Source organism: Streptomyces sp. NPDC055962, assembly GCF_042270185.1.
GTDB lineage: Bacteria > Actinomycetota > Actinomycetes > Streptomycetales > Streptomycetaceae > Streptomyces.
Window position 1 is genome coordinate 744,300 of the sequence record NZ_JBHJYN010000002.1, and the last position, 54,072, is coordinate 798,371.

The 54,072-nt window shown below is 70.1% G+C and carries 61 protein-coding genes and 1 tRNA gene (1 of these 62 cut by a window edge); 24 read left to right on the forward strand and 38 right to left on the reverse strand.

The annotated features are described in order from the left end of the window. The first annotated feature begins 187 nt into the window (after positions 1–187). Positions 188–616 (forward strand): peptidase inhibitor family I36 protein, encoded by a 429-nt coding sequence (locus tag ACFC51_RS08555; RefSeq protein WP_376527645.1) that lies wholly within the window; start codon positions 188–190, stop codon positions 614–616. Between the two features lie 161 nt (positions 617–777). Here the strand turns inward: ACFC51_RS08555 and aceE are convergent, their stop codons facing one another. Further along, entirely contained in the window at positions 778–3,510 is a 2,733-nt protein-coding gene (aceE, locus tag ACFC51_RS08560; protein ID WP_376527648.1) for a pyruvate dehydrogenase (acetyl-transferring), homodimeric type, read from the reverse strand. A 480-nt stretch (positions 3,511–3,990) separates the two neighbouring features. Here aceE and ACFC51_RS08565 point away from each other — a divergent pair, with 480 nt between their 5' ends. From ACFC51_RS08565 to ACFC51_RS08590, 6 genes are all read left to right on the forward strand, one after another. Beyond that, a complete protein-coding gene (locus ACFC51_RS08565; RefSeq protein ID WP_376368174.1) occupies positions 3,991–4,428 on the forward strand; it encodes a DUF3052 domain-containing protein in 438 nt (145 codons plus the stop codon). 188 nt (positions 4,429–4,616) lie between these two features. After that, positions 4,617–5,075 carry a peroxiredoxin gene (locus ACFC51_RS08570; protein WP_376368173.1) on the forward strand — a complete coding sequence of 153 codons (459 nt, stop codon included), beginning with the start codon at positions 4,617–4,619 and terminating at the stop codon, positions 5,073–5,075. Positions 5,076–5,293: 218 nt separating this feature from the next. Further along, positions 5,294–5,869, forward strand: a complete 576-nt coding sequence (locus tag ACFC51_RS08575) for a TerD family protein (protein WP_329228405.1) — start codon at positions 5,294–5,296, stop codon at positions 5,867–5,869. 152 nt (positions 5,870–6,021) lie between these two features. Continuing rightward, positions 6,022–6,597, forward strand: a complete 576-nt coding sequence (locus ACFC51_RS08580) for a TerD family protein (RefSeq protein WP_329228403.1) — start codon at positions 6,022–6,024, stop codon at positions 6,595–6,597. 70 nt (positions 6,598–6,667) lie between these two features. Beyond that, positions 6,668–7,816 carry a DUF475 domain-containing protein gene (locus ACFC51_RS08585; protein WP_376527650.1) on the forward strand — a complete coding sequence of 383 codons (1,149 nt, stop codon included), beginning with the start codon at positions 6,668–6,670 and terminating at the stop codon, positions 7,814–7,816. 159 nt (positions 7,817–7,975) lie between these two features. Beyond that, positions 7,976–8,710, forward strand: coding sequence for a Tellurium resistance (locus ACFC51_RS08590; protein ID WP_376368170.1), 735 nt, complete (start codon positions 7,976–7,978; stop codon positions 8,708–8,710). A 33-nt stretch (positions 8,711–8,743) separates the two neighbouring features. Here the strand turns inward: ACFC51_RS08590 and ACFC51_RS08595 are convergent, their stop codons facing one another. Further along, positions 8,744–9,616, reverse strand: a complete 873-nt coding sequence (locus tag ACFC51_RS08595; RefSeq protein ID WP_376527653.1) for a TerD family protein — start codon at positions 9,614–9,616, stop codon at positions 8,744–8,746. Positions 9,617–9,828: 212 nt separating this feature from the next. Here ACFC51_RS08595 and ACFC51_RS08600 point away from each other — a divergent pair, with 212 nt between their 5' ends. The 4 genes from ACFC51_RS08600 to ACFC51_RS08615 all read left to right on the forward strand — a co-directional run bounded on the left by ACFC51_RS08600 (position 9,829) and on the right by ACFC51_RS08615 (position 15,247). Beyond that, complete coding sequence (locus ACFC51_RS08600; protein ID WP_376368168.1) at positions 9,829–10,989, forward strand: HpcH/HpaI aldolase/citrate lyase family protein; 1,161 nt, start codon at positions 9,829–9,831, stop codon at positions 10,987–10,989. 8 nt (positions 10,990–10,997) lie between these two features. Then, entirely contained in the window at positions 10,998–13,622 is a 2,625-nt protein-coding gene (locus ACFC51_RS08605; protein WP_376527656.1) for a phosphoribosyltransferase, read from the forward strand. After that, a complete protein-coding gene (locus ACFC51_RS08610) occupies positions 13,619–14,509 on the forward strand; it encodes an HAD family hydrolase (RefSeq protein WP_376368166.1) in 891 nt (296 codons plus the stop codon). Before ACFC51_RS08605 ends, ACFC51_RS08610 begins: the two co-directional genes overlap by 4 nt. 75 nt (positions 14,510–14,584) lie before the next feature. Next, positions 14,585–15,247, forward strand: coding sequence for an O-methyltransferase (locus ACFC51_RS08615; protein ID WP_376368165.1), 663 nt, complete (start codon positions 14,585–14,587; stop codon positions 15,245–15,247). Positions 15,248–15,302: 55 nt separating this feature from the next. On the opposite strand, the gene ACFC51_RS08620 is transcribed toward ACFC51_RS08615, so the two are convergent. From ACFC51_RS08620 to ACFC51_RS08635, 4 genes are all read right to left on the reverse strand, one after another. Beyond that, a complete protein-coding gene (locus ACFC51_RS08620) occupies positions 15,303–15,533 on the reverse strand; it encodes a zinc ribbon domain-containing protein (RefSeq protein WP_376368164.1) in 231 nt (76 codons plus the stop codon). A gap of 9 nt (positions 15,534–15,542) precedes the next feature. Next, on the reverse strand, positions 15,543–16,130 hold the full coding sequence (locus tag ACFC51_RS08625) for a DUF4383 domain-containing protein (RefSeq protein WP_376368162.1): 588 nt from the start codon (positions 16,128–16,130) through the stop codon (positions 15,543–15,545). Positions 16,131–16,469: 339 nt separating this feature from the next. After that, the gene (locus tag ACFC51_RS08630; protein ID WP_376527658.1) at positions 16,470–17,837 is read right to left on the reverse strand and encodes a hypothetical protein; all 1,368 of its coding nucleotides are present in this window, start codon (positions 17,835–17,837) and stop codon (positions 16,470–16,472) included. 70 nt (positions 17,838–17,907) lie between these two features. Then, positions 17,908–18,681 (reverse strand): DUF4097 family beta strand repeat-containing protein, encoded by a 774-nt coding sequence (locus ACFC51_RS08635; protein ID WP_376368158.1) that lies wholly within the window; start codon positions 18,679–18,681, stop codon positions 17,908–17,910. Positions 18,682–18,876: 195 nt separating this feature from the next. Here ACFC51_RS08635 and ACFC51_RS08640 point away from each other — a divergent pair. Further along, a tRNA-Val gene (locus tag ACFC51_RS08640) sits at positions 18,877–18,951 on the forward strand. A 100-nt stretch (positions 18,952–19,051) separates the two neighbouring features. On the opposite strand, the gene ACFC51_RS08645 is transcribed toward ACFC51_RS08640, so the two are convergent. The 12 genes from ACFC51_RS08645 to ACFC51_RS08700 form a co-directional block, all read right to left on the reverse strand. Next, the gene (locus ACFC51_RS08645) at positions 19,052–20,188 is read right to left on the reverse strand and encodes a tyrosine-type recombinase/integrase (RefSeq protein WP_376527660.1); all 1,137 of its coding nucleotides are present in this window, start codon (positions 20,186–20,188) and stop codon (positions 19,052–19,054) included. Continuing rightward, positions 20,188–20,400 carry an excisionase family DNA-binding protein gene (locus ACFC51_RS08650; protein WP_307515600.1) on the reverse strand — a complete coding sequence of 71 codons (213 nt, stop codon included), beginning with the start codon at positions 20,398–20,400 and terminating at the stop codon, positions 20,188–20,190. Before ACFC51_RS08650 ends, ACFC51_RS08645 begins: the two co-directional genes overlap by 1 nt. After that, positions 20,397–21,779: a replication initiator protein RepSA gene (gene repSA / locus ACFC51_RS08655; protein ID WP_376527663.1), complete on the reverse strand. Its 1,383-nt coding sequence runs from the start codon at positions 21,777–21,779 to the stop codon at positions 20,397–20,399. The genes ACFC51_RS08650 and repSA overlap by 4 nt, the downstream gene beginning before the upstream one ends. Then, positions 21,776–21,973, reverse strand: coding sequence for a hypothetical protein (locus tag ACFC51_RS08660; protein WP_376527665.1), 198 nt, complete (start codon positions 21,971–21,973; stop codon positions 21,776–21,778). Before ACFC51_RS08660 ends, repSA begins: the two co-directional genes overlap by 4 nt. Before the next feature lie 95 nt (positions 21,974–22,068). Further along, on the reverse strand, positions 22,069–22,620 hold the full coding sequence (locus tag ACFC51_RS08665) for a GGDEF domain-containing protein (protein WP_376527668.1): 552 nt from the start codon (positions 22,618–22,620) through the stop codon (positions 22,069–22,071). A gap of 89 nt (positions 22,621–22,709) precedes the next feature. Beyond that, positions 22,710–23,030, reverse strand: a complete 321-nt coding sequence (locus ACFC51_RS08670; RefSeq protein ID WP_376527670.1) for a SpdD-like protein — start codon at positions 23,028–23,030, stop codon at positions 22,710–22,712. A gap of 23 nt (positions 23,031–23,053) precedes the next feature. Beyond that, on the reverse strand, positions 23,054–23,209 hold the full coding sequence (locus ACFC51_RS08675; protein ID WP_106972736.1) for a hypothetical protein: 156 nt from the start codon (positions 23,207–23,209) through the stop codon (positions 23,054–23,056). Positions 23,210–23,220: 11 nt separating this feature from the next. Next, entirely contained in the window at positions 23,221–23,412 is a 192-nt protein-coding gene (locus ACFC51_RS08680) for a mobile element transfer protein (RefSeq protein ID WP_088574294.1), read from the reverse strand. Positions 23,413–23,433: 21 nt separating this feature from the next. Next, positions 23,434–24,117, reverse strand: a complete 684-nt coding sequence (locus ACFC51_RS08685; protein WP_376527675.1) for a DUF2637 domain-containing protein — start codon at positions 24,115–24,117, stop codon at positions 23,434–23,436. Further along, positions 24,117–24,302: a hypothetical protein gene (locus ACFC51_RS08690; protein ID WP_376527677.1), complete on the reverse strand. Its 186-nt coding sequence runs from the start codon at positions 24,300–24,302 to the stop codon at positions 24,117–24,119. The genes ACFC51_RS08685 and ACFC51_RS08690 overlap by 1 nt, the downstream gene beginning before the upstream one ends. A gap of 85 nt (positions 24,303–24,387) precedes the next feature. Next, positions 24,388–25,743 (reverse strand): FtsK/SpoIIIE domain-containing protein, encoded by a 1,356-nt coding sequence (locus ACFC51_RS08695; RefSeq protein ID WP_376527679.1) that lies wholly within the window; start codon positions 25,741–25,743, stop codon positions 24,388–24,390. 2 nt (positions 25,744–25,745) lie between these two features. Continuing rightward, positions 25,746–26,099, reverse strand: a complete 354-nt coding sequence (locus ACFC51_RS08700; protein ID WP_033299734.1) for a hypothetical protein — start codon at positions 26,097–26,099, stop codon at positions 25,746–25,748. A 156-nt stretch (positions 26,100–26,255) separates the two neighbouring features. Between ACFC51_RS08700 and ACFC51_RS08705 the strand changes: the two genes are divergently transcribed. After that, positions 26,256–26,987, forward strand: a complete 732-nt coding sequence (locus ACFC51_RS08705) for an XRE family transcriptional regulator (RefSeq protein WP_352229886.1) — start codon at positions 26,256–26,258, stop codon at positions 26,985–26,987. A 363-nt stretch (positions 26,988–27,350) separates the two neighbouring features. Further along, positions 27,351–27,821 carry an NUDIX hydrolase gene (locus ACFC51_RS08710; RefSeq protein ID WP_376527683.1) on the forward strand — a complete coding sequence of 157 codons (471 nt, stop codon included), beginning with the start codon at positions 27,351–27,353 and terminating at the stop codon, positions 27,819–27,821. Here the strand turns inward: ACFC51_RS08710 and ACFC51_RS08715 are convergent. From ACFC51_RS08715 to ACFC51_RS08750, 8 genes are all read right to left on the reverse strand, one after another. Then, entirely contained in the window at positions 27,809–28,369 is a 561-nt protein-coding gene (locus ACFC51_RS08715; protein WP_376527685.1) for an HDIG domain-containing metalloprotein, read from the reverse strand. The two genes, ACFC51_RS08710 and ACFC51_RS08715, sit on opposite strands and share 13 nt — an antisense overlap. A gap of 525 nt (positions 28,370–28,894) precedes the next feature. After that, on the reverse strand, positions 28,895–29,677 hold the full coding sequence (locus ACFC51_RS08720; protein ID WP_376527688.1) for a hypothetical protein: 783 nt from the start codon (positions 29,675–29,677) through the stop codon (positions 28,895–28,897). A 562-nt stretch (positions 29,678–30,239) separates the two neighbouring features. Then, positions 30,240–30,614, reverse strand: coding sequence for a hypothetical protein (locus tag ACFC51_RS08725; RefSeq protein WP_376527691.1), 375 nt, complete (start codon positions 30,612–30,614; stop codon positions 30,240–30,242). After that, the gene (locus tag ACFC51_RS08730) at positions 30,586–31,086 is read right to left on the reverse strand and encodes a hypothetical protein (RefSeq protein WP_376527694.1); all 501 of its coding nucleotides are present in this window, start codon (positions 31,084–31,086) and stop codon (positions 30,586–30,588) included. The genes ACFC51_RS08725 and ACFC51_RS08730 overlap by 29 nt, the downstream gene beginning before the upstream one ends. Further along, entirely contained in the window at positions 31,083–31,400 is a 318-nt protein-coding gene (locus ACFC51_RS08735) for a hypothetical protein (protein ID WP_376527696.1), read from the reverse strand. The genes ACFC51_RS08730 and ACFC51_RS08735 overlap by 4 nt, the downstream gene beginning before the upstream one ends. Before the next feature lie 792 nt (positions 31,401–32,192). Continuing rightward, on the reverse strand, positions 32,193–32,648 hold the full coding sequence (locus ACFC51_RS08740; protein WP_376527699.1) for an arsenate reductase ArsC: 456 nt from the start codon (positions 32,646–32,648) through the stop codon (positions 32,193–32,195). Then, positions 32,641–33,738: an ACR3 family arsenite efflux transporter gene (gene arsB, locus ACFC51_RS08745; RefSeq protein ID WP_376527702.1), complete on the reverse strand. Its 1,098-nt coding sequence runs from the start codon at positions 33,736–33,738 to the stop codon at positions 32,641–32,643. The genes ACFC51_RS08740 and arsB overlap by 8 nt, the downstream gene beginning before the upstream one ends. Continuing rightward, positions 33,735–34,142: an ArsR/SmtB family transcription factor gene (locus ACFC51_RS08750; protein ID WP_376368152.1), complete on the reverse strand. Its 408-nt coding sequence runs from the start codon at positions 34,140–34,142 to the stop codon at positions 33,735–33,737. Before ACFC51_RS08750 ends, arsB begins: the two co-directional genes overlap by 4 nt. Before the next feature lie 78 nt (positions 34,143–34,220). On the opposite strand from ACFC51_RS08750, the gene ACFC51_RS08755 reads away from it, so the two are divergent. Beyond that, positions 34,221–34,697, forward strand: coding sequence for an ArsI/CadI family heavy metal resistance metalloenzyme (locus ACFC51_RS08755; RefSeq protein WP_376368150.1), 477 nt, complete (start codon positions 34,221–34,223; stop codon positions 34,695–34,697). A gap of 303 nt (positions 34,698–35,000) precedes the next feature. Here ACFC51_RS08755 and ACFC51_RS08760 read toward each other — a convergent pair whose 3' ends face one another. The 3 genes from ACFC51_RS08760 to ACFC51_RS08770 all read right to left on the reverse strand — a co-directional run bounded on the left by ACFC51_RS08760 (position 35,001) and on the right by ACFC51_RS08770 (position 36,770). Further along, positions 35,001–35,546 carry an MOSC domain-containing protein gene (locus tag ACFC51_RS08760; protein WP_376368148.1) on the reverse strand — a complete coding sequence of 182 codons (546 nt, stop codon included), beginning with the start codon at positions 35,544–35,546 and terminating at the stop codon, positions 35,001–35,003. 57 nt (positions 35,547–35,603) lie between these two features. Then, positions 35,604–36,176, reverse strand: coding sequence for a flavoprotein (locus ACFC51_RS08765; RefSeq protein ID WP_376368146.1), 573 nt, complete (start codon positions 36,174–36,176; stop codon positions 35,604–35,606). A gap of 81 nt (positions 36,177–36,257) precedes the next feature. Further along, on the reverse strand, positions 36,258–36,770 hold the full coding sequence (locus ACFC51_RS08770) for a hypothetical protein (RefSeq protein WP_376368144.1): 513 nt from the start codon (positions 36,768–36,770) through the stop codon (positions 36,258–36,260). A 76-nt stretch (positions 36,771–36,846) separates the two neighbouring features. Here ACFC51_RS08770 and ACFC51_RS08775 point away from each other — a divergent pair, with 76 nt between their 5' ends. From ACFC51_RS08775 to ACFC51_RS08800, 6 genes are all read left to right on the forward strand, one after another. Further along, complete coding sequence (locus ACFC51_RS08775; protein WP_376368142.1) at positions 36,847–37,263, forward strand: hypothetical protein; 417 nt, start codon at positions 36,847–36,849, stop codon at positions 37,261–37,263. Positions 37,264–37,469: 206 nt separating this feature from the next. Continuing rightward, complete coding sequence (locus tag ACFC51_RS08780) at positions 37,470–37,685, forward strand: hypothetical protein (RefSeq protein WP_376368140.1); 216 nt, start codon at positions 37,470–37,472, stop codon at positions 37,683–37,685. A 5-nt stretch (positions 37,686–37,690) separates the two neighbouring features. After that, positions 37,691–38,035, forward strand: a complete 345-nt coding sequence (locus ACFC51_RS08785; protein WP_376527705.1) for a hypothetical protein — start codon at positions 37,691–37,693, stop codon at positions 38,033–38,035. 115 nt (positions 38,036–38,150) lie between these two features. Further along, positions 38,151–38,579, forward strand: coding sequence for a hypothetical protein (locus ACFC51_RS08790; protein ID WP_376368137.1), 429 nt, complete (start codon positions 38,151–38,153; stop codon positions 38,577–38,579). Between the two features lie 22 nt (positions 38,580–38,601). Then, positions 38,602–39,942 carry a DUF1254 domain-containing protein gene (locus ACFC51_RS08795; RefSeq protein WP_376527707.1) on the forward strand — a complete coding sequence of 447 codons (1,341 nt, stop codon included), beginning with the start codon at positions 38,602–38,604 and terminating at the stop codon, positions 39,940–39,942. A gap of 228 nt (positions 39,943–40,170) precedes the next feature. Then, positions 40,171–40,392, forward strand: a complete 222-nt coding sequence (locus ACFC51_RS08800; protein ID WP_376368133.1) for a DUF2277 domain-containing protein — start codon at positions 40,171–40,173, stop codon at positions 40,390–40,392. An 18-nt stretch (positions 40,393–40,410) separates the two neighbouring features. Here the strand turns inward: ACFC51_RS08800 and ACFC51_RS08805 are convergent, their stop codons facing one another. The 4 genes from ACFC51_RS08805 to ACFC51_RS08820 all read right to left on the reverse strand — a co-directional run bounded on the left by ACFC51_RS08805 (position 40,411) and on the right by ACFC51_RS08820 (position 44,306). Further along, positions 40,411–41,070 carry a DedA family protein gene (locus tag ACFC51_RS08805; protein ID WP_376368131.1) on the reverse strand — a complete coding sequence of 220 codons (660 nt, stop codon included), beginning with the start codon at positions 41,068–41,070 and terminating at the stop codon, positions 40,411–40,413. A 251-nt stretch (positions 41,071–41,321) separates the two neighbouring features. Then, the gene (locus ACFC51_RS08810; RefSeq protein ID WP_376368129.1) at positions 41,322–41,780 is read right to left on the reverse strand and encodes a DoxX family protein; all 459 of its coding nucleotides are present in this window, start codon (positions 41,778–41,780) and stop codon (positions 41,322–41,324) included. Positions 41,781–41,892: 112 nt separating this feature from the next. After that, positions 41,893–43,569 (reverse strand): alkaline phosphatase D family protein, encoded by a 1,677-nt coding sequence (locus ACFC51_RS08815; protein WP_376368127.1) that lies wholly within the window; start codon positions 43,567–43,569, stop codon positions 41,893–41,895. Between the two features lie 92 nt (positions 43,570–43,661). Continuing rightward, positions 43,662–44,306, reverse strand: coding sequence for an HNH endonuclease family protein (locus tag ACFC51_RS08820; protein WP_376368125.1), 645 nt, complete (start codon positions 44,304–44,306; stop codon positions 43,662–43,664). A gap of 232 nt (positions 44,307–44,538) precedes the next feature. Here ACFC51_RS08820 and ACFC51_RS08825 point away from each other — a divergent pair, with 232 nt between their 5' ends. Continuing rightward, positions 44,539–45,273 (forward strand): ABC transporter permease, encoded by a 735-nt coding sequence (locus ACFC51_RS08825; protein ID WP_376368123.1) that lies wholly within the window; start codon positions 44,539–44,541, stop codon positions 45,271–45,273. A 295-nt stretch (positions 45,274–45,568) separates the two neighbouring features. Here the strand turns inward: ACFC51_RS08825 and ACFC51_RS08830 are convergent, their stop codons facing one another. Together ACFC51_RS08830 and ACFC51_RS08835 are read right to left on the reverse strand one after the other, a co-directional pair. Further along, positions 45,569–46,231, reverse strand: coding sequence for an HAD-IA family hydrolase (locus ACFC51_RS08830; protein ID WP_376527710.1), 663 nt, complete (start codon positions 46,229–46,231; stop codon positions 45,569–45,571). A gap of 186 nt (positions 46,232–46,417) precedes the next feature. Beyond that, positions 46,418–47,485 (reverse strand): peptidoglycan-binding protein, encoded by a 1,068-nt coding sequence (locus ACFC51_RS08835; RefSeq protein ID WP_376527712.1) that lies wholly within the window; start codon positions 47,483–47,485, stop codon positions 46,418–46,420. A 138-nt stretch (positions 47,486–47,623) separates the two neighbouring features. On the opposite strand from ACFC51_RS08835, the gene ACFC51_RS08840 reads away from it, so the two are divergent. Further along, positions 47,624–49,669 carry a DHA2 family efflux MFS transporter permease subunit gene (locus ACFC51_RS08840; RefSeq protein ID WP_376368117.1) on the forward strand — a complete coding sequence of 682 codons (2,046 nt, stop codon included), beginning with the start codon at positions 47,624–47,626 and terminating at the stop codon, positions 49,667–49,669. Between the two features lie 18 nt (positions 49,670–49,687). Here ACFC51_RS08840 and ACFC51_RS08845 read toward each other — a convergent pair whose 3' ends face one another. Further along, positions 49,688–50,164, reverse strand: coding sequence for a GNAT family N-acetyltransferase (locus ACFC51_RS08845; RefSeq protein WP_376368116.1), 477 nt, complete (start codon positions 50,162–50,164; stop codon positions 49,688–49,690). Positions 50,165–50,927: 763 nt separating this feature from the next. On the opposite strand from ACFC51_RS08845, the gene ACFC51_RS08850 reads away from it, so the two are divergent. Next, positions 50,928–52,970, forward strand: coding sequence for a bifunctional glycosyltransferase 87/phosphatase PAP2 family protein (locus tag ACFC51_RS08850; RefSeq protein WP_376368114.1), 2,043 nt, complete (start codon positions 50,928–50,930; stop codon positions 52,968–52,970). 175 nt (positions 52,971–53,145) lie between these two features. On the opposite strand, the gene ACFC51_RS08855 is transcribed toward ACFC51_RS08850, so the two are convergent. Next, positions 53,146–53,982 carry an ECF transporter S component gene (locus tag ACFC51_RS08855; protein WP_376368112.1) on the reverse strand — a complete coding sequence of 279 codons (837 nt, stop codon included), beginning with the start codon at positions 53,980–53,982 and terminating at the stop codon, positions 53,146–53,148. After that, positions 53,979–54,072: the 3' end of an ABC transporter ATP-binding protein gene (locus ACFC51_RS08860; protein WP_376368110.1), read on the reverse strand. The gene runs 1,622 nt beyond the window's last position; only the last 94 of its 1,716 coding nucleotides appear in the window; the start codon falls outside the window, past its right edge — the gene reads right to left on this strand; it ends in the stop codon at positions 53,979–53,981. The genes ACFC51_RS08855 and ACFC51_RS08860 overlap by 4 nt, the downstream gene beginning before the upstream one ends.

Consider the following 54,072-nt stretch of genomic DNA (forward strand, 5'->3'; position numbering starts at 1 on the left):
CCCCGGCGGACACCAGGGGCCCGGGCGTCAACCCAGCGCACCCGACAGCCCCGCCGGACGGTCCCGGCGGGGCTGTCGCCTATCAGGGTGGTCCGCCGCCGGCCCCCTTCCCGGCCCACGCTCCCGCAGGTCAGAGTGCGGACATGGCGAGCCGTCCGGTTCGCCCGACCACGGGGGTTGATCCACCATGCGCACAACCGTTCTCGCCGCCACCCTGGCGGCCACCGCGCTCGTCCCGGCCACGGCCATGTCCTCCGGCGCCGCACCCGCCGCCCACCACGGCCCCGCCGGACAGGAGAGCGCACGCAGTGCCGCGCAGCCCAAGCCGGCTGGACTCGCGCCCTGCGGGGCGGGACAGCTCTGCCTCTGGGCGAAGCCCGACTTCAGGGGCGCCGTACAGGTCCACGAGCTGTCCACCGTCGGCATCGAGAGCTGCGTCCCGCTCCCGGCCGGCAGCTCCGCACAGGCCCTGGTGAACCGCACCGGGCGGCCCGTCACCACCTACCAGTCGGCCGAGTGCGCCGAGACCGGTGAGTTCGAGACCTACCCGGGCGGCGGCACCTGGGTACCCCGGTCGCCGTACACGGTCCGGGCCTTCAAGATCTGGGAGAGCTGACCGCGGCGCCCCCGGAGGGCCGGCGACCGGCCGGTCCTCCGGGATCCACCGGGGGCCTCCGGGGCGCTTCGGGATTATTCAGGGTCCTCCGGGATCCGTTGGGAACGCCGAAGGGCGGCGGACCAGGGGCCCGCCGCCCTTCCTCAGGAACCGCCTGTTCCCTACGCGTCACCGCCGGCCGGGCCGGGGCCCGCGGCCGCAACGTCCAGCAGTTCGTAGCGGTCGAGCGCCGTCTTCAGCGCCGAACGGTCGATCTTGCCCTCCTTGGCCAGCTCGGTCAGCACCGCGAGCACGATCGACTGCGCGTCGATGTGGAAGAAGCGGCGCGCCGCACCCCGGGTGTCGGCGAAGCCGAAGCCGTCCGCGCCCAGCGACTGGTACGCGCCGGGGACCCAGCGCGCGATCTGGTCGGGCACGGAACGCATCCAGTCCGAGACCGCCACGAACGGACCCTCGGAGCCGGAGAGCTTCCGCGTGACGTACGGGACCTGCTGCTCCTCCTCCGGGTGGAGCAGGTTGTGGCGCTCCACCTCCACGGCCTCACGGCGCAGCTCGTTCCAGGAGGTCGCCGACCAGACGTCCGCCTTCACGTCCCACTCGTCGGCGAGGATCTGCTGGGCCTCGACCGCCCACGGGACCGCCACACCCGACGCCAGGATCTGGGCCGGGATCTGGCCCTTCTCACCGGCGCGGTAGCGGTGGACGCCCTTGAGGATGCCCTCGACGTCCACGTCGGCGGGCTCCGCCGGGTGCTGGATCGGCTCGTTGTAGACGGTGAGGTAGTAGAAGACGTCCTCGCTCTCCTCGCCGTACATCCTGCGCAGGCCGTCCTTGACGATGTACGCGATCTCGTACCCGAACGCCGGGTCGTAGGAGACGCAGGCCGGGTTCGTCGAGGCGAGGAGCTGCGAGTGGCCGTCCGCGTGCTGCAGACCCTCACCGGTCAGCGTCGTACGTCCGGCGGTCGCTCCCAGCACGAATCCGCGCGAGAGCTGGTCGGCCATCTGCCAGAACTGGTCACCGGTGCGCTGGAAACCGAACATCGAGTAGAAGACGTAGACCGGGATCAGCGGCTCGCCGTGCGTGGCGTACGCCGAGCCGGCCGCGATCAGCGAGGCGGTGCAGCCGGCCTCGGAGATACCGTCGTGCAGCATCTGGCCGGTCGGCGACTCCTTGTACGCGAGGAGGAGCTCACGGTCCACGGACTCGTACTGCTGACCGAGCGGGTTGTAGATCTTCGCGCTCGGGAAGAACGCGTCCATGCCGAAGGTGCGGTACTCGTCGGGAGCGATCAGCACGAAACGCTTGCCGATCTCCTTGTCCCGCATGAGGTCCTTCAGCACGCGGACGAACGCCATGGTCGTGGCGATCGACTGCTGGCCCGAACCCTTCTTCGCGGTCGCGTACGCCTTCTCGTCGGGAAGGGGCAGCGGCTTCGCGCGCACCACACGCGTCGGGACGTAGCCGCCCAGACCCTGGCGGCGGTCGTGCATGTACTGGATCTCTTCCGAGTCGCGGCCCGGGTGGTAGTACGGCGGGTTGCCGTCCTCCAGCTGCTTGTCCGCGATCGGGATGTGGAGCCGGTCACGGAAGCGCTTGAGGTCGTCCGCGGTGAGCTTCTTCATCTGGTGGGTCGCGTTGCGGCCCTCGAAGTTCGGTCCGAGGGTCCAGCCCTTGACCGTCTGCGCGAGGATCACCGTCGGCTGGCCCTTGTGGGCCTTGGCCGCCGCGTACGCCGCGTAGACCTTGCGGTGGTCGTGACCGCCGCGGCCCAGGTGCAGGATCTGGTCGTCGGTCATGTCCTTGACCATGTCCCGCAGCCGCGGGTCGTCACCGAAGAAGTGATCACGGATGTACGCCCCGGTCTCGGTGGCGTACGTCTGGAACTGGCCGTCGGGCGTCGTGTTCAGCCTGTTGACCAGGATGCCCGTGCGGTCCTGTGCGAGCAGCGGGTCCCAGGTGCGGTCCCAGACCAGCTTGATGACGTTCCAGCCGGCGCCGCGGAACTGCGACTCCAGCTCCTGGATGATCTTGCCGTTGCCGCGGACCGGGCCGTCCAGGCGCTGCAGGTTGCAGTTCACCACGAAGGTGAGGTTGTCCAGCCCCTCGCGGGCGGCGATGGAGAGCTGGCCGAGCGACTCGGGCTCGTCCATCTCGCCGTCGCCGAGATACGCCCAGACGTGGGACTTGGAGGTGTCGGCGATGCCGCGTGCCTCCATGTAGCGGTTCATCCGCGCCTGGTAGATCGCACCGAGCGGGCCCAGGCCCATCGAGACGGTGGGGAACTCCCAGAAGTCCGGCATCGACCGCGGGTGAGGATAGCTGGACAGCGCGTGTCCGGCCTTCGACTTCTCCTGGCGGAAGCCGTCGAGCTGCGCCTCGCTCAGCCGGTCGAGCAGGAAGGCGCGGGCGTAGATGCCCGGGGACGCGTGTCCCTGGAAGAAGATCTGGTCACCGCCCAGACCGTCGTCCTTGCCCCGGAAGAAGTGGTTGAAGCCCACGTCGTACAGCGAGGCGGAGGAGGCGAAGGTGGCGATGTGGCCGCCGACGCCGATCCCGGGACGCTGGGCGCGGGAGACCATCACCGCGGCGTTCCACCGGGTCGCGTTGAGGACCTTGCGCTCGATCTCCTCGTCGCCGGGGAAGAACGGCTCGTCCTTCGTGGCGATCGTGTTGACGTAGTCGGTGCTGCGCATCTCGGGCACGGCCACGCGCTTCTCACGCGCGCGCTCGATGAGCCGGAGCATCAGGTAGCGGGCCCGCTCACGGCCGCGCTCGTCGACGGCGGCGTCGAGGGAGTCGAGCCATTCCTGGGTCTCTTCAGGATCGAAGTCCGGGACCTGGCTCGGAAGGCCGCCAATGATGATCGGGTTGCGATCGGATCCGGAAGCCACACTGTTCCTTCGCTGTTCGGTGGTGCTCTTCGGGGCCTGGTTGCGGGGAAACGTACCCCCGTGGTGGCCGTGTACGCCGCCACCATCGTGTACCGCCAGGGCCTGCACGTCACCTCTACTGTGGGGTAACACGAGGTTCCCGGACGCCGTGTCCGGGCACCAGTACCAGCAGCGCGAGGGCGGCCCTGCCCAAACCGCAACCATACGCCCAACCCGGCCAAGCGTTCCCAAAGCCCGTTCGAATCCGAATGGCGGAGCGAAACGGCATAAGCTGAGGAAGGACGTAAAGGGACCGGACACCATTTCCGGCCCCGCAGGAGACGGCCGGAAGTTGCGGCGACGTGGCAGGGAACGTCACCGTTTAGGCGGTCTCGGACGCCGGGTACTTGCGCGATTCGCCGAGCCCGTGTGGACTACGGCCAATGCCCCGCGCACGCGCGTGGCTGAAGCATTTTCCGAAACATGATCAGGAGGCAACCCGTGAGCGCGACCGCGGACCACGCGGAGGAACGGACCAACACGGCCGTAAGGCTTGGGTTCGAACCCGGACAGGTGGTCCAGGAGATCGGCTACGACGACGACGTCGAGCAGGAGCTCCGTGAGGGCATTGAGGCCACAATCGGCCAGGAACTCGTCGACGAGGACTACGACGACGTCGCTGACGTCGTCCTGCTCTGGTTCCGCGACGAGGACGGCGACCTTACGGACGCGCTGGTGGATGCCATTGGTCTGATCGAGGACGGCGGGGCGGTCTGGCTGATGACGCCCAAGACCGGCCGCGACGGATACGTCGAGCCGAGCGACATCAACGAGGCTGCCCAGACAGCTGGTCTTGCCCAGACCAAGAGCATCAACGCGGGCAAGGACTGGACGGGCAGCCGTCTGGTCACTCCCAAGGGGGCCAAGGCCAAGCGCTGAGAGCTCTTTCCTCACCCGAGGCCCCCGACGGCACCACGCCGCCGGGGGCCTTCGTACGTGCCGCCGGCGGCCTTCCTGCGTGCCTCCGCGGGCCTGCCCCGGATCCGCCGGGGACGCTGCGTAGGGTGGGTGTCACCCGGACGGACCAGGCCGGGGTAGTACGACGTCTGCGAAGGGATGCGTTTCACATGGCGATCGAGGTCGGCACGAAGGCCCCGGATTTCGAGCTGAAGGACAACCACGGGCGGACCGTGAAGCTCAGCGACTTCCGCGGTGAGAAGAACGTGGTGCTGCTCTTCTACCCCTTCGCCTTCACCGGTGTCTGCACGGGCGAGCTGTGCGCGCTCCGGGACGAGCTCCCGAAGTTCGAGAACGACGACACCCAGCTGCTCGCCGTCTCCAACGACTCGATCCACACCCTGCGCGTCTTCGCCGAGCAGGAGGGCCTGGAGTACCCGCTGGTCTCGGACTTCTGGCCGCACGGCGCCGTCTCGCGGGCGTACGGCGTCTTCGACGAGGACAAGGGCTGCGCGGTGCGCGGCACGTTCATCATCGACAAGGAGGGCGTCGTCCGCTGGACCGTCGTCAACGGCCTGCCGGACGCACGCGACCTGAACGACTACGTCAAGGCGCTCGACTCGATCTGAGCCGGGGCGCCCGGGGGCCGGTCCGCACCGGCTCCGGGGTCCGCGATGCGCGGGATCCGGCGTTTGTGACGTGCAGGATCCGGGGATCTCCTGGCGGCGAGCGGCCAAAAGCCTGTTTTGGCCGGGAACCGGTCACTAGGATCCAATCGTTGATCCGATGCCAACGCACGACGGGGGCGCTGGTGTCTGCCGGCCCTCTCACAACATTTGGAGGACTCGTGGGAGTCAGCCTCAGCAAGGGCGGCAACGTCTCGCTGACCAAGGCCGCGCCGAACCTGACCGCGGTCATCGTCGGTCTGGGCTGGGATGCCCGTACGACCACCGGTGGTGACTTCGACCTCGACGCCAGCGCACTGCTGACGAACGCCGAGGGCAAGGTCGGCAGCGACGGGAATTTCGTCTTCTTCAACAACCTCAAGAGCCCCGACGGCTCCGTCGAGCACACCGGTGACAACCTCACCGGTGAGGGCGAGGGCGACGACGAGGTCATCAAGGTCAACCTCGCCGGCGTCCCCGGCGACGTCGACAAGATCGTCTTCCCGGTCTCGATCTACGAGGCCGAGAGCCGTCAGCAGAGCTTCGGTCAGGTGCGCAACGCGTACATCCGCGTGGTGAACCAGGCGGACAACAGCGAGCTCGCGCGCTACGACCTCAGCGAGGACGCCTCGACCGAGACCGCCATGGTCTTCGGCGAGCTCTACCGCAACGGCGCCGAGTGGAAGTTCCGTGCCATCGGCCAGGGGTATGCCTCGGGTCTGCGCGGTATCGCGCAGGACTTCGGCGTCAACGTCTGAGCCGGTCCGGAGAGCCTCCGGACACCTCACAGCTCCACCGCGTCCGGCGCCGCACATGTGCGGCGCCGGACGCGCTCGGCAGAGCGCCCCGCGTCCGTCAGGCGCCCGTGCCGGGCCGGAAAGACCGTCCATCGACTCGGGGAGGACACACCATGGGCGTCACGCTCGCCAAGGGAGGCAATGTCTCCCTCTCCAAGGCCGCACCCAATCTCACGCAGGTGCTGGTCGGGCTCGGCTGGGACGCACGATCCACGACGGGAGCCGACTTCGACCTCGACGCCAGCGCACTGCTGTGCCAGTCGGGCCGGGTCCTCGGCGACGAGTGGTTCGTGTTCTACAACAACCTCACCAGCCCCGACGGCTCCGTCGAGCACACCGGGGACAACCTCACAGGGGAGGGTGACGGCGACGACGAGTCCGTCATCGTGAACCTCACGCAGGTCCCCGCGCACTGCGACAAGATTCTTTTCCCGGTGTCGATCCATGATGCCGACAATCGTGGGCAGACATTCGGTCAGGTCAGCAATGCCTTCATCCGCGTGGTGAACCAGGCGGACGGTCAGGAGCTGGCGCGGTACGACCTCACCGAGGATGCGTCGACGGAGACGGCGATGATCTTCGGCGAGCTGTACCGGTACGGCGGGGAGTGGAAATTCCGTGCGGTCGGACAGGGGTACGCGTCAGGGCTTCGGGGCATCGCTCTAGACTTCGGGGTCAACGTTTCGTAAAGCCGCGCACGGCGCGGGGGAGCCCCGTACTCACCGGGGGAGACCCGTTACTTACACGATGGGGTAGCCAGTGCTTCTGAAAACCTTCGGCTGGTCGTTCGCGGTTACCGCGCTCGGCCTGGTCGCAGCGGTGTTCTACGGGGGGTGGCAGGCATTCGGCATCGTCGCGATCCTGTCGATCCTGGAGATCTCGCTGTCCTTCGACAACGCGGTGATCAACGCCGGAATCCTGAAGAAGATGAGTGCCTTCTGGCAGAAGATCTTCCTCACCGTCGGTGTGCTCATCGCGGTCTTCGGTATGCGGCTGGTGTTCCCCGTCGTGATCGTGGCCATCAGCGCCCAGCTGGGGCCGATCGAGGCCATCGACCTCTCGTTCAACGATCCCGACCGGTACAAGGAACTGGTGACGGACGCCCATCCGTCGATTGCCGCATTCGGTGGCATGTTCCTGCTCATGATCTTCCTCGACTTCATTTTCGAGGACCGTGACATCCAGTGGCTGCGCTGGATCGAGCGCCCGCTCGCCAAGCTCGGCAAGGTCGACATGCTGTCGGTCTGCGTCGCGCTGATCGTCCTCCTGGTGGCCGCCATGACCGTGGCGACCCAGGCGCACCAGCACGGTGGCGGGCACGCGGACAAGGCGTCGACCGTCATGCTCTCGGGCATCGCCGGCCTGATCACCTACCTCGTGGTCGGCGGTCTCTCCGGATTCTTCGAGAACAAGCTCGAGGAGGAGGAGGAGCGCGAGCAGGAGGCCGAGGAAGAGGCCAGGAAGACCGGCAAGCCGGTCACCGGCGTCGTCCTCGCGGGCAAGGCCGCGTTCTTCATGTTCCTCTACCTCGAGGTCCTCGACGCGTCCTTCTCGTTCGACGGTGTCATCGGCGCCTTCGCCATCACCAACGAGATCGTGCTGATGGCCCTCGGCCTCGGCATCGGCGCCATGTACGTCCGTTCGCTCACGGTCTACCTGGTCCGTCAGGGCACCCTGGACGACTACGTCTACCTGGAGCACGGCGCGCACTACGCGATCGGCGCCCTGTCGGTGATCCTGCTCGTCACCATCCAGTACGAGATCAACGAGATCATCACCGGCCTGGTCGGTGTCGTGCTGATCGGCTGGTCCTTCTGGTCGTCGGTGCGGCGCAACAAGGCGATCGAGGCGGCCGGCGGCGACGGCGGCGGCCCGGATTCCAAGGCGGAAGTCTCCTCCGGGGTGTGACCCGGTAGGGATTGAGGAACGCTCTCTCTGCGGGGCGGCCCATGTCGGCGTTCTCGGGTGACACCCGGACCCGGCCGGTGGCCGCCCCGCAGTGGCGTGCGGGGAGTGGGGCCGTGGGCGGCGGGTCGGCGGTACGTACCGATACATGTGGGGGTTGGGATGGCCTTCTGGGACGGCCTGTTTCCGCGGCGGGCGTCGCAGTTCGAGTCGGGTAACTCCGCGACGAGCTCGATCGTGCTCTCCAGGCGCAACGCCACGGTCTCGCTGAACAAGCAGGGCGCGCTGTCGGGCAACCTGCGCGTCAACCTGTCGTGGCGCATGCGTACGTCGGACATCGGCGGGAGGTCGCGTCAGAGCGGCCGGCTGCTGCGTCCGCTGAAGCTCTTCCAGCCCGAGGTCGTCCAGGCGCACACCCAGGGCATGGTCAACGTCGACCTGGACCTGGGCTGCATGTACGAACTGGCGGACGGGACCAAGGGCGTGGTGCAGCCGCTGGGCAACCTCATCGGCGACCTGAACGCGGCGCCCTACGTCCGGCTCAGCGGGGACGACCGGTTCGGCGCGCCTTCGGGTGAGACCGTCTACGTGAACCTCGACAAGCGCGACGAGATCAAGCGTCTGCTCTTCTTCGTATACATCTACGACCAGACCCCGGCCTTCGACCGGACGCACGCCAAGGTGACGCTCTACCCGGGGAACGGCCCGCGCATCGAGATCGAGCTGGACGAGCGGGCCCCGCAGGCCCGCTCGTGCGCGGTGTTCACGGTGGAGAACGTCAAGGGCGAGCTGATCGTGCGGCGCGAGGTGAAGTTCGTGTACGGCTTCCAGTCGGAGCTGGACCGGATGTACGGCTTCGGCATGCAGTGGGGACGCGGCTACAAGACGCGGGCCTGAGTGCGTGCCGTGACGGGTGACCGCGCCGCCGGTTCACGGGCGGATGAACTGCGGACCCTGCGGGGGGAGCACGAAGTTCGGGTCGGCGGCGGGTGCCGCCGCCGCGGCGGGCTGCGGGTAACCGTACGCGGGCTGGGGCGCCGCGGCGGGCTGGGGGTAGCCGTACGCGGGCTGGGGCGCCGAGGTGGGCTGGGGGTAGCCGTACGCGGGCTGGGGCGCCGCAGACGGCTGCGGGTAGCCGTAGGCGGGCTGCTGGTGCTGCACCGTGGCCTGGGAGTCCGGAGCGGGCTGCTGGTGCTGGACCGTGGCCTGGGGGTCGGGCACGGCCGCAGGGCCGGGCTCGGACGCCGCCTCGGCCTCGTCCACCGAGATCCCGAAGGCGGTGGCCAGTCCGACGAGGCCCGTCGGGTAGCCCTGCGCCACGGCCCGGAACTTCCAGCCGTCGCCACGCCGGTACAGCTCGCCGCAGATGACGGCGGTCTCCTCGCCGGTCTCCGCGCGCACGTCGAAGACGGCGAGCGGCTCTCCCTCCGAGGACGCCGCGTCGTACAGCGATATCCGCAGGTCCGTCACCCGCTCGAACGCCGCCTCGTCGCAGGAGGCGGCGATGACGACCTGCTCCACGGACGGGTCGAGCGCGGAGAGGTCCGCCTCGATCGTGTCCGTGAGCCCCTCGGGGGCACTGCGCTTGGGCAGGCGCCGGACGAGGCCGGAAGGGTGCCGCGGCTGGTTGTAGAAGACGAAGTCCTCGTCGGAACGCACCTGTCCGTCGGGACCGACCAGCAGGGCCGAGGCGTCCACGTCGGGGACGCCTGCCCCCGGGGTCCAGCGCAGCACGGCCCGTACGGCCGTGGCGTCGAGAGGGACGTTCGAGCCCTTCAGCATCGCGTGCGTCATGGCGGTCATCCTGCCTGCTGGGTGGGCGTCCGGACAACGCGGGGGTACGAACCAGTAGGCCAGGCGCTGTTCCCGAGGGGCACGCAGGCGCGCCGCACGGGGTGGGGGATACACCAGGGACACCCGAAGTTCATATGGCCGGGGAACCGGCGACACCCGTCCGAACGTACTATTACCGGCCATACGTTTGTCCGGTCTCTATGGCAGTACGGGGGAATCACATGCGTCATTTCGGGCACATCTCGCCCGCTGTCCGGGAGAGTCTGTTCTTCAGGGAGCCGTGCGAATTCGACACGGGTTCCTCCTCCCGCATGCTGTCCGCGGCTCTGGGCGCCACGCTCTACAGCCCCGCGACCCGGCCCCGGCTGGCCGACGACGTGATCAAGCAGGCGGGCCAGGGAGTCGTCTCCATGGTGCTCTGCCTGGAGGATTCCATCGACGACGCCGAAGTGGTCGGAGCCGAGGCCAACCTGGTCCAGCAGTTCGCCGACCTCGAGGAGCGGGCCGCCGACGTTCCGCTGCTCTTCATCAGGGTGCGCGAACCGGAGCAGATCTCCGACCTCGTGCGGCGGCTCGGAACCTCCGTCCGATTGTTGTCCGGATTCGTACTACCGAAATTCACGGAGGAGCGGGGCGAGCTCTTCCTGGAGGCCCTCACCGCGGCCGAGGCCGACAGCGGGCACCGCCTGTTCGCGATGCCCGTCCTGGAATCACCCGAGCTGCTGCACCTGGAGAGCCGGAGCGACACCCTCCGGGGAATCGCCCGCACCGTCGACAAGTACCGGGAGCGGATCCTGGCGCTGCGGCTCGGCGTCACGGACTTCTGCTCCGCCTACGGCCTGCGCAGGGCCCCCGACATGACGGCGTACGACGTCCAGATCGTCGGCGCCGTCATCGGTGACGTCGTCAACGTGCTCGGCCGCGCCGACGGCACCGGCTTCACCATCACCGGCCCCGTGTGGGAGTACTTCCGTCTGCAGGAGCGGATGTTCAAGCCCCAGCTGCGCCGCAGCCCCTTCATGGGGCAGGCCGAGGAGCTGCGCACCGCCCTGATCGAGCACGACCTGGACGGGCTGCTGCGCGAGATCGAACTCGACCGGGCCAACGGGCTGCTCGGCAAGACCTGCATCCACCCGTCGCACGTCCTGCCCGTGCACGCGCTGTCGGTCGTCAGCCACGAGGAGTACAGCGACGCGCAGGACATCCTGCGCCCCGAGCGGGGCGGCGGCGGGGTGCTGCGCTCCGCTTACACGAACAAGATGAACGAAGTGAAGCCGCACCGCGCCTGGGCGGAGCGGACCCTGCAACGGGCGGAGGTCTTCGGCGTGGCTCGCGAGGACATCGGCTTCGTGGAGCTCCTGGCCGCCGGCGTGGCGGGCTGAGCGCGGGCATGGGCGGGCACGGGCGGGAACACCGGCACATACGGGAAGAAGAGGCAGTGGACGTGGAGTGGTCGGGTGACTGGGTCGCGGAGCGGCTCGGGGTCGAGCTCGTGGGCGACGGGGAACTCCGGGAGCTGCTGGGCCTCGCCCTGCGCCGCAACCCGAAGCGCGCCCATCTGCTCGTGTCGAACGTCCTGGGCAAGCACGTGCCGCAGCGGCCGTCCGTCGTCCACGGTGTGGGCTACGAACTCGGCGAACGGGTGCGCGACCTGCTGGGCGAGGCGGAGGCCCGCCGCGCCGTCGTCCTCGGGTACGCGGAGACGGCGACGGGCCTCGGCCACGCCGTCGCGGACGGGCTCGGAGTGGCCCCGTACCTCCACTCGACCCGTCGTCCGGTGGACGGCGTCGCCCAGGCGGGCGGCTTCGAGGAGGCACACTCGCACGCCACCTCCCACCTGCTGCTCCCCGAGGACCCGGACCTGCTGGCCGCAGGCACGGAGGGATCACCGCTGGTCCTGGTCGACGACGAGTTCTCCACCGGCAACACCGTCCTCAACACCGTCCGCGCCCTCCACGCGCGCTACCCCCGTGACCGCTACGTCATCGTCGCGCTGGTGGACATGCGGTCCGAGGCCGACCAGGGGCGGCTCGCGGAATTCGCCGAGGAGATCGGCGCGCGCGTCGACCTGGTCGCCCGCGCGCGCGGCACCGTGCGCCTGCCGGAGGGGGTCCTGGAGAAGGGCCGGAGCCTGGTGGAGGCCCACGACGCGGCCCCCGGTGCCGAGGTGGTGGGCGGTGCCGAGGTGGCCGATGGTGCCGAGGTGGTAGCCGGGGCCGAGGTGGTGGACGGGGGCGACGCGAGGACCGGGTCCGGCGTGCCCCGGCCCGTCCCCGTCCGGGTGGCCCTCGACTGGCCGGCCGGAGTCCCCGACGGCGGCCGTCACGGCTTCACCCCCGTCCACCGCGCCGCTCTCGAAGCCGCCCTCCCGGCGATGGCCGGCCGTGTCGCCGACGCCTTGGGCGACGCCCGCCGGGTGCTCGTCCTGGGCTTCGAGGAGCTGATGTACGCGCCTCTGCGGCTCGCCACCGCCCTGGAGGACGCCACCACGGCCGACGTGCGCTACTCCACCACCACCCGCTCGCCCGTGCTCGCCGTCGACGACCCCGGCTACGCGATACGCAGCCGACTCGTCTTCCCCGCACACGACGACCCCGCCGACGGACCGGGCGACCGGTACGCCTACAACGTCGCGGGCGCGGGTTTCGACGCCGTCGTCGCCGTCGTCGACTCCGCCGCGGACACCCCGGCGCTGCACGCCCCCGACGGACTGCTGGACCGCCTCGCCGGACACGCGGGTCGGGTGCTGCTCGCGGTCGTCCCGTCGTACGTGCCCTCGTACGTCCCCTCGTACGTCCCGCCGTACGCCCCGTCGACGGAGACGACCACCGGCCTGGCCTCCGCCGAGGCCTCCGACAGGCAGGAAGCCGCCATGCTGCCCGAACCCCTCCGGGGCCCCGCCTTCTCCTCCTACGCGGCGGACGACGTCGGCTGGCTGCTCCAGGACCTCTCGGAGACCGCCCTGGAGGCTCCCACCGAGGAGCGCGAGGAAGCCATCCAGAGCGGCGGCGCGCACTACGCCGAATCGCTGCCCGTCGAATACCAGCCCAGCCCGCAGTACCAGGAGCTGTTCAAGGCCGCCCTGGACACCTCGGCGGCGCGGATCGCCCGCGCCGTGGGCACCGTCACCGAGACCGTCCTCGCCGAACGGGGCCCCCGCCCCGTCCTGGTCTCCCTCGCGCGGGCAGGCACCCCGGTCGGGGTCCTCATGCGCCGATGGGCCCAGCACCGGCATGGCATCGACCTGCCGCACTACGCGGTCTCCATCGTCCGGGGCCGCGGCATCGACGCCAACGCCCTGCGCTGGCTGGCCGCCCACCACGACCCGGCGGACGTCGTCTTCGTCGACGGCTGGACGGGGAAGGGCGCCATCACCCGCGAACTCGCCGCCGCGCTGGAGGACTTCGAGGGCTTCGACCCGGAGATCGCCGTACTGGCCGACCCGGGCGGCTGCGTACGGACCTACGGGACCCGGGAGGACTTCCTCATCCCGTCCGCCTGCCTCAACTCCACGGTCTCCGGGCTGATCTCCCGTACGGTCCTGCGCTCCGACCTGGTCGGCCCGCACGACTTCCACGGCGCGAAGTTCTACCGCGAACTGGCCGGTACCGACGTCTCCGGCCTGTTCCTCGACACCGTCGCCGCCCGTTTCGACGAGGTGGCCCACGCCGTGGACGCCGAGGCGAAGGAACTGCTCGCCGCCGACCGCGCCCCCACCTGGGAGGGCTGGGCCGCCGTCGAGCGCATCAGCGAGGAGTACGGCATCCACGACGTGAACCTGGTCAAGCCCGGGGTCGGCGAGACGACCCGGGTGCTGCTGCGCCGCGTTCCCTGGAAGATCCTGGCCAAGCGGGGCGCGGGCGCCGACCTCGACCACGTACGGCTGCTCGCCGAGCAGCGCGGCGTGCCGGTCGAGGAGGTCGGAGACCTCCCGTACACCTGCGTCGGACTGATCCACCCCAAGTACACCCGGGGCGCCACCGGCGCGGACGGCACGGCGGTGACGGCGAAGTGAGCGAGACCGTGAACACGCCCCAGGACGGCCCTGACAGGCACGAGGCCACGCATGCGCCGGCCGGGCCGGTGACGCTGGTCGCCAGCGACCTCGACCGCACCCTCATCTACTCGGCGGCGTCCCTCCAGCTGGCCATGCCCGACGAGCGGGCCCCGCGCCTGCTCTGTGTGGAGGTCTACGGCGGGGCGCCCCTCTGCTACATGACGGAGACCGCCGCCGCACACCTCGACGAACTGGCCCGGACGACGGTGTTCGTCCCGACCACGACCCGGACCCGGGAGCAGTACGGCCGCATCCACCTGCCCGGCCCGGCCCCCCGGTACGCCATCTGCGCGAACGGCGGACACATCCTGGTCGACGGTGTCTCCGACCCGGAGTGGCAGGCACAGGTGGCCGGCCGGATCGCCGACGAATGCGCCACCCTCGCCGAGGTCCGCGCCCACCTCCGGGCCGTCGGCGACCCCTCCTGGCTGCTCAAGGAACGGGTCGCCGAGGACCTCTTCGCCTATCTCGTCGTCGACCGGGCCGCCCTTCCCGAGGGCTGGGTGAAGGAGTTGTCCGCCTGGGCCGACCCCCGGGGGTGGACCGTCTCCCTCCAGGGCCGGAAGATCTACGCCGTACCCAAGCCGCTCACCAAGAGCGCGGCCATGCGCGAGGTGGCCCGCCGCTGCGGTGCCACGCTCACCCTCGCCGCCGGTGACTCGCTCCTCGACGCCGATCTGCTGCTCGCCGCCGACAGGGCGTGGCGCCCGGGCCACGGCGAGCTGGCGGACTGCGGCTGGGGGGCGCCCAACACCGAGGTGCTCAGGGAGCGGGGCGGCGCCGCGGGCGAGGAGATCCTGCGCCGCTTCCTGCGCGCAGCGGACTCCCGGCGGGCGGGTCGCTGAGATCCGGCGGGCCATCTTCGGCAAGCTGTACGGGCCGAAGCGACCGAAGAGGATCTGTATGACCAGGGGATCTGTATGACCAAGGGCAACACGACCAAGATCACCGATGAGCTCTACGCGTACGCGCTGGCGCACAACCCGCCGCTGGACGCCGTGCAGCGGGAGCTCGTCGAGACCACCTACGCCGAACTCCCCAGCGTCGCCGGTATGCAGTCCGCGCAGGAGCAGGGGCCGCTGCTCGCCTTCCTCGTGCGGCTGACCGGGGCCCGGCACATCGTGGAGGTCGGCACCTTCACCGGCTTCTCGGCCCTGTCGATGGCCCAGGCGCTGCCCGCGGACGGGCTGCTGATCGCCTGCGACATCTCCGAGGAGTGGACGGCGTACGGCAGGGAGGCATGGAAGAAGGCGGGCGTCGCCGACCGGATCGACCTGCGTATCGCCCCGGCGCTGGACACCCTGCGCGCGATGCCGGCCGAGCCGCACATCGACATGGCCTACCTGGACGCCGACAAGGGCAGCTACATCGCCTACTGGGAGGAACTCGTCCCGCGGATGCGCCCCGGCGGGCTCGTCGTCACCGACAACGTCCTCTTCCACGGGGGCGTCACGGACCCGCTGGCCACCGGGGGCGCGGCCGACATCAGGGGGTTCAACGACCATGTGGCGGCCGACTCCCGGATGGACAGTGTGCTGCTGACCGTGGCGGACGGCCTCACGCTCTCGCGCCGGAAGCAGTGACGGGGCGCCGGCCGGGCGCGGAGCCCGGCCGGCGCCCCGTCACTGCCCGCAGCCGTCAGCCGCAGCACCCGCCACCGCAGCAGCCGCCGCCTCCGCCCCCGGCCGGTGACGGGGCGGGAGCGGAGGCGGCGGACGAGCCCGAACCGCCCACGGCGACGGTGGACAGCAGCTTCACGGTGTCCTCGTGCCCGGAGGGACAGGAGGCGGGATCGGAGGACTCGGCCATGGGGCGGCTGAGCTCGAACGTCTCGCCGCAGGGGCGGCAGCGGTACTCGTAACGAGGCATGGCCCCAGATTAGAGCCTCTTCGCCCTCGTGACCTCGGGCATGGGCGCGTGTGCCCGGCGCTCCTCCCTCGCGACCTGTTCGGGATGGCGGGCCCGCCAGTACGGATTGTCGTGGGGAAGACCGCCGCTGACCCGCCCGTACATGCCGAACATCATGAGCAACAGCCCGGCGATGAAGCTGAACAGCACGTTCTGCATCTGGAAGGCCAGGAAGTTCATGCCGGTGTCCAGCAGGGCCAGGTTCACGAAGCCGCTGAGGATGAAGGCGATGCCCAGGACCATGTTCAGGGTCGAGGCGAAGTTGCCTCCGACGACCATGCCGACGAAGAGCAGCAGCCCGACACAGATGGAGAGGATGCTCAGCGCGCCGTTGGTGTTGAGGCCCGCGACCGTGTCGCCGCCGGTGTCGAAGAAGCCGATACGGTCGATGAGCCCGAGGATGCCGAACGCGAGGAGCAGGAGCCCCATCAGCCCGGCTCCCACCCGGTAGACCCTGCTGAGGCGGTGGTCGACGGGCAGGTGCTCGTCGAGGGGAGTGGTCTTCCGGCGGGCGGGCTTGCGGCGCCGGCCGGTGGGATGCAGGACGTGTGTGGCCATGACGGCCTCCTTCGGCCGCGGGCGGCCAGGGACGCGTCAGCGGAAGCCGCTGCGTACTCCCAGGATCGGCCCACCGGCGCCCGGCGACAAATCGGCCCTTTCCGGACGGCTCCGGGTGCTGGCGCTGATGCCTGGCGCCTGGGCCTGGGCTCCTTGCCTGGCGCGCTTAAGCCTGGCGGGCGCGCCTGGGCGCCCGTGCCTGGCGCTCACGCCTGTGCTCGGCGCTTACGGCTGGCGCCCGTGCCTGTCGCTCACGCCCGGCGCCCGTGCCTGTCGCCCGTGCCCGGCGCCTGTGCCTGGCGTGAGCGCATGCCTGTCGCCCGTGCCTGGCGGGCGCGCTCAGGCACCGCCGCCCAGCTCCTCGCGGATCGCGGAGACCACGCGGTTCGCGGTCTGCCGGACCGCCTCGGTCTCGGTGAGGAAGTGCCAGTAGTCGGGATGGCGCCCGTCGAGAGCGGTGATCGCCCGGTCCAGCCGCGCCACGGCATCGTCCAGAGGGCGGGCATGACGCGGATCCGGCGTGTTGCGCCCGGCCATGGCGAGGCGCTGGGCGTCCCGGATCGCGAACCGTGTGCGGTCGATCTCCGCCTGCGGATTCTTCGCCACGGCGTCGAGCTGTCGCAGCCGGTCCCCTGCGGCGGACACCGCCTCATCGGTCGTGTTGAGCAGCGCCCGGACCGTGCTCAGCAGCGAGGTCGCGTCGGCCCAGCGCTGCTCGGACCGCGCCCCGGCGGCCTCCGCCAGCTTCGCCTCCGCCTGCCGGACATTCACCGCCGCCTGCTCGGGAACCGGCTGCAGATCCTGCCAGCAGGCAGCGGAGAACCGACGCCGGAGCTCGCTGAGCACCGGCTCGACCTGCCCCGCGCGCGTCGTCAGCGCCTGGGCCCGGGTGCGCAGCGACACCAGCCGGCGGTCGATCTCGGCGGCCCGCTCGGGAAGCCGGTCCGCCTCCGCCCGCACCGCCTCGGCGTCGCGCAGCACCTGATCCGCGCGCTGCAGCGTCTCGGCCACGCCGTGCCGCCCCGCGCCCTGGTTGAGCTTGGTCAGCTCGGGGGCGAGAGCCGCGAGGCGGGCCGCGAGATCATCTGCCCGGAGCCCGGAGGCGCGCACCGCGTCGAGGGCGTTACTGGCGGCCAGCAGCGCCTGACGGGCCCGCTCCACGGCGGGGGCGAGCCGCGCGAGCTGGGTCTCCGCGCTGCTGAGGAGTGATCCCAGCCCCTGGGCGAACCGGTCGAGCTCTCCCTTCACCTGGACGAGCTCGTCCTTGGCCCGGGTCAGCTGGGTCCGCGCACCCGCCGCAACCGAGGGCTCCAGGTCGTCACGGTCGAGGTCGTGGGCGTCGACCGCGGTGATGTAGGTGTGGCTGACCTCGTCGATCCGCCGGCCCAGCGCCGCGAAGTCGTCGGCCACCTTGCGGGCACGCGGCGAACTGTCCACGGCGGTGATCGTCTCGATCGAGATCTGCAGATCGCGCTGAGCGGTGTCCAGCTCGTAGAAGGCCTCGGCCGCCGCGTCCTTGGCAGCCTGGGCGTCGGCCCGCTGATTCTCCCCGCGGCCCCCGAACCAGCGGCGGGTGCCCCCGCCCGCAAAGGCACCCGGCAGCGCCGAGACGACCAGCGGGACCGGCAGCAGCATCAGCACCAGGACGTCCCTGACGGTGGAACCAACACTCGCTTTCGCCTGCGGCCGCGTGTGTGTCGCCGTCACATCCCTCTCCCGTGCCGATTCGCCCTGCCGGGTTCATTCTCCCACCAGTGAGGACGAACGCACGGGCCGGTTAGTTCGCACTTCGGACGGTGACTTCCCCGTTGTCGCTGCGCGCCTTCACCACATGGCCGCTGCTCTCGCTGCGGGGCACGTCGACGGAGACGTCACCGTTGTCGGCGTGCGCGGACACCGCGTAGGCGGTCTTCCCGGAGGGCAGGCCGATGGAGATGCTCCCGTTGTCACTGACGGTGTCCACCAGATCCGGGACCTGGGCGAACCCGAGCTGGACCGACCCGTTGTCCGAGCGGGCGATCACGGACCTCCCCGAGACCCGCTGGGCCTCGATGGTCCCGTTGTCGGCACTCAGCTCCAGCGGCCCGGACACGTCACGCACGTCGACACCCCCGTTGGCGGCGGAGATCTTGAGCGGAGCGGTGAAGCCGGCCGCGGAGATCTTCCCGTTGTCCCCGTCGACGGTCAGCGCCAGCCCGCGGGGCACCTTCACCTCATGACGCGCCTCGCAGTTGCTGATCACCGCGTGGCACTTCACCCGGAGCCGCAGCGTGTCCCCTTCGAGCTTCCACACCGGGTCCGGCCCGCTGCCCAGCACGACCCACCCGTCGACCCGACGGGTCACCTCGATCTGCTCCACGTCGGCAGGCACCAGATCCACGGTCGAGTTCTCGGCGTCGATGGTGAGTGCCTTCCCATCGAAGGCGAACGACTTGTGCTCGGCGGGAGCGTCCTCCGCATCCGCACTGCCACAGCCACTGAGCGCGGCCACGAGGAGCACGGTCCCGGCGGTGGCCACGAGGGTCTTGGTGCGTCGTGTGCGGATGGTCATGATGTGAGTCCCCCTGAGAGTGCTGCCGATGTGGCACCACCGTATGTACGCACCCACCCCCGGGACGATCCGGACGGCTACCGTCTCCGGGGTGGGGATATCCCCCCTACCCTGCCCGCGGCGTCCGGGTCGGACCCCTGGAGAACCGAATTGCCTCCGGGGGCCATGAGCCATGTAACCTGTTGCCTCATCCACGGGTGCGTAGCTCAGGGGTAGAGCGCTGCTCTTACAAAGCAGATGTCGGCGGTTCGAAACCGTCCGCGCCCACCAGTAGGTAGCACGACGAAGGCCCAGGTCACCGGTGCAGAACCGGGAGCCTGGGCCTTGTTCGTTTCTCAGCCGCGGGGGCGGGGGAGAGGCGTCGTGCCACTTACGTGCCACATGCCCCGTCGGACTCCGCCGGCCGGACCCTTCTGATCTGGTCGTCGACGTGAGCGGCGATCGCCTGGTCACGACCGTTCACCAGGTGCTGATAGATCAGCGCGGCACGCACCGACGAGTGGCCCATCCGCTGCATCAGCTCACGCGTGGTCGCACCGCCGGTCGCGGCGAGGGTATTCCCGGTATGGCGCAGATCGTGGAAGTGGACGTCTCCCAGACCGGTCGTCTCCAGCGCCCGCAGCCACAGACGGCGGAAGTTGTTCCGGCGAAGCTGCCCGCCTCTCGCTCCCGTGAAGAGCAGCCCGGTGCGACCCGGCTCGGCGTAGGCGGTGAGGTGAGCAGACAGGCTCTCCGTCAGCGAGGCGGGGAAGGCGACGGTGCGCACACCGGCCGCACTCTTGGGCGCCTTGACCAGGATGCCGTCCGTTCGAGTCTCGGCCAGGGCACGCCGTACGGCGACGGTCCGCCGATCGAGGTCGACGTCATGGCGCTGGAGCGCAGCGAGCTCCCCGAAGCGGAGGCCGGTGAAGGCCGCCAGGAGGATGAACACCCGGAAGCGCGCCGGCACTGCGTCGGCGAGCTGGAAGACCTCAGTGACATCGAGGAACGGCCGCTCGGCTGTCTTGGCCGCCCCAGCGCCCTTGATTCGGCAGGGGTTTCGCTGGATCACCTCGTCGTCGACCGCAGTGTTCATGATGGCGCGGAGGATCTGATACGCCTTGGCGACTGTCGCCTCACCGACACCGGACTCCAGGAGGCCGGCGCGCCAGCGGCGGATCTGCGGTGTGGTGATCTCGCTCAGGACCACGTTCGCGAAGGTAGGTAGGACGTGAAGACGTAGGGCGCTGCCGTTGCGTTCGCGGGTGGTCGCTGCGTAGTCGCGCTCCTTGAACCAGGCGTCGGCGTAGACCCCGAAGAGGACCTTGTCGTCCGGGTTCTTCCACCTGCCATCGAGGATCTCTGCTTCCTTGCGGACGAGCCACCGATCAGCATCGGTCTGAGTAGGGAAGGTCTCCGGCGCTGAGCGCATCAGACCATCCGGGCTGGGATACCGGGCCTGAAAGCGGGCGGACGGCAGCTTGCGGACCGAACCGAACCGGCGTCGCTTGCCCCTCTGGTTCGCCATCAGGCCACCGCCCCAAACCGCCGCCGGCTTGTGACGATGGGCTGGACGGTGTTGGCCGAGATGAAGTCAGCCAACGCGCTCTCAGGGATGCGGACATGGCGCCCCACCTTCACGAACACGATCCGCCGTTCGGCGATCAGGCGTCGAGGAAAGCGAGCGGTTGTACCGAGGAGTTGCGCGGACTCCTCCACCGTGAGCAGTCGGTCAGTCATGCGGCGATGTCTCCTTCCAGGGCGAGGGCTTCGCGTGCGGTTTCTCGGTTGTGTTGGAGGTCTCTGGCGATTGGGGCGGCGAGGATCGATTCGCCTGGGCTGTGGCCTTGTCCGGCGTACTGCCAGTCGGTGAGGACGAGGACGGTCGGGTCCTGGTCCGGGTCGGGCAGGCCGAGTTCTTCGCGCTGCTGGGCGGCGCGGTAATCGGCTCGGACCTGGCGGAGCGCGCCGAGGGTGGTGGAGTAGCGGCGGGACTTGGAGGAGAAGTGGCCGCGGAAGCCGAGCATGTGAGCCCAAGCCCGTAGCCGCCGGTCGGGGTAGAGCGGGTCGAGGTCGAAGCAGGCTTCGATGAGGCGGCGCGGGTGGTCGGGGACGTCGAGGAGGACCAGGGTCTCGCGGTTGCCGACGCGGCGGTCGATGGTGCCGGTGGTCTCAGCGGCTTTGGTGGCGTACTTGGCGACGTAAGAGGCGACGGCCTGTTCGGTGATGTCAGTCCCGGCGTCGAAGGCGCGGATGGGTCGGATATCGAGCTGGGTGCCCCAGCGAAGTTCGCGGGTGGGTTGGCCGGCGGCGGCCGGGACGGTGATGGTCGTGTAGGCGTGCGCGACGGCGGCGCGGATGGAGTCGTCGAGCAGCTGCACGGAGGCCCAGGAGGGTGGCGGGCTGTCGGCTCCCTCTGGGCCGTCGAGGCGTATGACGGCGTGGAAGTGGACGGCCCCGCGCTTCTGGAACTCAGCGACCTTTCCGTACGACACCCGCGCGGCTTCCTTGAGTTCGCGTTGGGTGAGGCCGGCGCGCGCGGCGATCTCCCGGCGGAGCCGGTTGGTGAACCGCTGCCACAGATTCCCGGCGTGGTTGTTGAACAGGACCGCGCCCGCATAGTCGTAGGAGTCCGGGTCGAGCGGCGTGCCGAGGGCTTCGTCGTCGGGGCGGTGTGTGGTGCCGCAGCGGCAGCGGCCGGTGTCGGGGCGGTTGTGGACCGGGCCGAAGGACGGGGCGGTGAGAGTGGCGAAGACGCGGGGGTGGTCACGGACGGTGGCGGGGACGTCCTTGTCCTGGTCGCCCGCGAGTCCGGCGCGGATCAGGTGGTAGGTGTCGGCGGAGTAGGTCCAGGCGCAGGCCGGGCAGCGGGAGGCGCGGCGGTTGCCGCAGGCGACGCGGAGTCGTCCGCCGGGCTCGGTTTCGGTGGAGTAGTGGTGCAGGGTCTGGCCGGTGGTCTTGTCTTTGGTGAGGGTCCAGCCGGAGAGGTGGATGGGGTTGGAGCAGCCGCCGGTGCGGCGGATCTGGTCCTGCCAGCGGTCGAAGCTGGTGGACCCGGCCACCCGCAGCAGGTCGCCGAGGGTGGCCGGGTCCAGACCCGTGAGGATCGTGTCCGTCACGCGTGCTCCCGCTGGACGACCGGAGCCGGAGCCGCGGTGGTGCGGGTGGTGCCGGTGCCGTGGCAGCGGCGGCAGGTGACGGTGAGGGTGGCTCGGGTGCCGTCGTCGAGGAGGGTGCCGGTGTCGATGGCGACGGCGGGGAAGCCGTCGCAGTCCGGGCAGATCCGCGTCGGGGCAGGGGTGTGCTGGGCCATGATGGTGGTCCTTTCGATTGCGGTTGGAAGGGGCCGGACCGTCCGGGCGGCGGCGATGCTTGGCGGCTTGTGCGCCGTCCGGAGGCCGGTCGAGATCAGTGGTTGAGCGTGCGGGGGCCGCGTCGGCCGGACGTTCCTTTGGCCGCGTACATCGCACTGTCGGCGGTGGCGAGCGCGTCGGAGAGGCTGCGGACCGGCAGGTCCTTCACGCGGCAGGAGCCGACGGACACGAAGACCGGGAGCCGGTGTCCGGCGTACGTGACCCGCTGGCGCAGAGCACTATGGAGGCTGTTGAGGTCCGGGGATTGGCGGGTGATGGCGACGAATTCGTCTCCGCCGAGGCGTCCGGCGATGCCGTTGCGGCCGCACCAGGCGGCGAGGCGTTCGGCGGCGACGGCCAGGGCGAAGTCCCCGGCGGCGTGGCCGTGGGAGTCGTTGAGGTTCTTGAAGTCGTCGAGGTCGAGCAGCAGGACCATGGCGTCCCGGTGCCGGCGGATGATGCGCTCGGCGAGGGCGGTCCATCCGGCGCGGGTGCGCAGGCCGGTGAGGGGATCCCGGCGGGCGGTGGCGAGCCGGTGGGTGAGCAGTGCGGTGTGGGAGGCCCAGCCGATGAGCGGTAAGGCGAGGGCGAGCGCTTGTGTGTCCACGGTTCTCCTTCGATGCGGTTGGAAGGGAGTGCGTGGGCCGTCCGGGCAGTGGCGATGCTTGGCGGCTTGTGGCACCGCCCGGAGGCCGGTCAGCGGTGCTGGTTGTCGGAGGCGATGAGCGAGCGGATGACCAGGGCGCAGATGGCGACGGATGCGCCGGTGATGGCGACCGCGAGGAGCATCGAGACCAGGACCGCGCCGACGACCAGGACGACGGCCGCCCCACCACCCACGAGGGCGAGGACGGAGCCGGGCGTGAGCTGGACGGTCGGCCGAGTCGTAGGGGGCTGGGCAGCCAGCGGCGTGGGGCTCTGCGGGCTGTGCTGGACCACGGCGGTCGGCTCGACGACGGCCAGCGGGGTTGTGATGCCGGTGGGCTGGGGCATGGCGGGGACCTTGGGCTTGAACATGGTGGATCTCCTTTCGAGGACGGTTACTTGGTGACGCTGTCGATGGCGGGGGCGAGGAAGCTGTCCGCCAAGAGGTAGCCGCCCAGGAGCAGGACGGCGACCAGCCACAGCGGCGGGCGGATGAGCTTGATGCCGAGAGCGCCGACGACGATCAGGGCGAGCCAGAGCGGGACATCCACAGGTCGGTCTCCTATCGGGCGGTGCAGCGGTGGGTGCGGGCAGCGAGCTGGGCGGCGCTCTGGCTGGAGTAGTCGGCGGACCAGCCGCAGCGATCAGCGCTGCAGACGGCGGCGTGCTTGGTACGGCCGTGGCGGTCGCGGTGGGTGCCGATCTGCACCGGGCCGATCCGCATCACGGAGTGGAAGTGGTCACGAGCGGGCATGGCGGTGGTTCTCCCTTCTGATCAGACGAGTTGGGCCGCGATGGTCTCGGCGAGCTCGGGCGGGAGGCCGAGGCGGGCGCGCAGGGTGTCGGTGTCGATCCGGGCGCCGGTGCGGGCGTGGTGGTCGTCGGCGAGCTTGCGGGCGTGGTCGACCAGCGCGGCCGGGACCGGCGGACCAGCCGGAGCTACGGGGGCGGGAGCGAGTTCCGGGATGTCCTTGGCAGCCGCGGCGATGGGCTCGGGCTCCGGTGCCGGATCGGGGGTCGATTCCCGCTCGACTGCTGTCACGGGGTCCGGGGCTGCGGGTGCCGGCGGCGCCGGATCGGGCTCCGGCTCCTCGGTGGTGTGGGAGTGGGCGAGGAGGGTGCCGCCGAGGAAGGCGAGGGCGGGCCATCCCGCGATGCCGAATCGCAGCCAGGCCGGCGGGTGGGCGAGGTCGAGGAATCCGGCGGTGGCGACGTTGGCGCCGAGCGAGGCGAACAGTGCGATGAGGAACCAGCACCAGGCCAGCCGGGAGGGGCCCTCACTGCGTAGGCGTCGCCAGGCAGCGACCAGGAGCAGGTCCACCGAGATGGGGTAGGCCCAGGCTTTCCATCCGTCTTGTCCGGCGGCGGCGGCGAGATCGTGGAGGTGGGCGAAGGACAGGGCACCGGCGATGACGGCCTGGACCAGGACGGCATCCACGCGGAACGCGGGCCGGGCCATCAGACGCCGCCAATGGCGTCGTAGCCGGGCGGGAACATGCCCGGCGGGGGCTCCGGGAGCGATACGGCCAGGGACGGGCCGGTGGTGTCGATGAAGGCGTCGTCGGCGCCGGGGATCTCGGCGTACAGGGCCAGGGCGCCGAGCATCAGCACGGTGCGGTGAAAGTCCTCGATGTGCTCACACATGGGAGTCGCTCTCCCTTCCTTGAGACATGGAGCGGGTAGGGACCTGGCGCGATGCGGTCACGCCAACCGGGGGTGCGGGACGAAGTCAGGCAGTGGCGGGGGCAGCCTTGGTGAGTGGCTCGGAGGCCGGAGCCAGGGCACCGACGACGGGTCGGAAGGCCGCGAGGACGGGCAGGTCCGGGGTGCGGTCGGCGTGCCGGTTGCAGATGTTCACGGCCGTACGGAGCGAGGTATGCGGGGCGCGGATGCGGGCCCAGCCGCCGGAGGAATCACCGGTGACGGCGATGCCGGGCGTCTCGGTGGGAATCTGGATAGCGGCGAGGACGGCGTCCGATGCGATGTCGCCGAAGGCCATGTTGGCCGAGGACTCGTCGTTGACCCGGTGTGCGGTGCGGCCGGTGAGCTGGGCGCGGAGCATGGTGATGCCCTTGCCGAGTTCGGAGCCGAAGCGCTGTCCGCAGATCTCCAGGTAGATCCCGGCAGCACGGCCGAGCTGGGCGAGCCGAACGAGCGCGGTGATGATCCGGTCGCGGCGCTTCTCCTCGTCCTTCGTGGCGAAGAGGGCGAGTTCGGCGACCTCGTCCACCAGGACCACGACCGGGACCGGGCGTAGGTGGTCGGGCAGGTCCCAGATGTCAGCGGCGATCTCCGCGTCCGGCACGTTCACCGTGATCCGCTGTTCGGCCCGGATCAGTTGGTAGACGTCCTCCATGTGCGAGACGAGCGCGTCGAGGAGCTCCAGGGCGGTGTCGGGGTTGTCGGCGAGGGCGGAGAACCGGCGGGCCAGTGGGAAGAGTTCGACGCCCTGCTTGCAGTCGATCCCGACCAGCGCGACGTCCATCGGTGCGAGGCCGGCCACCAGGTTGCGCTGATAGACGGACTTCCCCGACTCGGTGGCGCCGAGGGTGAGCCCGTGGGGCACGGCACGGTAGTCGCGGTAGTGGACGGCACCGTCCTCACGCAGGGCCACCGGGACCCGCATCGGTGCCGGGTCGCTCTTCGCGGGCATCTGCACCCGCTTGAGGACGTCGTATCCAGTCATCCGCACTTCGACCACACCGGAGCGCAGTTCGCGGGAGGTCACGCCGTACATACCAAAGGAATGGCGCAGCCGGTCCGTAGCGGCGGAGACGTCGAAGGCATCCTGTCCCGGTCGGAGCTTGAGGCGGAGCACCAGGCCGGTGCGGGTGGGGTGGACTCGCAGGATGCGCGGGGCGCGGGACTCCGGCACGGGCCGGTTGGTCATCCGGGCTAAGGCCAGGCGCCAGCGGGACGGCGGGACAGTCAGCCCGCACGCGTCCATCACGGAGACGTAGCGGACCAGAACCCGCACAGCGGCGAGGACCGCACCGAAGGCCAGCCAGTACCAGGCGGGGCGCCGCCACCGCAGAATCACTGCGGTAGCGACAACCAGCACCAGGGCGACCGTGAAGCCGGTCATGATCAGGCCGCCTTGGAGGCCGATGACGCGGCGGCGAGCGAGGTGACCGCGACCGCGCGGAAGGCGATCCCGTGCCGCTTCTGCCCGTTGAACTCGTTCTCCCATGCCGAGGCAACCAGCCCTGTCAGCGCGACGGGGGTGCCCATGGCCAGGTCCTCAGAGACGCCCGGCTGGGGAACGGTGAGCTTGAGGATCTCCACCTCGTCCGGCGTGGAGAACATGACCTCCACCGTCATCAGCGTCACGCCGTCCTTGTCGAGCGCGATCTCACCGGTACGGCGGTCCTTGACCTTCGGCTGAGGGGCCTTGGCGACCATCACGGTCGCGTTCGTGGTGTCGACGGGAATCTGTCGCATCGTCTTGGCTCCTGTAACTAGCGGCTGTTGTCCGGCCCTTGCCGGTGAGAACAGGAGACCGCGAGGGCTCATGGACGTATCACGGTCCGTCTGGACGTTTAGGGACGTCTGAGTTACCGTCAAAACGTCCCTACGTCCCAACGGGAAGGACACCTCATGGCGAACGAGCGCCTGCGGGCAGCGATTTCGGCAAAGGGCGAGACGATCCAGTCCACTGCTGATCACGTCGGCGTGGATCCGAAGAGCGTCGAGCGGTGGATCACCACGAACCGCACCCCCCACCGAGGCCACCGCTGGAAGGCCGCAAGTTTCCTGGGCGTCGATGAGGTCTACCTCTGGCCGACAGTCGAGAAGCGGGCAGAGACCGCGAGCACATCCGAGTTGGTCACGTACTACCCGCACCGCGGAGCGGTCCCAGCGTCGCTGTGGTCCTCGCTGATCGAGCAGGCCTCAGACCAGGTGGAGATCCTGGTCTACGCGGGACTGTTTCTCTTCGACAGCCACCCGGACCTGCCGGACCAGCTTGCCGACAAGGCAAAGGCCGGCACCCAGGTCCGCGTCCTCCTGGGAGACCCGGACTCGCCGATGATCCGCCAGCGGGGAGAGGAGGAGGGCATCGGCGACGATCTCGCTGCCCGCGCTCGGATAACTCGCCGATACCTCGAGCCAGCAGCACAGACACCCGGCGTGGAGATCAGGCTTCACGACACGATCCTGTACAACTCCATCTACCGTTTCGACGAGGACGTGTTGGTGAACCCGCATGTCTTGGGGGCGCCGGCGGGACAGAACCCAGTTCTGCACTTCCGCTACATCCCAGGCGCCCGCACCTTCCGGCACTACATGCGCAGCTTCGACTACGCATGGGAGCAAGGCCGGGCAGCCTGAGGATCTTCCTGCAAGGCGGAAGGGCTCATCTAGGGTCAGGAGCCGTTGTAGCAACGGCTCTATCAAGCAACGTGCGACTACGGGGGCTGACAGGGATGGCTGTGCGCTTGGTGGCATCGGTGCTGGTCACATGGGCAGTGCTAGTCGTGCTCTTTCTCGCACCCTCGCCCCTACCAGAGCACTGGCGCTACTACATCTACTCGCCGGCGAGCGTGGGCCTTTGGATGCTGACCATGCTCGTTGCACCCCCGGTGGTCTGTGCCGCTAAGTGGCAGTGGATCAAGTCAGGCAGCAGGTAGGCCCAACCTCGGTGAGCTGGACTGCGCTTGCACCTCTGGTCACCAGTCATGCGAGGCTAGAGCCATGGCCCGCGTCGACTACATCAATGATCCGCAAGCTCCGAAGGCGAACAGCATCGTCCCCTCGGTCACTGCCATTGCGCGCAACGATGCCGGTGAGGTTCTCCTCATCCACAAGACCGACAACAACCTGTGGGCTCTGCCCGGAGGCGGCGTCGACGTTGGCGAATCGGTTGCGGACGCAGCGGTGCGTGAGACGAAGGAAGAGACCGGCTTCGACGTTGTCGTGACCGGTCTGGTTGGTCTCTATACGGATCCCGGCCACGTCATGGCCTACGACGACGGTGAGGTCCGCCAGCAGTTCTCGATCTGCTTCACGGCGCGGATCACGGGCGGTGCACTTAGGACCAGCAGCGAGAGCAAGGAAGTCGCCTTCGTCGATCCAAGCAAGCTGGACGAACTGAACATCCACTCCTCCATGCGGATGCGGATCGAGCGCGGCCTATCTGATCAAGCGGAGCCCTACATTGGCTGATCAGCCATGCGGGCATGCGTCCGTTCGACAGCCGCCTTCAGATACGGCCGCGCCTTACTGATCGCGTTGTGTACCTCGCTGCCCGGTTCGTAGCGCACGAGGATCTCATCGATCCGGACATCGAAGTCGAAGGACTGTCCGGCAGGGCCTGTCGTCATGTCGGCGAAGATCAGCGCGTCCAGAACCGCAGAGTCTTCCCGGTCGTAGGCAGCCAGCTCTGCCGACAACCCACGCTGTTCAGCTTCGTACACGGCCCCAGAGTGATGGGCGACCAGCCGCACCAGGCGCGCCGGCGCACCGAGTGCCTCTAGATGGCGAGCCCCGTCAAGCGGATGGAAACCGGTGTCCCGTAGTTCGGGGGCATACCCGATGTCGTGCAGCCATGCGGCGGCTACCAGAAGGTCCCGGTCATCCTCTGACACAGCCGCGGAAGCCTCTTCAGCTCGAGCAGCCACGGCCTGAGTGTGCAACCAGCGGTTCCCGAGCGGAGGAAGCAGAGACTCGGCGAGCTCGGCCGCTCCTCGGGGAGTGTCCAGTGAAGAAGGCATGAGTGGAACGGTAGCCGAGACGAGACTCAGGCCGACAGGCCGCGGCCAAGCGGTACACGCTCACGCGTGCGGTAAGACTTTCTCTACTTCATCAAGGCACCCGGCTGCGCTCCGCTCCGCCGGGCGCGCTTCCCGGCTCTGGCTGCGCCCGCGCTCCTGCCTTCGGCCCGCTCGGCGCTGCCGCCGCCGACGCGCGCCCGCAGGGGATAGGCCCAAGGGCATGAGACGAGAACCAAGCCCGCGGCTTTAAGACATGCCTCCGGCGGGGGCGCTACGGCACCGGGATGGCGCCGTTCGCGAGTGCCGGCCGGAGCGTGGTGAGCGTCGTGGTGGCTCCCATCCCGACCACCTTCGACCCAGGCAGAGCCGAGCAGTCGCGGCCCAGGGCGTCAAGGTCGTTCGTACAGTGGCGCGCTCCACCTTGACGCCCTGAACCACGACCGCTCCACGGTGTGTGGGTCGAAGGCGGACGGGATGGGAACGGGGGTAGGTGGTTGGCTGAGCGAGATGGGTGCCCTGTTCCCGCTACTTCGCCAGTTCCTTACCTAGCGTAACTACTGCCACCCCCGCGGAAAGTACGGCGACGACAAGCGAGCCCAGTGCAATCTTGTCGGCGCTTGTGGATCGACTCCACCACGAGCCGTGTGGGATTTCACCTGTTGGTTTAAGAAGCGCCCGATTTGCTCGGTTGAACAACTTAAAGCCGCACCAGTACACAAAGATCATGGTCGCAGAGGAACCTAGGATCGCGAAAACCCCTTGCCACGACTCGCCCCCTCCGCGTGATTCTCTCGATTTAAGGGCTTGCGGGTCGACGACCATTAGGCTTATGAGCATTGCTGCCATATAGGGAATTGCGAGTGCGTACCCCAGTAGAGCGAGCCTTATGCGTCGCGCCTTCTCTTCGCTGTCGCGCCTCGGTTTGCCGCCCGACGCTTTTAGGAAAAGCTCAATTCGGGCAGCCTGTCCGTGGACCCAAGTCGCATCCTGGCCCGAGACTTGAATTTCAACCCGCTCGGTGTCAATGGCTACGCTAACCTTGCGGTCGCCTGTGCCGTCAGCAGCTTCGAGCGCGAGATTTTCCCAATTATTCAGGTTGCCCGTGGTGTTGGAATTACGAACATGGTCAATAAGGTCGGAAAGTTTCGCGGCGCTATAGCGGGTACTGTCTCGCTGAGTTGAAACGGAAACTGAAGCCGCGGGAATTCCCTCTGGGGCGAGATTGAAGAGTCTTTCAAGTTCACCTTTGCCAAGTCGGCAGGTTATATAGACCTTACGGACTTCATCGTGCTGGATGGGGGTATTCATGGCCGAGATGGTGTCACGATTGATTGGGTCAGGGGTCAGAATCGATGTCCAGTGACCAAGTTGTGGCCGGGAGGGTAGGCTTTCGCGGCGAGCTGGGGAGCGCGCGGCGTGCGAAGCGACCGGCTAGGGCAAGGTGACGTGAGCCCCAAGGACTTGCCCGGGCGCGGGCTGCCGTACAGCAGTGGCGTACCGCAACCACAGCAACCGCCCTCGCTCATAGCAGCCCTCCGGTACCTCGTAGCGGCCCATATGGCCGTCGGTGACCGGTCTGGCTCGAGCTACGGATCAGAAGGTCTCTGACATCTACCGCTGACATCAACGATGCTGGACAGGGGCATACGTGGGCGTTCCCGTCCGGCCGTAGCGGTGGTGGGAGGTGGGGGCCGCAGCGGCGCCCAGCCGAACTTACAAAGCGGATGTCGGCGGGTTGAAACCGTCTCTCCGTCAATCAGTAGCCCCGCTGCGGACATTGAAAGTAGGGCGGATGCCCGCCGTATCCAATCGTCGCGAGCTCGCGACCAGGTGGCCGACTGCTCAGCTGTGCCGGTGAGGGCTACGAGAGCTACAGCCAAAGAATCAGAGCAACGATTACAATCAGCAGAAGGAAAGGACTAGCTATTGCTTTTCGAAGCTCTCGTTCGCCTTTTCCAGAGAACATGGGGGCATCGCCCTCGTCGGTAAATGGGGTCATTGGGCTGTCCTTGCTGGTCAGGATGTTGCTCGCATCGCGGACCAGCGCAGCTGCCGCCCGCACGTCGCCTGATTCCTTCAGCATCGCATCTACCTTAGCCAGCATCTCAGGCGAAGAGACTGCCAGGCGTCGTACGTTTTGTTTGGTTTCTTCGTCAATACCCTCGTTCTTTATGATTGTCTGAAACACGCTGCCATTATTAGTCTGAATGTACTGGTCAATTGCTGGAATTTCGCCCATGGTCACCCCCGCCGCAGCTTGTGTTGCTCACCAGCGAGGGGGCCTGGTCCAGACTTAGCTGGAATGATGAGATGCATTCACCCTTACTCCTGGACTGGCCGAGCGGACCAGCCAGAATGAGTGCGATCAAGACGGCGGCGACGGCCGAGACGGTGGCCACCCCGATCCGCGCGAACGGGTTGAGTGCCTGACCGATCGTCTTAACCAAGGTGGGCCACTTGTGAGTGACCCATAGAGTGAAAGCCACACCTATGACAATGAAGACGAAGACTCGATCTTGTACGAATGCCCCGACGTATTTGTCAGAAGACAGGCGGATCAGATCTCCCACTAGGCCTTCGATAGCTGGCAACGCGTAGGGGAAGTATTCACTGATGAGTTCGACGCCTGCCAGGACAGCGAGCACAGCGAGGACGGCGCCGAACGCGTAATAGGCGATCCCAAGTAACCCGGCGCTGTTGGTGGTCGGCAACTTCACCGCTTGCCATCGCGGTAGTTGGTCTGCGAGACGGTGCCGTTGTTCGTTTCGATGAACTGTCCGTTGACGGTGACGCCGCCCGGACGCGCGCTCTGAGGAGGGTGGGGGATGCTGGGGTTGGTTCCCTCCGGCAGTGGGTTGTCAGGGGGGCGAGGGACGTTGGTGTTGACGCCGTCGGGCTGTGGGTTGCTGGTGGCAGGCAAGGCGGCGGGGGTGTGATTGCCGGTGGCGCGTGAGCGTGTCCACCGGGCGGTGATCGCGGCGCCACCGAGTAGGAACACCCCCCCGATCAAGGCGGTGATTATCTCGGTCATGGAGTCCCCCTGAGCGTCTGTGAAGGTCGACAAAATCCTACCCAACAGGGGCGGTTGAGTGTCCGACGTTCGACTAAAAGTGAGCAAGCAGCGACTCAGTGAGCAGCCAGCGGTCGGTAGGGGCCCAACTGCGCGACGGCGGCTTCGGTGTAGCCAACCAGTGGTGACTCGTTTTTGAACTGAGTGGTCCATCGGGGCTCGCTGTCGCAGCCACTGGTGTTGGGGAGGCCGGCGGCAGCGCGTTCGGTGGGATGTGCGATCTTCGCCTATGGCCCTGATGCCGAAGCGCCGTTAGGGGCGATGGATGGACCCTGGCTTGCGTGAGTACCCATCTCCCCCATCACGCGGCGTGCTGCGCCCCGGGAGCCCGCTGACGACGTCGTGGGCGAGCGTGCCAGATGTGTGCCAGATCGAGCGGTCAACCACGGTCATTCGAGGAACGCCACAGCGTCCACAGCTCGCGACAACCGTCGCAGTGCACAGGTGGTCTGAGCTAGGAAGATGACTCAGATGCTGCCGCCAGGCTTACAAAGCAGATGTCGGCGGTTCGAAACCGTCCGCGCCCACCAGTAGGAAGCACGACGAAGGCCCAGGTCACCGGTACAGAATCGGGAGCCTGGGCCTTGTTGGTTGATCGGCCGTACTGATGTCCAGGATCGCTCGGTCGGCCCTCGAAAGCGGGCTACCGGCGGTGCCGATGAGTTTGAGGAGCGGACCTGACCACCACCAGGTCCGTGCCTACCGGGAGACCGGCGCAAGGCGGAGCAGACCGTGGAGCCGGAAGGAGGCTCGTCATGCCCGGCTTCTCGTGAGGCCGTCGACAACCGTGCCGCCGCCGTCCGGCTGCGTGATCTCGTCGATGAGGTGTCGGACTCGCTCTTGGATCACGTCCCGGATGGGTCGGACGGCATCGACTCCCTGTCCGGCCGGGTCGGGGAGTCGCCAGTCGAGGTAGCGCTTGCCGGGGAACACGGGACAGGTGTCGCCGCAGCCCATCGTGATGACGACGTCGGATGCTCGGACGGCTTCCACGGTCAGAACCTTGGGTACCTCCGCCGCGATGTCGATACCGATCTCCGCCATCACCTCGACCACAGCCGGGTTGACGGAATCGGCCGGTGCGGAGCCCGCCGAGCGCACCTGGACCCGCTGTCCCGCGAAGTGGGTGAGGAACGCGGCGGCCATCTGTGAGCGTCCGGCGTTGTGGACGCAGACGAACAGTACGGAGGGCAGGGCAGCCTCAGGCATGGGCAGGATCCTCCTGGGGAGTGGGCGATTCAAGTGCCGTGAAGTGTCGGCGGGCGTACAACGCCACGTACACCAGGCCGATCAGGACCGGCACTTCGATGAGTGGGCCGACCACACCGGCCAGGGCCTGCCCGGACGAGGCGCCGAACGTCGCGATGGCCACGGCGATGGCGAGCTCGAAGTTGTTGCCCGCGGCGGTGAATGCGAGCGCAGTCGCGCGCGGGTGGTCGAGACCGAGTGCCCGGCCCAAGGTCATGGATCCGGCCCACATGAGTGCGAAGTAGGCGAGCAGGGGCAGCGCGATACGGGCCACGTCGAGAGGCTTGGAGGTGATGGCGTCCCCTTGGAGGGCGAAGAGGATGACGACGGTGAAAAGGAGTCCGTACAGGGCGAAGGGCCCGATGCGAGGGATCAGTTCGGCCTCGTACCAGGCCCGGCCCTTCGTCTTCTCGCAGATGCGGCGGGTGAGGTACCCGGCTGCCAGGGGAAGGCCGAGGAAGATCAGGACGCTGCGGGTGATCTCCCCGACCGTCACGTCGAGGCCGGCCTGTTCCAGGCCCAGCCAGCCGGGCAGGACCGTCAGGTAGAACCAGCCGAGCGCCGAGAACGCGATCACCTGGAACACGGAGTTCATCGCGACCAGCACGGCCGCGGCTTCGCGGTGCCCGCACGCCAGGTCGTTCCAGATGATGACCATCGCGATGCAGCGGGCCAGGCCGACGATGATCAGCCCTGTGCGGTACTCGGGCAGGTCCGGCAGGAAGAGCCAGGCCAGCGTGAACATGAGTGCTGGGCCCACGACCCAGTTGAGGAGCAACGAGGGCACCAGCAGGCGTCTGTCCCGCGTCACGGTGCCGAGTCGGTCGTAGCGGACCTTGGCCAGCACCGGGTACATCATCACAAGCAGGCCCAGTGCGATCGGCAGGGAAACTCCGCTGACGGTCACCGTGGCCAAGGCGTCCCCGAGTCCGGGAACGGCGCGGCCGAGGCCGAGCCCGATCACCATGGCGGCAATGATCCACCCCGCGAGGTAGCGGTCCAGGAATGACAGGCGTCCCGCCACGCCGTGTTCAGGTGTGCCCACACTCACGACGCGGTCCCGGGGGATCCTGCGCGGGCAGGCAGAGGCTCGCCGGCAGGCCGGGCCAGGATGCCCGCGAGGCGGTCGGTCATCTCCGGGAGCAGCCAGTAGTACACCCAGGTTCCGCGACGCTCGCAGTCGATGAGACCTGCCTGCCGCAGCAGCTTGAGGTGATGCGAAATCGTCGGCTGCGACAGGTCGAAGGCCGGGGTCAGGTCGCACACGCAGACCTCGCCACCTGCCTGCGAGGCGATCATCGAGAGCAGTCGCAGGCGTACGGGATCGCCCAGCGCCTTGAACACCTTCGCCAGCTCGACCGCTTGATGCTCATCCATCGGTGCAGTCAGCAGCCCCGGGCAGCAACCATCGACCCCACCTGCCCGGCCCATCACCACGAACTCTTGATTCGACATGCGTCTATGTTGACAGCCTTCGATGCAAGGCGCAATCTTGAATCGACGAACTTCAATACAACTCGATGGGGTACCGCCATGTCCCGTGCTCAGCTCGCCCTGCGTGTCAGCGACCTGGAAGCGTCGATCACCTTCTACTCGAAGCTGTTCGGCACCGAACCGGCCAAGCGGCGCGAGGGCTACGCCAACTTCGCCATCACCGAACCTCCGCTCAAGCTCGTCCTCATCGAGGGGGAGCCCGGAGAGGACACCCGACTCGATCACCTCGGGGTGGAGGTCGACTCCACCGAGCAGGTCTCGGCCGCCACGGGACGGCTGAAGGACGCCGGCCTGGCGACGTTCGAGGAGAACGACACGTCCTGCTGCTACGCCCTCCAGGACAAGGTGTGGGTCCACGGCCCCGGACAAGAACCCTGGGAGGTCTACGTCGTCAAGGCGGACGCCGACACCCTCGACAAGAGTGCCCAGCCTGACGCGGACGGCCAGGAGTGCTGCGCGCTCCAGAGCAGGGAAGGGGAGCCGCAGGCGGCAGGTTCGGCCTGTGGCTGTGGTTGATCCCTCAGCCGCCCTGATCCCAGGCAGGTACCTGGGATCAGGGGCCTTCGGCCTGCTGGGGGGAGGGGGTTCGAACCCGCGACGGTTCTCGGTGCGACGGTTGTCGAGATCGTGTCCCGCTCGACTTCCCCCTGCCCAGGAACGGGCAAGGGCTTGCCCCTGGACGGATCCCGGCCAGGGGCCGGCCAGGTTCGACCCCGGCGGAGCCGACCGCAGCGAGCCAGGGCGTCGGACTCGCTCGACCTGGTGCAGTCATTCGCCGTTGTCGCGAGTGAGTTCGCAGCAGGGCGGTTGCAGTGCCGGTCAGACGCGTTCGAGCGGGCGGTGCGGGCCCGGCGGGAGTTCGATCTCGATCGTGTCGTGCGGGCGGACCCGGCCGCCGTGGCGGACCACGGCCATGATGCCGGACTTGAACGTGAAGTCCCCCGAGAGCGGATCGATGGTGAAGACCTCGCCGAGCAGGCCCTGACGGAAGTCGTTGATCTTCGCGCACGGGTTGCGCAGGCCGGTCACCTCCACCACCGCCTGCTCACCGAGGTGCAGCAGGGCGCCGGTGGGGAGGGCGAGCAGATCGATCTCCCGGGTGGTGACGTTCTCCCCGAGCTGGCCCGCGGCGACGGTGTAGCCCTTGAGGGCGAGTTCGTCGAAGAGTTCCTCGTGCATCAGGTGGACCTGGCGCAGGTTGGGCAGGTCCGGCTCGTAGGTCATGCGGAACTGGTGGCGGATCGTCCCGCCCGCATGGACGTCCCCTTCGACACCCAGTCCGGCGAGCAGCGTGACGGACTCGCGGTTGGGCTTGCTGAACGAGTACGTCGCGTTGCCGCTCACCGCTGTGACCCGGCCTGCCATGTCCGACCCCTGTCTGCCGTTCCGCGTGCGTCGCGCCATCCTAGGAAACGCTCCGGGTCAGGCGGAGCCGGGAGCCAGGCGATCCAGACGGTCCAGGATCGTGGACCACGGAGGCTCTCGCGTCGGTTCCTGGCGGGGTTCGTGCAGGGGCCAGACGTCGGGCCCGTGGACCAGCTCCGCACCTGCCGTCCGCAGCGCCCGGATGTGCCCCTCCCAGGCCGGGTGCCGTGCGTGGGCCGCGTTGATCCGTGGGAACACCACGACCGGGACGCCGATCGTGCCCAGTGCCTCGCTCACCTGCGTCAGCGCCTGGTTGTCGGCGATCCCCAGGGCCAGTTTGGCCACGTAGTTCGCGCTCGCCGGTGCGACCACGTAGCAGTCGACGACGGGGTGGGGGCGGGGCTCGGTCGGCAGGCGGGGTGTGTCGCGCACCGGCAGGCCGGTCAGTGACTCCAGCCGGTCCAGCTCCCCGTCGGCGGCCCTCAGCCACCGGCCCGCGTCGGGGGTGAGCGTCACGGCCACCTGCCAGCCCAGGGCGACGGCCGGCTCGACCAGGCCGCTGCGCAGACTTTGGACCCCGTCGGTCGCCGTGCCCACGACTCCCAGCACGCCTCGGCTCCCCGCACTCATCGTTCCTCCACCACGCGTCGTCCGCCTTCCAGGGTCTTCCAGGCCAGCAGTACAGCAGAGACCTGCCGCGGCCACGGCACGTCAGTCCGTGACGCCGAGGTCCTGGCGCATGATGCGGTGCATCGTGGAGAGCTTCGGATCCGCGGCCTTGAGGTCCACGAGCAGCTGATCGGCCGTCTCGCCGTCTCGGGGCAGTCCGCGGTCGATGCGCTTCAGCGCGGCGTCCGTCCCGGCGAGGACCACGTTGAGCTCTCTGGAGGCGTCGAGGACGGCTTCGGGGACGATCATCTGGGCCTCGGCATAACGGTCGCGGTAGTCACGACGGCCCTCTTCCAGACGGTTCCGGTCGTCGTCGGTGCAGACCCCGTCGCGTGTGCGGTGCAGGGCGTCCTTGAGGAGGGTGTGGAAGTGGCCGGTCGCCCGGTTCATCGAGATGTAGGCGGCGCGCCGTTCCTCGAAGAGTCGCCGCCTCTCCTCCACTTGCTGGTCCAGGACTCGCTGACGACTCGTCACCCGGCTCGTGAGCACCGGGGCGAAGAGTGTGCCGAGCACTCCGAATACTGCGGTGATCATCGCGGCTATGGCGGCGCTCATGCAGGCGACCCTAGTCACTGTGCGGCCGGAGCGCCGGTCAACTGGTGCGCAACAATGGTGTGGGGAGGTTCTGGTCATGGAGTCACCGGTCTTCGCGGCCATCCGGTTCTCCGCCGGGTGCCCCGACTGCGGTGCCGAGGCGGAGTGCTGGGGTACCCAGGCCCTTGTGGGCGGCCTCCTGCGCTGGGACACCGAATCCGTCTGCCCGGACTGTCGGTTCACGGTCGTTGTCTGCGACGACGATGTACCGGCCGGGATGCGTGAGCGCATACTCTCCGAGCACGGGCCCGCGCGGCTTCAGGTGGGGCCTGCGGCCGGAAACGTGATGATCATGCGGGTTCTGCGTACGGCGCTCGGATCGGATCTGGGGCAGGCCAGGAAGGCCCTGCACCTGGTCCTCGCCGGGGAGTGGTCGGGCACGCTGCCCGAGATGGAGTTCCTTGCCCGCAGGCTGCGCGCTGCGGGGATCGAGGCCGTCGCCGTCCGGTCGTAGGGCGACGGCTCGTGGCCGTGCCGCAGTGTGCGGTCCCGCCGGCCTGCCCCGCTTGTCGATGTGCCTGCGCGACGACCGTGGAGGACCTGGTAGTCGTACGTGCGCCGGCGCCCGTGGAGCCGGCCCGCCCGCGGGTCCCAGGGACCCCCGGGCGCCTCCGCACCCCCCGGGATGCGCGCCGGCGGGGGCCGGGGGACCGTGGAGGCATGGCCGGACATCCGCCTGTGATCGTGTATCCGCCCTCACCGACCGGTGGGCGGCGGGTGACCGTGCGCGGGCAGATCGTCGGGCTCGCGCACGGGCGTGGGGAGGTGGCCTCGTTCCTGCGACGTGCCGGGTTCGCCCAGGGGGCCGACGAGATCGATCTGGACCAGCCGGAGTTGATCGAGTGGCGAGGCGGAGATCTCGACACCTGGAGGTGAGCCCCGTGAGGCGTCGTGGAGCACACCGGCCCGAGGCGTCGCTCGAACCGCCCCCCGGCTACTACGGAGCGGGCGCGGGAGCCCCCGACGCCACGCAGCGGGGCCTGATCCTCGACTGGGTCGTGAGCCGGCGGGTCGCGGCCGGCTGGCGGGTGGAGTCCCGTTCGGGGAGCCAGGCGGTGCTGGTGCGCGGGCAGCCCGTCAACCATGTGCTGCACGCCTTCCTCACGGTCTTCTCGTGCTGCGTCTGGGGCGTGGTGTGGGCGGTCCTGGCGGTGACCAACCGGGTCGAGCGGGTCGCGCTGACCATCGACGCCCACGGGCAGGTCGTCACCGTGGGAGCGCCCTGAGCAGGAGTGTGCCGTCACCCGAACGGGCGCGTCGGGGTCGTGGCGGGCGAGGCGGGCGCACAGGGTCGGATCTGCCCGCTGCACCGCGGGGTGGTTCGTCGAGTGGAGGAGTCCCATGGCCCAGTCAGCATCCGCACCCGGCAGCTCGCGGCCCTCGGATCCCGGAGGCCCCTGGGCTGCGAGCGGGGTGATGTTCGCGGGGGTGCTGCTCCTCGTCGACGGGATCCTCTCCATCGTCAAGGGAATCGCGGGCATCGCGTCCGACGAGGTGTACACGCGCATCAACAACTACACGTTCAAGTTCGACATCACCGCCTGGGGATGGATCCACCTGGTCCTCGGGGTGATCCTGGTGTTCGTCGGCTGGGGCATCCTCAAGGGCGCCGCCTGGGCCTGGGGCGTGGGCATCGGGCTCGCCGCGCTGAACCTGATCGCCAACTTCGTCTGGCTGCCGTACCAGCCGGTGTGGGCGATCATCTCCGTCGCGCTCGACACCTTCGTGATCTGGGCCCTGTGCGCCCACCGGGCGAAGCCGGTCATCTGACGTGAGCCCGGGGCGAGGCCGCATGGAGCCGGACGCGCTCACGGCGCTGGCCGCCGACGCGTACGTCTACGGGGTGCCGCTGGTCCGCCGGCTGTCGGAGGTCCAGGCGTGCATCCAGGAGGGCTGTGGATCGGTCGCTCCCGCGCCCTTCAACGACTTCGCCCATGCGGACGGACCGGCCACGCCCGGCACGCACGTCCCGTTCGCCCCGGCCGATCTCGTCGACGCGCTCGCCCAGCTCGACCTGTCCGGCGGGCCCGTGCGGCTGCACGTCCCGGACACCGCCGGGGCGTACTACGTGCTTCAGTTCGTGGACGTCTGGAGCAACGCCTTCGCCTATCTCGGCACCCGGGCGACCGGCACGGGAGAAGGCGACTGGCTGGTCGTGCCGCCCGGCTGGGCCGGCACCGTGCCCGACGGGGTGTCGGGGGTGATCGACGCGCCCACCTCCGTCGTCTCCGTCGTCGGCCGCCTCGCGTGCGACGGCCCCGAGGACATGCCGCGCGTGAGGGCGCTCCAGCAGGAGCTCACCCTCACGCATCTGGGGGACCGGGCGCACCGCACAGGGCTCCCCGCGACCGAGTCAGGGGTGCCGGGCGAACTGCGGTTCTTCGAGGAGCTCCGGGTGTGGATGGCGGACTTCCCGCCCGCCGCCGCCGATCGCGCGTACCAGGACCGCTTCCAGCCCCTGGGGCTCCTGGAGGAGGGCATCTCGCCGTACGTGTCGGCGGCGCCCGGTCTCGTACGCGCCCTGGGGCGCGGGCTCGCGCTGGGCAGGCTGCGGGTGGAGGAGGCGGCCCGGCGGCCCGTGCCCGGCGGTCCGAAGGGCGCCTGGCAGATGATTCCGCACCTGCGGGACTTCAACGTGGACCACCTGGGCGTCGGAACGCTCGGCCCGCCGGAGTGGAGGATCGCCGACCGGGAGGCGTCGTACCTGGTCAGGGCGGTGGCGGCGCGGCGTGGACGCGGGCTGCCCCATGGGTACGAAGCGGTGTACGCGGAGACCTCCCGCGACTCCCGCGGACACTCCCTCACCGGGTCGCGGAGCTACGTCCTGCACCTCGCGCCGCCGCCACCGGTCCGGGCCTTCTGGTCGCTGACCGCGTACGACAGCCCCGGGGGCCACCTGGTCGCGAACGAGGCGGCCCGGTACGCGATCGGGACACGGACGCCGGGGCTCGTGCAGGGCGACGACGGCTCGCTGACGCTGCACCTGTCCGCGGAGCGGCCCGAGGCCCCCCAGGAGGCGTCGAATTGGCTGCCGGTTCCGGCCGGTGCCTTCCGGGCCGTGCTGCGGCTCCACCTCCCCGGCCAGGCCGTGCTGGACGGGGAGTACGTCGTCCCGCCGGTCGAGCGGCGGTAGGCCCGGGCGGCTGGACGACGTCCCGGGTGATGACCGGGATGCCGCGGTCCGGGGGTGTGAGGCAGCGACCTGCGGGGCCCCCGGTCCGGAGGTGTGAGGCCGCCCGACCAGCGGGGCCCCGATCCGGAGGTGTGCGGCCGGGGCGGCGGGACGCCTTCAGTGAGTGTCTCGTCTCGTGCTCACGCGCGCTCCGGGCGCGTTGTCAGTGGCGCGGCGCACACTGGAGGCATGTGCCGCAGCATCAAGACGCTTCGTCCGCCAGCCATCCCCGAAGAGGCCACCGAGGAGGAGATGAGAGCCGCCGCTCTGCAGTACGTGCGCAAGGTCTCCGGCTTCCGCGCGCCCGCCGCGCACAACCAGGAGGTCTTCGACCGGGCCGTGGCCGAGATCGCCGAGGCGACCCAGCGGCTCCTGGACGGCTTGGAGGTGCGGGGCGCCGCCCGGGTCTGAGCGGCGTCCAGGGCCGCGTCAGCTCCCGGCCGGGACTCCGGTGACGGGGGTCGCGGAGGCGTGCGCCGGGCGGCGGACGACGAGTGCCGCCAGCGAGCCGGCCAGGAACAGGGCGAGGACCGAGACGGCCGTGCCCAGCCAGCCCGCGCCCAGCCACTGGCCGCCGAAGTAGCCGAGGCCCACGCTGTAGACCGCCCAGACGACCCCGGCCACGGCTGACCAGGGCAGGAATTCCTTCACCTTGCGGTGGGCGGCGCCCGCTCCCAGGGAGACGACGGAGCGGCCGGCCGGGGCGAAGCGGGCGATGACGACGAGCGCTCCGCCGCCGCGGCTCAGGGCCGCGCCGAGGCGCTCCTGCGCGGAGGTGAGACGCCGGGACCGCGCGATGGCCCGGTCGAGGCGGTCGCCCCCGCGCCAGGCGAGGCGGTAGGCGACCATGTCGCCCAGGACCGAAGCGGTGGCCGCGCAGAGGGTCAGCACCAGGAGCGAGGGCACGTGCCGGGTCGCCTCACCGGCCGCCGCCGTGACCGTGGTGGTGCTCGCCGCGGCCGCCGTGGCTGCGGTGATCACGAGTACGCCGCTGGGGAGCACGGGCAGGAAGACGTCCAGGACCACCGAGAGGGCGACCACCGCGTAGATCCATGGGCTGCCGGTCAGCGCACCCACACTCTCGAGCACTCTCTACTCCCTGTTCCTGCGATCCGGATCCGTGATCCATGACCGTCCGTGATCCGTGTTCTGTGTCAACGCAGCGACGCCGCGACGTCGCAGGGGAGCGGCAGGAACGGCAGGGCCAGCTGTACAGCGTACGCCTGCCGTTGACCCCGTTCACCTGGTATTCGCCGGGTGGCCGTCGGATGTCGCACAGGTCACGTACGACCCCGGCCCCCCTCGGGAGGAGGGGGGCCGGGGCGTGGGGAGCGTGCGGGTCAGACCGAGACGGCCCGGGCCTGCTCGTGGGCGGGTGCGCTCTCCCGCGCGGAGCCACCGCGCGAGGAGAACAGCCGGTCCAGGGCCACGGCCCCCGGGCCGGTGAAGACCAGCAGGAGGAAGGCCCAGCAGAAGACCGCCGAGGCCTCGCCGCCGTTCTGCAGGGGGAACAGCGACTCGGGCTGGTGCACCTTGAAGTACGCGTAGGCCATCGAACCGGAGGAGATCAGTGCGGCGAGGCGGGTGCCGAGGCCGAGTGCGACCAGGGTGCCGCCGACGAGCTGGATCACCGCGGCGTACCAGCCAGGCCACGTGCCGGCGGGCACGGTGCCGCCGCCCGCCGAGCCGCCGAGGATCCCGAAGAGGGAAGCGGCGCCGTGGCAGGCGAACAGGAAGCCGATGACGACGCGGAAGAGGCCGAGCGCGTAGGGCTGGGCCCGGTTCAGACGTATGGACATGGGAGGTGGGGCTCCTTCGGTCTGGGGACGTGAACCGATCGGGGCCCCTCAGGTTAGGGTCGCCTCACTATTACTTGCAAGTTCAACATTATGTCGAGTGGCTGGAACTCGGTCATTCGTTCGAGGTCAGCGAGCGCTCCCACGCGGTCTCCAGTTGCGCCCCCGCGGGTGTGGCTCTGGCCTGAACCAATGTCAGCGCAGCTTTCCGGCCACGCAGGGTGAGCGTCATGAGCTGGTTGCCGAACCATGGTCCGCCCGTCCTGCGCCAGCGCATCGGAGGGCTCCCTGTCCGTCCGTGGAGCGCCAGCGCGCGCCCGAGCCACCGGCCCGCCCTGCTCCAGCCGAACCGGAAGCCGGCGCGCATGTATCCGGGGACGGAGTTGTGGACGGGAGAGCAGGTCAGTTGCAGGACGCGCGCGGCGGGAGTGCCCTCCGGGGTGGAATCCGACCACTGTGGTTCGGCGATGTACGCGTGGTGCACATCGCCCGAGAGCACGCATATCGTCGCGGGGGCGTCGTGGGCGCGTCCCGCCTCCCTCAGGAGCTCCGACAGCCGGTCGAAGGAATCAGGGAAGGCCGCCCAATGCTCCAGGTCACCGGCCCGGCGCACCTTCTCCCCGCGCCGTGCCCAGCGCTCTCCCCGCTCGCCGCGGCAGAGCGCCGCGTTCCAGGTCTCCGCCTCGTGTATGAGCGGCGGCAGCAGCCAGGGGAGCGAGGTGCCGATCAACAGGTGGTCGTACGCGCTGGGGTCCGTGAGCACCTCGGCGCGCAGCCAGCGGGCCTCCTCGTCGCGGAGCATCGACCGCCCCCGCTCGTCGAGGACCCGGGCCGCCCGGGTGTCCACCATCAGCAGCCGTACTCGGCCGAAAACACGCCGGTAGCTCCACCGCGTCCGGGTGGGATCGGCGTCCGCGGCCGCCGCGTGGAGGCGCAGGGTCTCCGTGCCGTCCGGGGCGGCGCGTACGGCCGCGTAGACGGGGTCGGCCTCCAGGGCGTCGGGGGAGAGGTTGCCGAGGTGCTGGTAGACCCAGTACGACATGAGCCCGCTGACGATCCGCTCGTGCCACCACGGGGTGTCGCGCATGTCCCGGACCCAGGCGGCGCTGGTGTTCCAGTCGTCCACGACGTCGTGGTCGTCGAAGATCATGCAGCTGGGGACCGTGGAGAGCAGCCATCGCACGTCCGGGTCGCGCCAGGACTCGTCGTAGAGGTGGGTGTACTCCTCGTAGTCCGCGACCTCGGCGCCCGGCGGCTCCTTCAGGTCGCGGCGCGCGGCGAGCCGCTTCCGGGTGGCCTGAGAGGTCTCGTCCGCGTACACCTGGTCGCCCAGGAGGAGAAGGACGTCGGGGCGTACGGCTCCCGGGTCGGCGGCGAGGCGGACCGCCAGGGTGTCGAGCGCGTCCGGGCCGATGGGGTCGTGTCCGTGGGCGGGCGGGGCCGCCCAGCGGCAGGAGCCGAAGGCGACCCGGACGGGAGCCGCCGCCTCCGGCTGCGGCACGGCGGGGGTGGTGATGGTGCTGGGCGGGAAGCGGGAGTCCTCGGGAGGCCATACGCGGCGGCCGTCGAGCAGAACCTCGTAGGGCGTGGTCGAGCCGGGCGTCAGGCCCGTCACCACCACCAGGGCGTAGTGGTGGCCCTCGACCGCGAAGGTGGGAGAGGTGCCCGCCGCGCCGTCCGCACAGCGGACCTGCGCCGTGCAGGGCCTGGTCGCCTCCACCCAGACCGTCGCCCGGGAGCCCGACTCCCAGTCGACGTACCTCAGCAGCGGTCCCAGGCGTAGCCCGGCCATGTGTGCCCTCCTCGCGTCGCCGTCACCGATGGCTCCGTAGGGTACGGAACGACGGAGGAGGGCGGGTAGGTCCGCCGGGGCGGGAGGGCGGGTCAGCAGCCGTTCAGCACGGACTGCAGGGCGCTCTTCTCGGTGGAGTCGACGCTGAGGCCGTAGTAGTGCTTCACGTGCACCCAGGCGCGGGCGTAGGTGCAGCGGTAGGCCGTGCGCGACGGGAGCCACTCACCCGGATCCTGGTCGCTCTTGGACTGGTTGACGTTGTCGGTGACCGCGATGAGCTGAGGGCGGGTCAGGTCGTTGGCGAAGGACTGGCGCTGGGCGGTGGTCCAGCCGCTGGCGCCGGAGCGCCAGGCCTCCGCGAGGGGGACCATGTGGTCGATGTCCAGGTCCGAGGCGACGGTCCAGGTGGCACCGTCGTACTCCGAGTACCAACTGCCCTTGGTCGCTGCGCAGGAGGAGTCCTGGGTGACGCCGGAGCCGTCGCGCTTCAGCACGACCTCGCGGGTGTCGCAGGCTCCCGACTGGGTGATCCAGTGCGGGAACTTGTCGCGGCTGTAGCCGGACGAGGAGCCCTCGGTGGAGACGGTGAGCTGGCTCAGGTACGAACGGGCGGTCGAGGCGCTGACCGGGGTGGGCATCGCGGCCTGGGCGGTGGGCGCCGTGAGGAGCCCGGTGGTTGCGGCGAGCGCGGCCGAGGCGGCGACGACGGCTATGCGACGCGCGTAGATACCGGACATATGAACTCCCTTGATGTGGGGGGATGTTGAGCAGCGACCTGAGCGGCCAGGCCATCGTGGCGGCGCCGGGTTTCGGTGGGGTGGTCGCCAGGTAACAGAGTGACGACATGCGCACGTCACATCAAGGGGTAGGGCGATAGCTCTGACGTGCCGTCCGAAGGTTGTTCGAGGAGCGAGGTTGACGGACCGACGGGCCGGGGGCGGCCAGGGCGCACCCCCTTAGGGTGGCCGTGTGCTGCTTCCGGTCGGTCCCGCGCTCGGCGTCGTGCTCGCCGTGCTCCTGGTGTTCGCCGTCGCCGTCGCCGCGTGGGCCTCGCTCGGCCGTTCCCGCGAGATCGCCGTCGCCGGGCTGCGCGCCGCGGTCCAGCTGGCCGTCGTCTCCCTGCTCATCGGCTGGGTGGTGCGCTCCCCGGGTCCCCTGGCCGGGTTCATGGCGCTGATGTTCGCGGTCGCGGTGCGCACCGCGGGCCGGCGGATCACGCCCAACCGCACCTGGTGGTGGGCCGCGCTGCCCATCGGTGCCGGGGTCGTGCCCGTGGTCGTGGTGCTGCTGCTCACCGGGCTCCTCCCGGTGCGCGGCATCGCGCTCATCCCGGTCACGGGCATCCTCATCGGGGGCGCGCTCACCGCGACCGTCCTCGGCGGGCGGCGCGCGCTCGACGAACTCGGCACGCGGCGGGGGGAGGTGGAGGCCGGGATGGCCCTCGGGCTGCTCGACCGGGACGCCCGCCTGGAGATCGCCCGCCCCGCGGCGTCGGACGCGCTGCTGCCGGGGCTCGACCAGACCCGGACCGTGGGGCTCGTCACCCTGCCGGGGGCCTTCGTGGGCATGCTGCTGGGCGGCGCCTCACCGGTGGAGGCCGGCGCCGTGCAGCTCTTCGTCCTGGTGGCGCTGATGGCGGTGCAGGCGGTCGCCGTCGCACTGGTGCTGGAGCTGGTCGCGCGGGGGCTGCTGCACCGCGAGTGAACGGGGTGGGGCTGCCGTACGGGAGGTGAACGGGGCGGGGTCGCCGTACGGGAGAGGTCGCCGTACGGGGAGTGGGCGGGGCGGTGGTGCCCGGCCCCGGCGCGGGTGGTGCCGTAGCGCGAACGGGCCGCGCAGGTGCCGTGCAGAGGGCGGGCCGAAGTGGGCGTCGTCACCGGGAGCGGGTCCTGGTCCGGCTCGGGTGCCGAGCCGGACCAGGTGGGCTCACCGGGGTGCGGGGGCCCGCTCGCCTCGTGCGTGAGCGCACCGAGGGGGTGTCAGGAGACGCGGAGGGGGCTCAGCGGGCGTCGATGTGCAGACGGACCGAGCCGTCCGCGCCCGCTTCCACGCGGAGCTGCGTCAGGTCCTCGACGTGGGCGTCGGGGGCGAGGGCCGCCGCGCGGGGGCCGACGCCCACGACGCGCATGCCGGCCGCACGGCCCGCCGCGATGCCCGCCTCGGAGTCCTCGAACACGATGCAGTCCGCCGGGTCGAAGCCCAGCTCGGCCGCGCCCTTGAGGAAGCCTTCGGGGTCCGGCTTGCTGGCCCCGACCATCTCGGCGGTGACGCGGGTCTCCGGCATCGGCAGGGCCGCCGCCGTCATCCTGGCCCGGGCGAGCGCCTCGTCGGCCGAGGTCACGAGCGCGTGCGGGAGTCCGGCAATGGCCGCCATGAAGGCGGGGGCGCCGCCGATGGGCACCACGCCGTCGGTGTCGGCGGTCTCCTCGGCGAGCATGATCCGGTTCTCGGCGTAGTTCTGCTCCATGGGGCGGTCCGGCAGCAGGGCGGCCATCGTGGCGTAGCCCTGGCGGCCGTGGACCACCTTGAGCGCCGCCTCGGGGTCGAGGCCCTGGGCGAGTGCCCAGCGGCGCCAGCAGCGTTCCACCACCGCGTCCGAGTTGACGAGGGTGCCGTCCATGTCCAACAGGAGGGCGCGGGCTTCGAGGACGGTGGCCGGCATCGGCATGCTCCAGAGCGCGGGGAATCAGCTCACAGCTGCGGGTGAAGAAAACAAGTAGCCCCGCCCGCCGGTCAGGGAGAACGAGCGGAGGCTACTTTGTTCCTCCACGATACAAAAACGGGGGCGGAAACGCCAATCCGGGCCGCGGAGGGGACCGGAGTCCGCCCGCGGCCCGGATCGGAGCCGTCAGGACCGGCGGCCCCTGCCGCTCGTCCGCGATTCCAGGGCGCTGCGGGTCTCCGGGCCGTAGACGCCCGGCGGATCGCTGTGGACCGACACCCACCGCTGGTACTCGGCGACGGCCTGTTCGACCTCGTGAGAGAAGGTGCCGTCCTCCGGGCCGCGGTAGACCCAGACCTCCTGAAGCCGGCGCTGCAGCTCGGAGACCTCCGGGCCGCGGTCGCCGCGCCGCAGCGTGCCCGCCGACAGCTCCTCGACGGGCGGCGGCGCCGCCGCCGTCGTCGTGGGTGCCCTCGTCACGGACGCGGAGGGCGACGGTGAGGCCGGGGCGGTGGCCGACGGGGTGGCCGACGGGCTCGTGGAGGGGGTGGGGGAGGCCGAGGGCGACGCCGAAGCCGACCGGGAGGGTGTGGCCGAGGGGGACGCGGACGGGGACGGGGGGACCGACGCCGCGGGCTCCTCGCCCGTGCCCGGCGCAGCGGCCGTGACCTCGGGCAAGGCCGCCTCCCGGGTGTCCTCGCCGTCGAACAGGCCGCCCGCGAAGGCGGCCGTCCCCACCACGGCGGCCACGGCCGCCCCCACGGCGACCACGGTGAACGGCCTGCGGCGGCGGGGCTGTACGGGGTCCGGTCCGCCACCCGCGTAGGCGGAGGCGGTACGCCTGCGTGTCTCGTCGGCGGCCACGGCATCCGCGGCGACCTCGTCGGGCAGGGCGCCCGGGCCCGCCCCCGGTGCTCCGGCGGCCCTCTGTGCCCCGGCTGCCGCCCCGTCGAGGAAGAGCGGCATCGTGGTGGCCACCGCGGGGGCCTCGTGGTCCTCCGTGTCGCTGCCCAGCCTCACATAGGGCCTGATCCGCAGCGGGTCGAAGTCCTCGGCCGCAGCGATCTCCGCCGACCGGGCGTCACGCCCCGCCGCCGTGGTCCGGGCCGGGCGGGTGTCACGCCCTGGCGCGGCGATCCCGGACGGCCGGGCGTCATGCCCCGCCCCCGCCGCCGTACCGGCTCCGCAGGCGCACCCCGCCCCGGGTCTCGCGCCCTGCTCGCCGCCGCACTCCGGGCATGTTCGTCCGGTCATCGTGGGTTCCCCTCCCCTGTGAACTGCCTGCGATTATGCAGGCAGCCATGAGGAAGGCCCACGCCCGTACCGCTGCTCGGCAGGCCATAACGGCACGTAGCGGCCAGGATGGGGTGAAGCGGACCCGAGGAGATGCTCATGGCCCAGCAGTTGAGCCCGCCCCCCCTTGCCTCAGGTGAGGGGCGGTCGCGGCGAAATGTCCTGGTGTCCATCGGTGCGCTGCTTCTCGGCATGCTGCTCGCCGCACTCGATCAGACCATCGTCTCCACGGCCCTGCCCACGATCGTCAGCGAGCTGGGCGGCCTGGACCATCTGTCGTGGGTGGTGACCGCCTACCTGCTGGCCGCGACCGCCGCCACCCCGCTCTGGGGCAAGCTCGGCGACCAGTACGGACGCAAGAGGCTCTTCCAGACGGCCATCGTCATCTTCCTCATCGGCTCCGCCCTCTGCGGCATGGCCCAGAACATGCCGCAGCTGATCGGTTTCCGCGCCCTCCAGGGACTCGGCGGCGGCGGACTGATGGTGCTGTCGATGGCGATCGTCGGCGACATCGTCTCCCCGCGCGAACGGGGCAAGTACCAGGGCCTGTTCGGTGCGGTGTTCGGCGTGACCAGCGTCCTGGGACCGCTCCTCGGCGGCCTCTTCACCGAGCACCTCAGCTGGCGCTGGGTCTTCTACATCAACCTGCCCATCGGCGTCGTCGCCCTGCTGGTGATCGCCGCGGCCCTGCACATCCCGGTGCGCCGCACCCCGCACACCATCGACTACCTGGGGACCTTCCTCATCGCGTCCGTCGCCACCTGCCTGGTCCTCGTCGCGTCGCTCGGCGGGACCACCTGGGCCTGGGGCTCCGTGCAGATCATCGTGCTCGCCGCCCTCGCCGTGGTGCTGCTGGTGGCCTTCGTCGCCGCCGAACGACGGGCCGCCGAACCCGTGCTGCCGCTGAAGCTCTTCCGGATGCGGACCTTCAGCCTCGTCGCCGTCATCAGCTTCGTCATCGGGTTCGCGATGTTCGGCGCCATGACCTACCTGCCGACCTTCCTCCAGGTCGTCCACGGCATCACCCCGACCCTGTCCGGCGTGCACATGCTGCCGATGGTCTTCGGTCTGCTGATCACCTCGACCGCCTCCGGTCAGATCGTCAGCCGGACGGGTCGCTGGAAGGTCTTCCCGATCGCGGGCACCGCCCTGACCGCGGTCGGCCTGCTCCTGCTCCACACCCTCTCCGAGAACAGCTCCACCTGGACGATGAGCCTCTGCTTCTTCGTCTTCGGCGCCGGACTCGGCCTGGTGATGCAGGTGCTCGTGCTGATCGTGCAGAACTCCGTCGGTTACGAGGACCTCGGCGTCGCCACGTCCGGCGCGACCTTCTTCCGGTCCATCGGCGCCTCGTTCGGCGTGGCGGTCTTCGGCACCGTCTTCACCAACCGGCTGACCGGCAAGCTCGAGGACGCCCTCAGCGGCCGTCCGCTGCCGCCCGGCGTCGACGCGGGCGCCCTGGCCGCCGACCCCCGGGCCATCGGAAGGCTCCCGGCGGAGCTGCGCCCCTCGGTCCTCAGCGCGTACTCGACGTCGATCACCGACGTCTTCCTCTACGCGATCCCCGTCGTCCTCATCGCGTTCGTCCTCGCCTGGTTCCTCAAGGAGGAGCCCCTGCGCGGCTCGGTGACGGCCCCCGACACCAGCGAGACGCTGGCGTCGAACCCCGTGCACCGGTCCTCGTACGACGAGTGCGCCCGCGCTCTGTCGGTGCTCGCCACCCGGGAGGGGCGCCGGGAGATCTACGCGAAGATCACCGCCAAGGCCGGGTACGACCTCCAGCCCGCAGCCAGCTGGCTGCTGCTGCGCATCAAACGGCACGGGACCGTCGAGCCCGGCCGGCTGGCCGAGGTCGCACCCGTGCCGCTGCGGGTGATCACCTCGGCCGCCCGGCAGGTGGAAGGGCAGGGCTACGCCCGGCGCGAGGGGATGCAGCTGGTCCTCACCGAACGGGGCGCGGAGGCAGTGGTGCGGCTCTCGCAGGCCCGCGAGGAGTCGCTGGCCGAGCTGCTGGGCGACTGGTGGGGTCCGGACCGGCCCACCGACCTGATCCGCCTGGTGTCGGAGCTGTCCGCCGAGGTCAGCGGGTCGAGCAAGGAACGGCCGCACATGCCCGAACCCCGCCCGGACCACTCGGCGGGCTGAGCACCCGGCCGGCCCGGCTCACAGCTCCTTGGCGAACCAGTGCTCCGCGTAGGGGCCCCGGTTGAACGCCGGCACCTCCCCGTACCCGTGCTTCGCGTACAGGCCGCGCGCCTCCACCAGGTCGCTCCGGGTGTCGAGCCGGATCCACCGCACCCCGTAGGCCCGCGCGGCGCTCTCGATCCCCGCGAGCAGCAGGCCGCCGCCGCCCGTGGAGCGGAACGCGGGCCGGACGAACACCCGGGTCAGCTCGGCCGTCGTGGCGTCGACCAGCCGCAGGCCCGCGCAGCTCGCCGGCTCCTCCTCGTACCGGCCGACCACGAACTCACCGGTGGGCCGGGCGAGCCGGTCGACGCCGTCGTCCCGCAGCCCGTCGTCGATCTCCGCCGTGGTCGCGGGGCGGCCCCAGTAGCGGCTCGCCACCTCGTCGTAGTAGTCGCGGAGCAGCCGTACGGCGTCCGGGCTGTCGAAGCGTTCGGGGGTGACGTTCCAGGTCATGGGGTCATTCTGGCTGTCGCACGAACGTACGACGAGCAGATAAGTGCAGGGGGGCGGTGAGGGTGCACGCGACGGCGCCCCGCGGGACGTGTGGACCGTGTCCGGCGCGCACGCCGTCGGACCGCGCTGCCGGCGGGAGGCGGACGTCTCACCCGGCGGCCCGGGCCGGATCCGCCCTCGGGCCGCCGGGTGAGACGTCCGCTCAGATCCTGCCCGCGGTGTGGGGCCCGGAGGGATCACGTGCTCCGGTGGACGCTTCCGTGGTGACGTTCGCGCCGCCCTGCTTCACCCGGCGGCCAAAGGTGCGAGTCGCGGAACGGGTGCTCGGTGCTCGGTGTGCGGACCGCGACCGATTCCGCCGCACGCTCGGCAGTGCGGCCCGCGACCGGTCCCGCCGCGGCGGACCTCTCCGGCCTCTCGTCCGTGCCCCCCCGCCTCTCGGAAGTGGTCCAGGAGGCGGTGGCGAAGATCGCGAAGAAGGGGGTGGAGGCGGCGTACCTCTGGACGTCACCGAGGACGCCCCCTCCTCCTCGTGGGCCGGCAGGCGGACGTGCCCGGTGCGAGGACTGGCCTCGCCCGGGGCCCGGCGGCACCGCTCCCGACAGCCCACCCGGCGGTATTCGGGCATTCTTTCGGCAAATCGGTGGTGACAGTCAGGCGAAGAGGGGGTTGATTGGGTCTGCCTGATAGGGCAATGGGAGGCTTCATCCGCACATACCCGGGCTGAAGGGACAGTGCATGCGAACGGGAGGGTCGGCGCAGCGTGACAGATGTGGAGCGCAGTGTGCGGGGGGACGCGGCGGCGGATCCGGGGGCGAGGGCCGCGGTGGCCAGACTCGTCCTCTGGCTGCTCGTCGGGGTCCTGGCGGTACGGCAGGTGGCGGTGGTGCTGCGGACACCACCGGGTGAACGGCTCACCGATCTGGAGACCTGGACCGGCGCGACCGGAGTCCTGCACATGGCGGGGTCCCTGTACGACCCGGGACGGTTCACCGGGACGCCGTTCGCCGGGCTGGTGCTGAAGCCGCTGACGGCCTCGGCCGAAGAGGCCCTGGGCGTCGTGTGGACCTTCGGGTCGCTGCTGCTCGTCGTCCTGCTGGGGTACGTCGCCGTCCGCGCCCTGCCCGCACCGGTGAGCCGGCGCACCGCCTTCCTCGCGGCGCCCGTGGCGATCACCCTGCTGATGGTGTCCCTGCCCGTCCGCAACACCCTGTTCCTGGGGCAGACCAGCATCCTGCCGGTCCTGCTGGTGCTCCTCGCCTGTTTCGCGCTGCGGGGTGAGCGCCTCCCGGGTGTGCTGACCGGTCTCGCCGCGGCCTTCCAGCCGGCCGTCCTGCTCTTCGCCGTGCTGTTCTGGCTCACGGGCCGGCGCCGGGCAGCCGTGAGCGGCGGCGCCACCTTCGCCGCCTGCACGGCCCTGGCCTGGATCGTCATGCCGCGCGACTCCTGGGCCTACTGGGTGCACCACCTGGCCGGTGCAGGACTCGGCGAGCGGCCCGACAGCCTCGCCAACCAGTCCCTGCACGGCGCACTGCTGCGGTTCGGGCTCGAAGGCCCCCTGGAGATCGCGCTGTTCGTGGCCCTGGCCGCCGCCGTGGTCGTCCTCGGGCTGCGGCGCGCGGTGCGCTACGCACGGGACGGACAGCTGCTCCTGGCTGTCGCCGTCACGGGCTGCGTCGCCGTCGCCGTCTCACCCACCGCCTGGCAGCACCAGCTGCTCTGGGTGCTGCTCGCCGTCGTCGGCCGTGTCGGGACCAGGGCCGCGGACCGTCTGGTGTGGCCCGCGGTCGTGGTCCTCGTGCTCACCCTGCCGGGGAAGATGCTGCTGCCCAACGTGGGCGTGGTCCTTCCCGTGCGCGACAACGTGCTGCTCGTCGCCGCCCTCGGCGCGGCCTGTGCCGTGCCCTTCCTGTCCCGCACCTCACCCCACTGGCAGCGGGCGATCCCCACGGAGTACGCGAAGCCGGTGCCGGCGCGCCTCGCGTGGGTGCCGCTGCTGCCCTTCTGGCGACGGGTGCTCAGCCGCCCCAACCTGCTGCTGGAACTCCTGCTCATCCGGGTCGTCTACTCCGCGTACGCACAGGTCCGCCTGGCGGCGACCGCCGGGCGCGGCACGGCCGAGGCGCACGGCCGCCAGATCCACGCCGCCGAGCAGTGGCTGCACATCGACATCGAGCACTGGGCCAACCACACGGTCGTCACCGTCCCGTGGCTGCGCGACTTCTTCGACTACTACTACTCGACGTTCCACTTCATCGTGCCGCTCGCGATCCTCGGGGTGCTCTACGTGCGCCGCCCCTCGGACTACCGCTGGGCCCGTACCTCCATCGGCTTCGCCACGGTCCTCGCCCTGTTCGGCTTCTGGCTGTACCCGCTGGCGCCGCCGCGCCTGATGCCGGGGCTCGGGTTCATCGACACGGTCCACGGGGTGCAGGACCTCGACAGCCCCGACTTCGGGGCGCTGACCGCGATGACCAACCAGTACGCGGCGATGCCCTCGCTGCACTTCGGCTGGTCCCTGTGGTGCGGCGTGGTGATCCTGCTGCTCGCACCGAAGACGTGGATGAAGGTCCTGGGGCTGCTGCACCCGCTCTTCACCGTCTCCGCCATCGTCGCCACCGGCAACCACTGGGTGCTGGACGCGGTCGGCGGCGCGGCGGTCGTGGCCGCGGGCTTCGGGCTGACGTACGCCCTGGCCGGCCCGCGGAGGCTGCTGGCCGGGACCGGCGAGACCGGGCCGCCGGAGCGTGAGGCAGGGGAGGGCGCCGGGCAGGCCGTACCCGAACCGGCGGGCAGCAAGGCGTAACGCACGGACCGGCCGGAAGGGGGGCCTCCCGGGGGCCCCGGGAGGCCCCTCACGCATCTTTCCGGTGGTGACCGCCGGTCAGGCATTGACCGGCACCGCGGCGCCTCCGCAGCCCTGACACGGGGCCAGGAACGCCCCGTCAGGCTCGCCGCCCAGCACGCCCAGGCGGACTGACTCACTCCGCGCGGGCCCCGACGTCCGCCCGCGCGTCGAAGTCCGCCCGCGCGTCGAAGGCGGCGCGGCGGGTGGCCCGGCGCAGCGCCCGCAGCAGGGTGGGCCCGACGGCCAGGGTCAGGGCCACCGTGAGGACGGCCCGGCCCAGGTCCCAGCCGAGCGAGGTGGCGGTGCAGTAGGCGAGGAAGCGGACCAGGTTCTCCTGGAGCGCGTCACCCGCGACGAAGGAGATCCCCGAGCCGAGCCCGGGCACGATCGTCCAGCCGTACAGATTCATCACGGTGCCGTACGCGAACGCCGCCACGCACCCGTACGCCGCCAGCATCAGCAGCTCGCCCCGGCCGCGCAGCCGGTCCGGGGCCGGCAGCAGACCGGCGCCCATGGTGAACCAGCCCATCGACAGCATCTGGAACGGCATCCACGGCCCGACACCGCCGGTGAGCAGCGCCGAGGCGAACATCGTCACCGAGCCGAGCACGAAGCCGAAGCCGGGGCCCAGCACCCGGCCGCTCAGCACCATCAGGAAGAACATCGGCTCCAGCCCCGCCGTCCCCGCGCCCAGCGGGCGCAGCGCCGCGCCGACGGCGGCGAGGACCCCCAGCATCGCGACGGCCTTGGCGTCCAGACCGGAGTCCGCGATCGTCGCGACGACGACCCCGACGAGCAGCACCAGCAGCGCGGCGAACAGCCACGGCGCGTCCTCGGCGTGTGCGAGACCGGAGTCCGCCCCGGCCAGCAGCGGCCAGCCGAACGCGACCACCCCGACCGCGCTGACCAGCACCAGCGCGGCCACGGCCCGGGGGCCGAGCCGCACCGGACGGGCGGACCCGCCGCTCACGCGAGTCCTTCCAGGGCCGTACGCACCTGGGACACGGTCAGCCACTCCCGTGGCGCGAGGACCTTCGAGGTCTGCGGGGCGAACGCGGGG

What these genes read in the sequence shown, in the direction of transcription:
- ACFC51_RS08770 (WP_376368144.1), bottom strand. Translation starts at nt 36,770, where the DNA reads ATGAGCGCCGCCATAGCCGCGATGATCACCGCAGTATTCGGAGTGCTC.
- ACFC51_RS08580 (WP_329228403.1), top strand. Translation starts at nt 6,022, where the DNA reads ATGGGCGTCACGCTCGCCAAGGGAGGCAATGTCTCCCTCTCCAAGGCC.
- ACFC51_RS08650 (WP_307515600.1), bottom strand. Translation starts at nt 20,400, where the DNA reads ATGACTGACCGACTGCTCACGGTGGAGGAGTCCGCGCAACTCCTCGGT.
- ACFC51_RS08705 (WP_352229886.1), top strand. Translation starts at nt 26,256, where the DNA reads ATGGCGAACGAGCGCCTGCGGGCAGCGATTTCGGCAAAGGGCGAGACG.
- ACFC51_RS08670 (WP_376527670.1), bottom strand. Translation starts at nt 23,030, where the DNA reads ATGTTCAAGCCCAAGGTCCCCGCCATGCCCCAGCCCACCGGCATCACA.
- ACFC51_RS08845 (WP_376368116.1), bottom strand. Translation starts at nt 50,164, where the DNA reads ATGACCTGGAACGTCACCCCCGAACGCTTCGACAGCCCGGACGCCGTA.
- ACFC51_RS08750 (WP_376368152.1), bottom strand. Translation starts at nt 34,142, where the DNA reads ATGTCGAATCAAGAGTTCGTGGTGATGGGCCGGGCAGGTGGGGTCGAT.
- ACFC51_RS08620 (WP_376368164.1), bottom strand. Translation starts at nt 15,533, where the DNA reads ATGCCTCGTTACGAGTACCGCTGCCGCCCCTGCGGCGAGACGTTCGAG.
- ACFC51_RS08830 (WP_376527710.1), bottom strand. Translation starts at nt 46,231, where the DNA reads ATGCCGGCCACCGTCCTCGAAGCCCGCGCCCTCCTGTTGGACATGGAC.
- ACFC51_RS08735 (WP_376527696.1), bottom strand. Translation starts at nt 31,400, where the DNA reads ATGACCGAGATAATCACCGCCTTGATCGGGGGGGTGTTCCTACTCGGT.
- ACFC51_RS08840 (WP_376368117.1), top strand. Translation starts at nt 47,624, where the DNA reads ATGGCCCAGCAGTTGAGCCCGCCCCCCCTTGCCTCAGGTGAGGGGCGG.
- ACFC51_RS08590 (WP_376368170.1), top strand. Translation starts at nt 7,976, where the DNA reads ATGGCCTTCTGGGACGGCCTGTTTCCGCGGCGGGCGTCGCAGTTCGAG.
- ACFC51_RS08605 (WP_376527656.1), top strand. Translation starts at nt 10,998, where the DNA reads ATGGGCGGGCACGGGCGGGAACACCGGCACATACGGGAAGAAGAGGCA.
- ACFC51_RS08780 (WP_376368140.1), top strand. Translation starts at nt 37,470, where the DNA reads ATGGCCGGACATCCGCCTGTGATCGTGTATCCGCCCTCACCGACCGGT.
- ACFC51_RS08570 (WP_376368173.1), top strand. Translation starts at nt 4,617, where the DNA reads ATGGCGATCGAGGTCGGCACGAAGGCCCCGGATTTCGAGCTGAAGGAC.
- ACFC51_RS08800 (WP_376368133.1), top strand. Translation starts at nt 40,171, where the DNA reads ATGTGCCGCAGCATCAAGACGCTTCGTCCGCCAGCCATCCCCGAAGAG.
- ACFC51_RS08700 (WP_033299734.1), bottom strand. Translation starts at nt 26,099, where the DNA reads ATGCGACAGATTCCCGTCGACACCACGAACGCGACCGTGATGGTCGCC.
- ACFC51_RS08600 (WP_376368168.1), top strand. Translation starts at nt 9,829, where the DNA reads ATGCGTCATTTCGGGCACATCTCGCCCGCTGTCCGGGAGAGTCTGTTC.
- ACFC51_RS08635 (WP_376368158.1), bottom strand. Translation starts at nt 18,681, where the DNA reads ATGACCATCCGCACACGACGCACCAAGACCCTCGTGGCCACCGCCGGG.
- ACFC51_RS08660 (WP_376527665.1), bottom strand. Translation starts at nt 21,973, where the DNA reads ATGGCCCAGCACACCCCTGCCCCGACGCGGATCTGCCCGGACTGCGAC.
- ACFC51_RS08810 (WP_376368129.1), bottom strand. Translation starts at nt 41,780, where the DNA reads ATGTCCATACGTCTGAACCGGGCCCAGCCCTACGCGCTCGGCCTCTTC.
- ACFC51_RS08555 (WP_376527645.1), top strand. Translation starts at nt 188, where the DNA reads ATGCGCACAACCGTTCTCGCCGCCACCCTGGCGGCCACCGCGCTCGTC.
- ACFC51_RS08625 (WP_376368162.1), bottom strand. Translation starts at nt 16,130, where the DNA reads ATGGCCACACACGTCCTGCATCCCACCGGCCGGCGCCGCAAGCCCGCC.
- ACFC51_RS08755 (WP_376368150.1), top strand. Translation starts at nt 34,221, where the DNA reads ATGTCCCGTGCTCAGCTCGCCCTGCGTGTCAGCGACCTGGAAGCGTCG.
- ACFC51_RS08685 (WP_376527675.1), bottom strand. Translation starts at nt 24,117, where the DNA reads ATGGCCCGGCCCGCGTTCCGCGTGGATGCCGTCCTGGTCCAGGCCGTC.
- ACFC51_RS08595 (WP_376527653.1), bottom strand. Translation starts at nt 9,616, where the DNA reads ATGACCGCCATGACGCACGCGATGCTGAAGGGCTCGAACGTCCCTCTC.
- ACFC51_RS08820 (WP_376368125.1), bottom strand. Translation starts at nt 44,306, where the DNA reads ATGTCCGGTATCTACGCGCGTCGCATAGCCGTCGTCGCCGCCTCGGCC.
- ACFC51_RS08775 (WP_376368142.1), top strand. Translation starts at nt 36,847, where the DNA reads ATGGAGTCACCGGTCTTCGCGGCCATCCGGTTCTCCGCCGGGTGCCCC.
- ACFC51_RS08835 (WP_376527712.1), bottom strand. Translation starts at nt 47,485, where the DNA reads ATGACCGGACGAACATGCCCGGAGTGCGGCGGCGAGCAGGGCGCGAGA.
- ACFC51_RS08795 (WP_376527707.1), top strand. Translation starts at nt 38,602, where the DNA reads ATGGAGCCGGACGCGCTCACGGCGCTGGCCGCCGACGCGTACGTCTAC.
- ACFC51_RS08760 (WP_376368148.1), bottom strand. Translation starts at nt 35,546, where the DNA reads ATGGCAGGCCGGGTCACAGCGGTGAGCGGCAACGCGACGTACTCGTTC.
- ACFC51_RS08710 (WP_376527683.1), top strand. Translation starts at nt 27,351, where the DNA reads ATGGCCCGCGTCGACTACATCAATGATCCGCAAGCTCCGAAGGCGAAC.
- ACFC51_RS08790 (WP_376368137.1), top strand. Translation starts at nt 38,151, where the DNA reads ATGGCCCAGTCAGCATCCGCACCCGGCAGCTCGCGGCCCTCGGATCCC.
- ACFC51_RS08815 (WP_376368127.1), bottom strand. Translation starts at nt 43,569, where the DNA reads ATGGCCGGGCTACGCCTGGGACCGCTGCTGAGGTACGTCGACTGGGAG.
- ACFC51_RS08715 (WP_376527685.1), bottom strand. Translation starts at nt 28,369, where the DNA reads ATGCCTTCTTCACTGGACACTCCCCGAGGAGCGGCCGAGCTCGCCGAG.
- ACFC51_RS08680 (WP_088574294.1), bottom strand. Translation starts at nt 23,412, where the DNA reads ATGCCCGCTCGTGACCACTTCCACTCCGTGATGCGGATCGGCCCGGTG.
- ACFC51_RS08645 (WP_376527660.1), bottom strand. Translation starts at nt 20,188, where the DNA reads ATGGCGAACCAGAGGGGCAAGCGACGCCGGTTCGGTTCGGTCCGCAAG.
- ACFC51_RS08695 (WP_376527679.1), bottom strand. Translation starts at nt 25,743, where the DNA reads ATGACCGGCTTCACGGTCGCCCTGGTGCTGGTTGTCGCTACCGCAGTG.
- ACFC51_RS08690 (WP_376527677.1), bottom strand. Translation starts at nt 24,302, where the DNA reads ATGTGTGAGCACATCGAGGACTTTCACCGCACCGTGCTGATGCTCGGC.
- ACFC51_RS08740 (WP_376527699.1), bottom strand. Translation starts at nt 32,648, where the DNA reads ATGCCTGAGGCTGCCCTGCCCTCCGTACTGTTCGTCTGCGTCCACAAC.
- ACFC51_RS08765 (WP_376368146.1), bottom strand. Translation starts at nt 36,176, where the DNA reads ATGAGTGCGGGGAGCCGAGGCGTGCTGGGAGTCGTGGGCACGGCGACC.
- ACFC51_RS08615 (WP_376368165.1), top strand. Translation starts at nt 14,585, where the DNA reads ATGACCAAGGGCAACACGACCAAGATCACCGATGAGCTCTACGCGTAC.
- ACFC51_RS08720 (WP_376527688.1), bottom strand. Translation starts at nt 29,677, where the DNA reads ATGAATACCCCCATCCAGCACGATGAAGTCCGTAAGGTCTATATAACC.